At 72.9% G+C, this 55,367-nt stretch carries 51 protein-coding genes and 1 tRNA gene (1 of these 52 only partly in view); 26 read left to right on the forward strand and 26 right to left on the reverse strand.

From position 1 onward, the window contains the following. Window positions 1–172: 172 nt before the first annotated feature. The gene (locus ACZ4YL_RS14925) at window positions 173–823 is read right to left on the reverse strand and encodes a hypothetical protein (RefSeq protein ID WP_468116689.1); all 651 of its coding nucleotides are present in this window, start codon (window positions 821–823) and stop codon (window positions 173–175) included. Between the two features lie 47 nt (window positions 824–870). Here ACZ4YL_RS14925 and ACZ4YL_RS14930 point away from each other — a divergent pair, with 47 nt between their 5' ends. Continuing rightward, complete coding sequence (locus ACZ4YL_RS14930; protein ID WP_030009118.1) at window positions 871–1,059, forward strand: DUF5703 family protein; 189 nt, start codon at window positions 871–873, stop codon at window positions 1,057–1,059. Between the two features lie 39 nt (window positions 1,060–1,098). On the opposite strand, the gene ACZ4YL_RS14935 is transcribed toward ACZ4YL_RS14930, so the two are convergent. The 3 genes from ACZ4YL_RS14935 to ACZ4YL_RS14945 all read right to left on the reverse strand — a co-directional run bounded on the left by ACZ4YL_RS14935 (window position 1,099) and on the right by ACZ4YL_RS14945 (window position 3,805). Then, window positions 1,099–1,956, reverse strand: a complete 858-nt coding sequence (locus ACZ4YL_RS14935; RefSeq protein WP_468116690.1) for a chaplin — start codon at window positions 1,954–1,956, stop codon at window positions 1,099–1,101. A 160-nt stretch (window positions 1,957–2,116) separates the two neighbouring features. Then, on the reverse strand, window positions 2,117–2,350 hold the full coding sequence (locus ACZ4YL_RS14940; RefSeq protein WP_301372169.1) for a chaplin: 234 nt from the start codon (window positions 2,348–2,350) through the stop codon (window positions 2,117–2,119). 129 nt (window positions 2,351–2,479) lie between these two features. After that, entirely contained in the window at window positions 2,480–3,805 is a 1,326-nt protein-coding gene (locus ACZ4YL_RS14945; protein ID WP_030009121.1) for a M20/M25/M40 family metallo-hydrolase, read from the reverse strand. Window positions 3,806–3,970: 165 nt separating this feature from the next. Between ACZ4YL_RS14945 and ACZ4YL_RS14950 the strand changes: the two genes are divergently transcribed. Then, a tRNA-Leu gene (locus tag ACZ4YL_RS14950) sits at window positions 3,971–4,058 on the forward strand. Window positions 4,059–4,193: 135 nt separating this feature from the next. On the opposite strand, the gene sigJ is transcribed toward ACZ4YL_RS14950, so the two are convergent. Next, window positions 4,194–5,123: an RNA polymerase sigma factor SigJ gene (gene sigJ / locus ACZ4YL_RS14955; protein WP_468116693.1), complete on the reverse strand. Its 930-nt coding sequence runs from the start codon at window positions 5,121–5,123 to the stop codon at window positions 4,194–4,196. Window positions 5,124–5,245: 122 nt separating this feature from the next. Between sigJ and ACZ4YL_RS14960 the strand changes: the two genes are divergently transcribed. Together ACZ4YL_RS14960 and ACZ4YL_RS14965 are read left to right on the forward strand one after the other, a co-directional pair. Continuing rightward, entirely contained in the window at window positions 5,246–5,629 is a 384-nt protein-coding gene (locus tag ACZ4YL_RS14960; RefSeq protein ID WP_468116694.1) for a hypothetical protein, read from the forward strand. Between the two features lie 105 nt (window positions 5,630–5,734). Beyond that, window positions 5,735–7,504, forward strand: a complete 1,770-nt coding sequence (locus tag ACZ4YL_RS14965) for a SpoIIE family protein phosphatase (protein ID WP_468116696.1) — start codon at window positions 5,735–5,737, stop codon at window positions 7,502–7,504. A 113-nt stretch (window positions 7,505–7,617) separates the two neighbouring features. Here the strand turns inward: ACZ4YL_RS14965 and ACZ4YL_RS14970 are convergent, their stop codons facing one another. The 3 genes from ACZ4YL_RS14970 to ACZ4YL_RS14980 all read right to left on the reverse strand — a co-directional run bounded on the left by ACZ4YL_RS14970 (window position 7,618) and on the right by ACZ4YL_RS14980 (window position 11,924). Beyond that, complete coding sequence (locus ACZ4YL_RS14970) at window positions 7,618–9,057, reverse strand: amino acid permease (RefSeq protein ID WP_468116792.1); 1,440 nt, start codon at window positions 9,055–9,057, stop codon at window positions 7,618–7,620. 228 nt (window positions 9,058–9,285) lie between these two features. Next, window positions 9,286–10,857, reverse strand: coding sequence for an APC family permease (locus ACZ4YL_RS14975; RefSeq protein ID WP_468116698.1), 1,572 nt, complete (start codon window positions 10,855–10,857; stop codon window positions 9,286–9,288). A 119-nt stretch (window positions 10,858–10,976) separates the two neighbouring features. Further along, window positions 10,977–11,924 (reverse strand): hypothetical protein, encoded by a 948-nt coding sequence (locus ACZ4YL_RS14980; protein ID WP_468116700.1) that lies wholly within the window; start codon window positions 11,922–11,924, stop codon window positions 10,977–10,979. A 265-nt stretch (window positions 11,925–12,189) separates the two neighbouring features. Between ACZ4YL_RS14980 and ACZ4YL_RS14985 the strand changes: the two genes are divergently transcribed. Continuing rightward, the gene (locus tag ACZ4YL_RS14985) at window positions 12,190–12,615 is read left to right on the forward strand and encodes an ASCH domain-containing protein (protein ID WP_468116702.1); all 426 of its coding nucleotides are present in this window, start codon (window positions 12,190–12,192) and stop codon (window positions 12,613–12,615) included. A 32-nt stretch (window positions 12,616–12,647) separates the two neighbouring features. On the opposite strand, the gene ACZ4YL_RS14990 is transcribed toward ACZ4YL_RS14985, so the two are convergent. After that, window positions 12,648–14,303: an FAD-binding dehydrogenase gene (locus tag ACZ4YL_RS14990; RefSeq protein WP_468116704.1), complete on the reverse strand. Its 1,656-nt coding sequence runs from the start codon at window positions 14,301–14,303 to the stop codon at window positions 12,648–12,650. Window positions 14,304–14,388: 85 nt separating this feature from the next. Here ACZ4YL_RS14990 and ACZ4YL_RS14995 point away from each other — a divergent pair, with 85 nt between their 5' ends. The 8 genes from ACZ4YL_RS14995 to ACZ4YL_RS15030 all read left to right on the forward strand — a co-directional run bounded on the left by ACZ4YL_RS14995 (window position 14,389) and on the right by ACZ4YL_RS15030 (window position 21,001). Next, window positions 14,389–14,970, forward strand: a complete 582-nt coding sequence (locus ACZ4YL_RS14995; RefSeq protein ID WP_468116705.1) for an NUDIX hydrolase — start codon at window positions 14,389–14,391, stop codon at window positions 14,968–14,970. Window positions 14,971–14,989: 19 nt separating this feature from the next. Then, complete coding sequence (locus ACZ4YL_RS15000; RefSeq protein WP_468116707.1) at window positions 14,990–15,388, forward strand: YidH family protein; 399 nt, start codon at window positions 14,990–14,992, stop codon at window positions 15,386–15,388. After that, on the forward strand, window positions 15,385–15,702 hold the full coding sequence (locus ACZ4YL_RS15005) for a DUF202 domain-containing protein (RefSeq protein WP_468116709.1): 318 nt from the start codon (window positions 15,385–15,387) through the stop codon (window positions 15,700–15,702). The genes ACZ4YL_RS15000 and ACZ4YL_RS15005 overlap by 4 nt, the downstream gene beginning before the upstream one ends. An 86-nt stretch (window positions 15,703–15,788) precedes the next feature. Next, window positions 15,789–16,085, forward strand: coding sequence for a hypothetical protein (locus ACZ4YL_RS15010; RefSeq protein WP_468116711.1), 297 nt, complete (start codon window positions 15,789–15,791; stop codon window positions 16,083–16,085). A gap of 145 nt (window positions 16,086–16,230) precedes the next feature. After that, a complete protein-coding gene (locus ACZ4YL_RS15015) occupies window positions 16,231–17,142 on the forward strand; it encodes an MBL fold metallo-hydrolase (RefSeq protein WP_468116713.1) in 912 nt (303 codons plus the stop codon). Between the two features lie 146 nt (window positions 17,143–17,288). Then, window positions 17,289–18,356: a phosphotransferase family protein gene (locus ACZ4YL_RS15020; protein WP_468116715.1), complete on the forward strand. Its 1,068-nt coding sequence runs from the start codon at window positions 17,289–17,291 to the stop codon at window positions 18,354–18,356. 11 nt (window positions 18,357–18,367) lie between these two features. Beyond that, window positions 18,368–19,612, forward strand: a complete 1,245-nt coding sequence (locus ACZ4YL_RS15025) for an acyl-CoA dehydrogenase family protein (protein ID WP_468116717.1) — start codon at window positions 18,368–18,370, stop codon at window positions 19,610–19,612. Window positions 19,613–19,801: 189 nt separating this feature from the next. Then, entirely contained in the window at window positions 19,802–21,001 is a 1,200-nt protein-coding gene (locus ACZ4YL_RS15030) for a S8 family peptidase (protein WP_468116719.1), read from the forward strand. Window positions 21,002–21,093: 92 nt separating this feature from the next. On the opposite strand, the gene ACZ4YL_RS15035 is transcribed toward ACZ4YL_RS15030, so the two are convergent. The 3 genes from ACZ4YL_RS15035 to ACZ4YL_RS15045 all read right to left on the reverse strand — a co-directional run bounded on the left by ACZ4YL_RS15035 (window position 21,094) and on the right by ACZ4YL_RS15045 (window position 24,313). Continuing rightward, the gene (locus ACZ4YL_RS15035) at window positions 21,094–21,699 is read right to left on the reverse strand and encodes a TetR/AcrR family transcriptional regulator (RefSeq protein WP_030010409.1); all 606 of its coding nucleotides are present in this window, start codon (window positions 21,697–21,699) and stop codon (window positions 21,094–21,096) included. 68 nt (window positions 21,700–21,767) lie between these two features. After that, window positions 21,768–23,564, reverse strand: a complete 1,797-nt coding sequence (locus ACZ4YL_RS15040; RefSeq protein ID WP_468116721.1) for a class I adenylate-forming enzyme family protein — start codon at window positions 23,562–23,564, stop codon at window positions 21,768–21,770. Next, the gene (locus ACZ4YL_RS15045; RefSeq protein WP_468116722.1) at window positions 23,549–24,313 is read right to left on the reverse strand and encodes an SDR family oxidoreductase; all 765 of its coding nucleotides are present in this window, start codon (window positions 24,311–24,313) and stop codon (window positions 23,549–23,551) included. The genes ACZ4YL_RS15040 and ACZ4YL_RS15045 overlap by 16 nt, the downstream gene beginning before the upstream one ends. A 95-nt stretch (window positions 24,314–24,408) precedes the next feature. Between ACZ4YL_RS15045 and ACZ4YL_RS15050 the strand changes: the two genes are divergently transcribed. From ACZ4YL_RS15050 to ACZ4YL_RS15065, 4 genes are all read left to right on the forward strand, one after another. Further along, window positions 24,409–25,710: an exo-beta-N-acetylmuramidase NamZ family protein gene (locus tag ACZ4YL_RS15050; protein ID WP_468116724.1), complete on the forward strand. Its 1,302-nt coding sequence runs from the start codon at window positions 24,409–24,411 to the stop codon at window positions 25,708–25,710. 83 nt (window positions 25,711–25,793) lie between these two features. Then, window positions 25,794–27,161 (forward strand): serine-threonine protein kinase, encoded by a 1,368-nt coding sequence (locus ACZ4YL_RS15055; protein WP_468116726.1) that lies wholly within the window; start codon window positions 25,794–25,796, stop codon window positions 27,159–27,161. A 95-nt stretch (window positions 27,162–27,256) separates the two neighbouring features. Then, the gene (locus tag ACZ4YL_RS15060) at window positions 27,257–27,856 is read left to right on the forward strand and encodes a hypothetical protein (protein WP_468116727.1); all 600 of its coding nucleotides are present in this window, start codon (window positions 27,257–27,259) and stop codon (window positions 27,854–27,856) included. Next, a complete protein-coding gene (locus tag ACZ4YL_RS15065; protein ID WP_468116729.1) occupies window positions 27,853–28,626 on the forward strand; it encodes a 3-keto-5-aminohexanoate cleavage protein in 774 nt (257 codons plus the stop codon). The genes ACZ4YL_RS15060 and ACZ4YL_RS15065 overlap by 4 nt, the downstream gene beginning before the upstream one ends. Here the strand turns inward: ACZ4YL_RS15065 and soxR are convergent. Next, a complete protein-coding gene (soxR, locus tag ACZ4YL_RS15070) occupies window positions 28,607–29,050 on the reverse strand; it encodes a redox-sensitive transcriptional activator SoxR (RefSeq protein ID WP_030723240.1) in 444 nt (147 codons plus the stop codon). The genes ACZ4YL_RS15065 and soxR overlap by 20 nt on opposite strands. Before the next feature lie 106 nt (window positions 29,051–29,156). Between soxR and ACZ4YL_RS15075 the strand changes: the two genes are divergently transcribed. Continuing rightward, a complete protein-coding gene (locus ACZ4YL_RS15075) occupies window positions 29,157–29,618 on the forward strand; it encodes a MaoC family dehydratase (protein ID WP_468116730.1) in 462 nt (153 codons plus the stop codon). On the opposite strand, the gene ACZ4YL_RS15080 is transcribed toward ACZ4YL_RS15075, so the two are convergent. The 3 genes from ACZ4YL_RS15080 to ACZ4YL_RS15090 form a co-directional block, all read right to left on the reverse strand. After that, a complete protein-coding gene (locus ACZ4YL_RS15080) occupies window positions 29,609–30,244 on the reverse strand; it encodes a TetR/AcrR family transcriptional regulator (RefSeq protein WP_382538274.1) in 636 nt (211 codons plus the stop codon). The genes ACZ4YL_RS15075 and ACZ4YL_RS15080 overlap by 10 nt on opposite strands. Before the next feature lie 94 nt (window positions 30,245–30,338). Next, on the reverse strand, window positions 30,339–30,626 hold the full coding sequence (locus ACZ4YL_RS15085) for a YiaA/YiaB family inner membrane protein (RefSeq protein ID WP_468116731.1): 288 nt from the start codon (window positions 30,624–30,626) through the stop codon (window positions 30,339–30,341). Between the two features lie 140 nt (window positions 30,627–30,766). After that, window positions 30,767–31,918 carry an acyl-CoA dehydrogenase family protein gene (locus ACZ4YL_RS15090; RefSeq protein ID WP_468116733.1) on the reverse strand — a complete coding sequence of 384 codons (1,152 nt, stop codon included), beginning with the start codon at window positions 31,916–31,918 and terminating at the stop codon, window positions 30,767–30,769. A 77-nt stretch (window positions 31,919–31,995) separates the two neighbouring features. Between ACZ4YL_RS15090 and ACZ4YL_RS15095 the strand changes: the two genes are divergently transcribed. The 4 genes from ACZ4YL_RS15095 (at window position 31,996) to ACZ4YL_RS15110 (ending at window position 37,870) form a co-directional block, all read left to right on the forward strand. Continuing rightward, window positions 31,996–32,634: a TetR/AcrR family transcriptional regulator gene (locus ACZ4YL_RS15095; protein WP_468116735.1), complete on the forward strand. Its 639-nt coding sequence runs from the start codon at window positions 31,996–31,998 to the stop codon at window positions 32,632–32,634. Window positions 32,635–32,740: 106 nt separating this feature from the next. Continuing rightward, window positions 32,741–33,553, forward strand: a complete 813-nt coding sequence (locus ACZ4YL_RS15100) for an SDR family oxidoreductase (protein WP_468116737.1) — start codon at window positions 32,741–32,743, stop codon at window positions 33,551–33,553. A gap of 65 nt (window positions 33,554–33,618) precedes the next feature. Then, the gene (locus ACZ4YL_RS15105) at window positions 33,619–36,588 is read left to right on the forward strand and encodes a BTAD domain-containing putative transcriptional regulator (protein ID WP_468116738.1); all 2,970 of its coding nucleotides are present in this window, start codon (window positions 33,619–33,621) and stop codon (window positions 36,586–36,588) included. 34 nt (window positions 36,589–36,622) lie between these two features. After that, window positions 36,623–37,870: an FAD-dependent monooxygenase gene (locus tag ACZ4YL_RS15110; RefSeq protein WP_468116739.1), complete on the forward strand. Its 1,248-nt coding sequence runs from the start codon at window positions 36,623–36,625 to the stop codon at window positions 37,868–37,870. A gap of 28 nt (window positions 37,871–37,898) precedes the next feature. Here ACZ4YL_RS15110 and ACZ4YL_RS15115 read toward each other — a convergent pair whose 3' ends face one another. From ACZ4YL_RS15115 to ACZ4YL_RS15150, 8 genes are all read right to left on the reverse strand, one after another. Then, window positions 37,899–38,984: a Zn-dependent alcohol dehydrogenase gene (locus ACZ4YL_RS15115; RefSeq protein WP_468116794.1), complete on the reverse strand. Its 1,086-nt coding sequence runs from the start codon at window positions 38,982–38,984 to the stop codon at window positions 37,899–37,901. 82 nt (window positions 38,985–39,066) lie between these two features. After that, window positions 39,067–40,479, reverse strand: a complete 1,413-nt coding sequence (locus ACZ4YL_RS15120) for an aldehyde dehydrogenase family protein (RefSeq protein ID WP_468116741.1) — start codon at window positions 40,477–40,479, stop codon at window positions 39,067–39,069. A gap of 98 nt (window positions 40,480–40,577) precedes the next feature. Then, window positions 40,578–42,062 (reverse strand): CitMHS family transporter, encoded by a 1,485-nt coding sequence (locus tag ACZ4YL_RS15125; RefSeq protein WP_468116742.1) that lies wholly within the window; start codon window positions 42,060–42,062, stop codon window positions 40,578–40,580. A 73-nt stretch (window positions 42,063–42,135) separates the two neighbouring features. Then, window positions 42,136–44,334 carry a molybdopterin oxidoreductase family protein gene (locus ACZ4YL_RS15130; protein ID WP_468116743.1) on the reverse strand — a complete coding sequence of 733 codons (2,199 nt, stop codon included), beginning with the start codon at window positions 44,332–44,334 and terminating at the stop codon, window positions 42,136–42,138. 188 nt (window positions 44,335–44,522) lie between these two features. Further along, entirely contained in the window at window positions 44,523–45,143 is a 621-nt protein-coding gene (locus ACZ4YL_RS15135) for a TetR/AcrR family transcriptional regulator (protein WP_468116795.1), read from the reverse strand. 35 nt (window positions 45,144–45,178) lie between these two features. After that, window positions 45,179–46,543: a hypothetical protein gene (locus ACZ4YL_RS15140; RefSeq protein WP_468116745.1), complete on the reverse strand. Its 1,365-nt coding sequence runs from the start codon at window positions 46,541–46,543 to the stop codon at window positions 45,179–45,181. Window positions 46,544–46,886: 343 nt separating this feature from the next. After that, window positions 46,887–47,702 (reverse strand): cupredoxin domain-containing protein, encoded by an 816-nt coding sequence (locus ACZ4YL_RS15145; protein ID WP_468116797.1) that lies wholly within the window; start codon window positions 47,700–47,702, stop codon window positions 46,887–46,889. A gap of 133 nt (window positions 47,703–47,835) precedes the next feature. Further along, window positions 47,836–49,974, reverse strand: a complete 2,139-nt coding sequence (locus tag ACZ4YL_RS15150) for a right-handed parallel beta-helix repeat-containing protein (protein WP_468116746.1) — start codon at window positions 49,972–49,974, stop codon at window positions 47,836–47,838. 208 nt (window positions 49,975–50,182) lie between these two features. Between ACZ4YL_RS15150 and hmgA the strand changes: the two genes are divergently transcribed. After that, a complete protein-coding gene (gene hmgA, locus ACZ4YL_RS15155; RefSeq protein ID WP_356790786.1) occupies window positions 50,183–51,496 on the forward strand; it encodes a homogentisate 1,2-dioxygenase in 1,314 nt (437 codons plus the stop codon). 102 nt (window positions 51,497–51,598) lie between these two features. Next, on the forward strand, window positions 51,599–52,348 hold the full coding sequence (locus ACZ4YL_RS15160) for a GntR family transcriptional regulator (protein ID WP_351160822.1): 750 nt from the start codon (window positions 51,599–51,601) through the stop codon (window positions 52,346–52,348). Window positions 52,349–52,447: 99 nt separating this feature from the next. Here ACZ4YL_RS15160 and ACZ4YL_RS15165 read toward each other — a convergent pair whose 3' ends face one another. Beyond that, entirely contained in the window at window positions 52,448–52,609 is a 162-nt protein-coding gene (locus ACZ4YL_RS15165; protein ID WP_266598284.1) for a hypothetical protein, read from the reverse strand. A gap of 136 nt (window positions 52,610–52,745) precedes the next feature. On the opposite strand from ACZ4YL_RS15165, the gene ACZ4YL_RS15170 reads away from it, so the two are divergent. Continuing rightward, window positions 52,746–53,870, forward strand: coding sequence for a type ISP restriction/modification enzyme (locus ACZ4YL_RS15170; RefSeq protein WP_468116798.1), 1,125 nt, complete (start codon window positions 52,746–52,748; stop codon window positions 53,868–53,870). A 94-nt stretch (window positions 53,871–53,964) separates the two neighbouring features. On the opposite strand, the gene ACZ4YL_RS15175 is transcribed toward ACZ4YL_RS15170, so the two are convergent. Next, window positions 53,965–54,690: a TetR/AcrR family transcriptional regulator gene (locus tag ACZ4YL_RS15175; protein WP_468116747.1), complete on the reverse strand. Its 726-nt coding sequence runs from the start codon at window positions 54,688–54,690 to the stop codon at window positions 53,965–53,967. A 73-nt stretch (window positions 54,691–54,763) separates the two neighbouring features. Between ACZ4YL_RS15175 and ACZ4YL_RS15180 the strand changes: the two genes are divergently transcribed. After that, window positions 54,764–55,367 carry the 5' portion of an ATP-binding cassette domain-containing protein gene (locus ACZ4YL_RS15180; RefSeq protein WP_468116749.1) on the forward strand. The gene runs 404 nt beyond the window's last position, so only the first 604 of its 1,008 coding nucleotides appear in the window; the start codon lies at window positions 54,764–54,766; its stop codon lies beyond the right edge, outside the window.

Consider the following 55,367-nt stretch of genomic DNA (forward strand, 5'->3'; position numbering starts at 1 on the left):
TGCCACATGTGTGGGCTGATGTGTGGGGGAATCGTTGTAAGGCGCGCCGGGGGGGGGGGGGGGTGTTTTTGGGGGGGGGGGGGGGGGGGGGGGGGGGAAATCGGTTGTGCCCCCCCCCGGGAGGGGCGGGGGCCACGGGGTCCGGCACGTGCGGGGCCGCGATCGGGCCGGGTCAGGCCGGGGTCAGCCCCGGCTCCGAGGCCTCGTCCTCGTCGAACTCGTCGGACTCCTCGTCGAAGACCGAGCTGACGTCGAACCGGTGCAGCACGTCCTGCGGATCGATGTGCCCGAAGGGCGAGCCCAGCCACTCCCCCGGTTCCGCCACCTCCTCCGAGGCCGCGATCCAGAGCGTGGAGTCACCCTCCTCCAGCCCGAAGTCCTTGTAGCGGGAGGCGATCTCGTCGGGCTCGTACTCCCCGAAGAGGACGCCCAGCGCGTCGGCGCTGCCGCCGTCGCCCACGAAATCGGCGTCCCGGTCGTGCGCGGCGACCCGCTCGGCCTGGGCGATCAGCCGGGCCGGTTCGACCACGGCGTAGTCGCGGCGGATGAGCACGCTGAAGGCGGCGGGCTCGGCGGGCCCGGTGTACGGGACGCCGTCCTCGGGCGTGGGGATCTCGAAGGGGGTGACCTCGTCGTAGCGGTCGTAGAGGAGTTCGTCGTACACCTCGGCCGCGGCGGCGAGTTCGTTGAACGCGGCGTAGACGTCCGGGTCCTCGTCCCCGATCCTGCGCTCGACCGCGGCGAGGTGACGGTCGAGCGCGGCCTTGACCGCCTCGGCGGCGGCGCGTACCTCGGCAACAGTGGGCAGATCGGCATCAGACATAGAGCAGACGCTATCCGTAGCAGGGCTCTGCCCGCACAATAGATGCGATGCCGGAATACGAATTTGTCGACGTGTACGTGCCCCGCGGTGTTCCTCGCAAGGAGGCGACCCGCCTGTTGACCGATCATGCCGAGTACGGGAACTGGGAACTCGACCGGCTGAGCCTGTACCGGGACGGCAGCCGCCGTGTGCGACTGCGCCGCCGGATCATCCGTCAGGTCCGCGCGACCTGGTGACGCGGGCCCCGGGGGCGGGGCCCGCGCCGTGACCGTCCGTCAGGCGGCGTTGCGGGCCCGCCGGTAGAGCACGGTGCCGGCGAGCAGCAGGCCGCCCGCGAGCGGCAGCCCGGCGGTGAGGACGTCACCGGACCCGGTGGCGGCGAGACCGCCGGCCTGTCCCGGGTTGTTCCCGGCCCCCGGACCGCCGGGATGCGTGACCGGGGTGACGGATCCCGTGCCGGGGTTGGCCGGCGCACCTGGGGTACCCGGGTTGCCGGGGGTGCCCGGACCACCGGGATTGCCCGGGGTACCCGGACCACCGGGGTTGCCGGGAGTGCCCGGACCGCCGGGATTCCCCGGTCCACCCGGGTTGCCGGGGGTGCCCGGACCGCCGGGATTGCCCGGGGTACCGGGACCACCGGGGTTACCAGGGTTGCCGGGGCCGCCGGGGTTACCCGGGTTGCCGGGGTTACCCGGGTTACCCGGGTTACCCGGGTTACCCGGGTTACCGGGGCCGCCCGGACCGCCCGGGTTGCCGGGGTTACCCGGACCACCGGGACCGCCCGGGTGGTCGTCGCACGGTTCGTCGTCGCCCGGCTGGCCGGGGTTGCCCGGGTGGTTCGGTTCGCCGGGCTTGCCGGGCTTCGGCGGCTTGGCGTGGCCCGGTCCGTTCACGCAGTGGTTCCCGAAAGCCGGGTTGAGGGCTCCCACCACATCGATCGTGTTCCCGCAGACGTTCACCGGCGCGTCCACGGGCGCCTGCAGGTTGTTCCCGGACAGCAGGCCCGGAGAGTTCGCGGCGTGCCCCGAGGCGCTGGCGTCCGCGTGTGCGTAGCCCCCGCCCATCGCGAGGACACCCCCCGCGGCCGCCATGGTGATCAGGGTCTTCCTGGTGACCTGTGCCGGTCGTCGCATCTGTACTCATCCCCTGGTGTGTACGTTTCGGCCGTCGTCCGACGGCTCGGCCCACCTGGCTCCCCTGCCTGGTACGCCGGAAGTGAGAGAAATCCGGGCCGGAAAGCCCGGTGGCCCCGGAGCGCTGGGATGCGCTCCGGGGCCGAAGACTTCAGACGCGTCAGGCGTTGACGCAGGTGTTGCCGAAGGCCGGGTTCAGCAGGCCGATCACGGAGACCGAGTTACCGCAGACGTTCACGGGGATGTGGACGGGAACCTGCAGCACGTTGCCGGACAGGACACCGGGCGAGCCGATGGCCGCACCCTGCGCACCCGCATCGGCGTGGGCCAGGCCCGCACCCGCGAGAACCAGGCCACCGGTGGCAGCCGCAGCGGCGACAACCTTCTTGATCATTGTTCCTCCTAGTAGGCAATGCGGTCCCAGCCGCGGACCGCAACACCTGTAACGAGGAGGGATCACCGGGGCTACGAGCGTATGAGTGCATTCACTCTTCTCAGTGGAATGCGCACATCTTCTCGAATCTCAGGCGTTGTCGATGAATCGGTCGAGCACCCGCACGCCGAACTTCAGTCCGTCGACCGGCACCCGCTCGTCCACGCCGTGGAACATCCCGGCGAAGTCCAGCTCCGGCGGCAGCTGCAGCGGCGCGAAGCCGAAGCAGCGGATGCCGAGGTCGTCGAAGGACTTGGCGTCCGTACCGCCCGAGAGCATGTACGGGACCGCCCGCGCGATCGGGTCCTCGGCCTTCAGGGCGCCCTGCATGGCGTCCACCAGCCTGCCGTCGAAGTCCGTCTCCAGCGCCTTGTCGCCGTGCACGTCCTCCCGCTTCACGCGCGGGCCGAGGATCCGGTCCAGGTCGGCGAAGAACTCGTCCTCGTAACCCGGCAGGAAGCGGCCGTCGACATGGGCCGTCGCCTGGCCGGGGATGACGTTGACCTTGTAGCCGGCGCCGAGCATCGTCGGGGCGGCCGAGTTGCGCAGCGTCGCGCCGACCATCTTGGCGATGCCGCCGAGCTTGGCGAGCGTCGCGTCCATGTTGTCCGGGTCCAGCGGGGTCCCGAGCGCGTCCGAGAGCTCGTCCAGGAAGCTGCGCACCGTCTTGGTCACGCGGACCGGCCACTGGTGGCGGCCGAGCCTGCCCACGGCCTCGCACAGCTCCGTGATGGCGTTGTCGCTGTTGGTCATGGAGCCGTGGCCCGCGGTGCCCTCCACCGTGAGCCGCATCCAGTGCATGCCCTTCTGGGCGGTCTCCACGAGGTAGAGCCGCAGGTTCTCGTTGACCGTGAAGGAGAAGCCGCCGACCTCGCCGATGGCCTCGGTGACGCCCTCGAACAGGCCCGGGTGCTTGTCGACGAGGTGCCGGGCCCCGTAGATGCCGCCCGCCTCCTCGTCGGCGAGGAAGGCCAGCACGATGTCCCGCGGGGGCTTGCGCCCGCTGCGCATCCGGTCGCGTACGACGGCCAGCGTCATCGCGTCCATGTCCTTCATGTCGACCGCGCCGCGGCCCCACACGCAGCCGTCGGCGATCTCGCCCGCGAAGGGGTCGTACGTCCAGTCGGCGGCGTTGGCCGGAACCACGTCGGTGTGCCCGTGGATCAGCAGCGCCGGCCGCGAGGGGTCCTCCCCCTCGATCCGCGCCACGGTCGAGGCGCGCCCCTTGTGCGATTCGAAGATCTGCGGCTCCAGCCCGACCTCGGCGAGCTTCTCGGCGACCCATTCCGCCGCCTTGCGCTCCCCGGGGCCCGAGTGGTCCCCGTAGTTGCTGGTGTCGATCCGGATGAGGTCCCGGCAGAGGTCGACCACCTCGTCCTCGCCGGAGACGGTCCTGCCCGTGCTCGACTCGCTCACGCTGCTTCCTCCCACTGATCAGTACCGAACCCCCATCCTCCCGCTCCGGGCCGTTCTCCCCAAGGGCGATCCCCGGCCGTCGGGGGGTGTGATCGAGGACCCCGGAATGTTTGGTAATGTTTTCCACGTCGGAACGGCCCGCGAGGGACGCGAGACAGACACCTTGTCCGGGTGGCGGAATGGCAGACGCGCTAGCTTGAGGTGCTAGTGCCCTTTATCGGGCGTGGGGGTTCAAGTCCCCCCTCGGACACCATGGTCAAACGACCTGGAAGAGCCGGTCAGAGCGACGCGAAGTCGCTCTGACCGGCTCTTTCGTCGTCCCGCGGCGCGTGGCGCGTGGCGCCCCCCCGGTGCAGCCGGTGGTGCCGGTCACCGGGGGCGCGCCGGGTCAGCCCTGTCCGTCCTCCACCCAGGGGCGGAGCTTCTCCGGATTGCGGACCGCCCAGATGCGGGTGACGCGATCGCCGCCGAGCTCGAACGCGGCCACGGTCACGGTGATCCCGGTGTGCTGGGCGACCAGGCCGGGCCGGCCGTTGACCGAGCGTTCCAGGAGCTCCAGTCCGGGAGCCCTGTCGGCGATCTGGATCAGGTACTCGGCGATGCGCGCGCTGCCCTCGATCGGTCGCAGGGCGGCGCCGACCAGTCCGCCGCCGTCGGCGATCATCGCGGCGTCGGGGGCCAGCAGGCCGACGAGGGCCTTGATGTCCCTGGCCTCCCACGCCTCCTTGAAGTTCCGCACCAGCGGGGCCTGTCCGGCCGTCGGGGCCGCCGGGACCTGCGCGGCGCTCACCCGCCGGCGGGCCGACGTCGCCAGCTGCCGGCAGGCCGCCGGCGTCCGGCCGACGATCCCGGCTATCTCGGCGAAGGGGTAGCGGAAGACGTCGTGGAGGATGAAGGCGACGCGTTCGGCCGGGGTCATCGACTCCAGTACGACGAGGAAGGCCATGTTGACCGACTCGTCCAGGGTGACCCGGTCGGCCGGGTCGACCGGCCCGGCCCCGCCGCCCGCCGGCCCGCCGATCCACTCCGCGCGGTCGGGCAGCGGCTCGGGGACCCATTCGCCGACGTAGCGCTCGCGGCGCGCCCGTGCCGAGCCGAGCAGGTCCAGGCAGATGCGGCCGGCGACCGTCGTCAGCCAGGCGCCGGGCGACTCGACCGCCTCCTGCTTCTGCCTCGGCATCGCGTACCAGCGCGCGTAGGTCTCCTGTACCGCGTCCTCGGCCTCGGACAGCGAACCGAGCAGCCGGTAGGCGAGGTTGGTGAGGTGCCCCCGCTCTCCGACGATCACGTCCAGGTGCGGATCGGACGACGTACCCATGCTCACGACTGCTCCCCCTGGCCCGCCTCTCGGTGCCTCGCCTCACATTTCGCGGGCCCACGTCGTCGGACTACCGAGACCATATCGATCTACGCCGTGAGGCAGAAGAGGGGACCGCCACCATGGCCACACTGACCACGGACAAGCCGCGTACCTTCACTTTCCTGCAGGTCACCGTCGCCCTGCAGACCTTGGCCATCTTCTTCCAGGCGGCCACCGCCGGGGTGCTGCTGTCCTCGGCCCACGGCGAGCTGCTGCACGGCATCGGAGCGCGTGTGATGTACGGGGCGACGATGCTGTACGTGATCGCCGCGGTGCTGGCGTGGCGGCCGGGCGGCGGGTCGCCCCGGCCCGTCCTGTACTCGTCGGGCTTCCTCGTCCTCGCCTCGGTGCAGGTGGTCCTGGGCATCGCGCGCGTGCCGTCGGTCCATGTCCCCCTGGGTGTCCTGATGTTTGCCCTGAGCCTGCTGGCGCTGAGCCGCAGACCGTCGGCCCGCCGGTCCTGATCGGCGCAACAGGGCAGGTCAGAGCGACGCAATGCCGCCCTGACCTGCCCTTTTGCTATGTTGGGACCACATCGGAGGGGCAGACCGGCTGATGGAGGTCCCGTGATGTGGGCTGAGGGTGCCGGCCCGCGTCCGCTGTTCGGCGAGGACGCGGACGAGGTGGTCGCCGCCGCCGTGGCGGGTGATCCGTCCGGTGTGGACCGGCTGGTGCGTGAGTACCGGCTGCTGCGGCAGGTCCTCGACGGGGCCCGGGCGGGGATCGCCCTGCTCGACACCGACCTGCGCTACCTGTACGTCAGCCCGCACATGGCCGTGATGAACGGCCTGCCCGCCGAGGCGCTGCTGGGGCGGACGCTGAACGAGGTGCTGCCGGACGTCGAGCGTCCTGACGAGGTGCTGCACGAGGTGCTGCGGGACGGGGAACCCCGGGAGCTGGTCCTGGAGGGCCGCACCCTGGCCGATTCACCGTACGAGTCGCGGGTGTGGCGGGGGACCTACCACCGACTGGAGGAGGACGGACGGGTGCTGGGGCTGGCGGGGATCGGCCTGGAGGTCAGCGCCCCCAGGGAGCGGCAGCGGGAGCTGTCGCGCACCAACCGGCGCCTGCTCCTGCTGGACACCGCCGCGGTGCGGGTCGGCACCACCCTCGATCTGGACACCACCTGTCGTGAGCTGACCGAGTTCCTGGTGCCCGGGCTGGCCGACGCCGCGAGCGTGGAGCTCATCCCGCGGGAAGGACCGGGCGGAGAGCTGCCCGACGGCGGGGCCCTGCGGCTGCGGCGGGTGGCGGTGGCCTCGGTACGGGATCTTTCGCCGCAGGTGCGGGCGCTCGGCGCGGCCGGGGAGTACGTGGACTACCAGCCCGGTTCGGCGGTCAGGCAGTGCCTGGAGAGCGGCGAGCCGTGGCTGGGCAACTTCTCCTCCGACGAGGCCTTCAGCCGGGCGGCGCCGAGCGCGGACCGGCTCTCCACGTACCGGGATGCGGGCATCCACTCGGGTGTCGTGGTCCCCCTGATCGCCCAGGACCGGCCGATCGGAACCCTCACCCTGGTGCGTGCCGGGGACTCGCCGGCCTTCGGGCGCGAGGACGTCGTCGTGGCCCGGACCCTGGCCGAGCGGGCGGCCGCCAGCCTCGCCAAGGCGGAGCGGTTCGCCCGGGAGCAGGGGATGGCCCTGGAACTGCAGCAGGCGCTGCTGTCCGAGCCCACCTTCCCGCACGGCGATCTCGAAGTGGCTTCCCGCTACCTGCCCTCCGGCACGGGTGTCCTGGTGGGCGGGGACTGGTTCGACTGCCTGGCGCTGCCCGGCGGCCGGACCCTGCTGGTGATGGGCGATGTGATGGGCCACGGCGTCGAGGCGGCGGTCGCCATGAGCCACTACCGCTCCCTCATCCGCGCGCTGGCCGCGTCCGGGCATCCGCCGGCGGACATCCTGTGCGAGGCGGACCATGTGGTCTTCGCGGGCGGTCTGGACCGGGTCGCGACCTGTCTGCTCGTCCTGGTCGACCATGCGGCCGGGACCTGCGTCCACGCGAGCGCCGGGCACCTGCCCGCCATGGTCATCGGCCGCGGGCAGGGTCCGTTCCTGGCGCCGGTCCCGGTGGGCCCGCCGCTGGGCACCGGCTACGGCCGGTACGAGGCCGCGTCCTTCGTCCTCAGGCCGGGTTGCGTCCTGATGATGTTCACCGACGGCCTGGTCGAGCGCCGGGGAGAGGACATCGACGCCTCGCTGCGACGGCTGACCGGCATTCCACTCCTGGTGGACGGGGCCCTGAACGAGGTCATCGACACGGTGCTGGCGGCGCTGCGGGTCACCGACGCGGAGGACGACGTGACCGTCCTGGCCGCCCGTACCGCCGGGCGATCAGGACCCTAGTGCTGTGGCGGGGCGGCCCAGGTCACGCGGCTGGGGGTGTCGAGCAGGGCCACCGTCGAAGCCACCGCGCGGAACGGGTCCGGCGCGGTGGCTTCGGCGGGGGCGGGGCGGGATCAGCGGCGGGTGGTGGCGAGTTCGGCCACGCGGCCGCGGACCAGGTACCAGCCGCCGACCAGGGCGGCGCCGATGACCGGGACGAACAGGACCGTGGTGCGGCCGACACCGCCGTCGCACCACATCAGCACCAGCACGGCGAGCAGGAAGACCAGGGTGACGATCTGGGTGTACGGGGCCCAGGGCAGGCGGTACGAGGGACGCTCCACGAGGCCCTGCCGGGAGCGGCGCCAGAAGAACAGCGAGCAGATCATGACCATCGCCCAGGTGCCGAGGATGCCCAGCGAGGCGAAGTTCAGGACGAGCTCGAAGGCGTCCTTCGGCATGAAGGCGTTCAGCCCGACGCCCGCGAGGCCGAACGCGGCGGTGAACAGGACGCCGCCGTAGGGGACCTTGCCCTTGTTCATGACGCCGGTGAACTTCGGTGCGGAGCCGGACAGGGACATCGAGCGCAGGATGCGGCCGGTGGAGTAGAGGCCGGAGTTCAGGCTGGAGAGGGCGGCCGTCAGGACGACGAGGTTCATGATGCCCGCGGCGCCGGGGACGCCGAGCTTGTCGAAGACGGTGACGAAGGGGCTCTGGTCGGAGCTGTAGGCGGTGTAGGGCAGCAGGAGGGCGAGGAGGACGACCGAGCCGACGTAGAAGAGGCCCACGCGCCACATGATCGAGTTGATCGCCTTCGGCATGATCTTCTCGGGGTTCTCGGTCTCGCCGGCGGCGACTCCGCAGAGCTCGACGGAGGCGTACGCGAAGACGACGCCCTGGATCACCAGGAGCATCGGGAGGACGCCGGAGGGGAAGAGGCCGCCGTTGTCGGTGATGTTGGCGAGGCCCGGGGTGCTGCCGCCGATGTCGTGGCTGGTGGCGACGAGCCAGATGCCGACGATCAGGAAGACGACGAGCGCGGCGACCTTGACGAGCGAGAACCAGAACTCCATCTCGCCGAAGTACTTCACCGAGATCAGGTTGGCGGTGAGCACGATGGCGAGGGCGATGAAGGCGAGGACCCACTGGGGGACCTCGGTGAACAGCGACCAGAAGTGGGCGTAGGTCGCGGCGGCCGTGATGTCGGCGACGGTGGTCGTGGACCAGTTCAGGAAGTACAGCCAGCCTGCCGTGTAGGCGCCCTTCTCCCCCATGAACTCACGGGCGTAGGAGACGAAGGCGCCGGAGGAGGGGCGGTAGAGGACGAGCTCGCCGAGCGCCCGGACGACGAAGAAGGCGAAGATTCCGCACACCGCGTAGGCGATCGCCAGGGAGGGGCCGGCGCCGGCGAGGCGGCCGCCCGCGCCGAGGAAGAGGCCGGTGCCTATGGCCCCGCCGATCGCGATCATGTTGATGTGGCGGGACTTGAGGTCCTTGCTGTAGCCCTCGTCACCGGCGTCGACATGGCGGGTCGGCGCCGGGGCGGGTGCCTCGGTCAAGGTGCGGTCACTCAGGTCACTCATGTAGGACTTCGCCTTCGTGGATGGGACAAGGCAGGCCCTGACCGCCGCGCAGGGGAGCCGGGTGGTGTCCCCTGTGCTGCGATCCGGGTGGTTTGGTCGCAACAGGAGACCATGAGGCTCCACTCCCCTCCAAAAGCACCCCCTGCACACCGAAGCCCCCGACGACCATGGAAACGGGTGTCGGGGGCTTCCTAGAGGCTGGAAAGCGAGGAATCGAGGTCAGTCGCCCGGGGTGCCCTCCGCCGCCTGGTCGAGGCGGAAGGCCTCGTTCCCGAGGCCGATACGGGCGTGCACCTCGGGGCGGCTGCGGCGCAGCACGGCTCCGTAGGCCAGGCCGATCACCACCGCGGCGCCGATGATGCCGGGCAGCGCCCAGCTGAGCGCGGAGCCCTTCTCGGCGCCGACCAGGACGCCGAAGTCCTTGACGGTGTAGACGGCGATGGCGAGCAGGGCGAGGCCGGCGGTGCCGGCCGCGACGAGGCGCCAGACCTGGGCGCCGGCGGTACCGCGGCGGACGAAGAAGGCGATGACGGCGAAGGAGGCGGCGGCCATGAGCAGGGTCACGCCGAGGGCGCCGACGCTGCCCATCCAGGTGAACAGGTGCAGTACCGGGGTGGTGGGGTCGGGCGGCTGCACGGCGAGGGCGGGGTCGGCGGGGGCCTTGTCCTCGGTGAGCGCGAAGGCGATCACGGCGAGGGCGGCGACGCCGGTCTGCAGCAGGGAGCCGGTGGCGGGGGCGCCGGTGCCGGCGTTGGTGCGGCCGAAGGCGGCCGGGAGCAGGCCCTCGCGGCCCATGGCGAAGGCGTAGCGGGCGACCACGTTGTGGAAGCTGAGCATGGCCGCGAACATGCCGGTCACGAAGAGGACGTGCAGGACGTCGGTGAAGGTGGTGCCGAGGCGGCTCTCGGTGAGCTGGAAGAGCAGGGTGGGGCCGGCCTCGGCGGAGGTCTTGACGACCGCGGAGGGGCCGGTGGCGACGGTGAGGGCCCAGGCGCTGACGGCGAAGAAGAGGGCGACGAAGCCGACGGCGAGGAACATCACGCGGGAGACGACGATGTGCGGCTTGCTGGTCTCCTCGGCGTAGACCGGGGACTGCTCGAAGCCGACGAAGGCGGCGATGCAGAAGCAGAGCGCGGTGCCGAAGCCGGCTCCGCCCAGGGTCTCGGGGTTGAAGGCGTGGAGCGAGAGGCCTTCGGCGCCCGGCTTGCCGATGGCGGCGATGTCGAAGACGACGACGAGGACGCACTCGACGAGGAGGAGGACCCCGAGGACCTTCGCGTTGAGGTCGATCTTGAGCCAGCCGAGCGCGCCGGTGACGGCGACGGCGAGCAGGGCCGGTATCCACCAGGAGAGTTCGGTGTCCAGGTAGGTGGCGAAGAGGCCGGATATCTCGAAGCCGAGGATGCCGAAGACGCCGACCTGCATGGCGCTGTACGCGACGAGGGCGACGAGGGAGGCGCCCGCGCCGGCGGTGGGGCCGAGGCCGCGGGCGATGTACGCGTAGAAGGCGCCGGCGTTGTGGACGTGGCGGCTCATCTCGGCGTAGCCGACGCTGAAGAGCGCGAGGACGGCGCCGAGGATGACGAAGAGCAGGGGCTGGCCGACGATGCCCATGACCCCGAAGGTCGTGGGCATGACACCGGCGACGACCATCAGGGGCGCGCTGGCGGCGAGCACGGACAGGAGCAGCCCTGCGGTGCCGAGGCGGTCGGCGCGCAGGGCCCGGTCCTGGCCCTTGTACGTACGGATCTCGGCCGGGTCTTGGAGCGTGGAGGATCTGCCCGTCGGCATGGCGGCGTCCTTTCGGGGGCGTGGTGCTCGGGGATGGGCGCTTGGGGGGGGCGTCTTCGGGGCGTCCGCGGGTGGCACGGACAGGCGGTGCGGTCAGGCGGTGCGGTCAGGCGGTGCGGTCAGGCGGTGCCGAGTGCGACGCCGCGGGCGGCGAGGAAGGCCTTCTGCGGGTCCCGGTCCGGATAGGACCAGGGGGCGCGGGTGGCATGGCTGCCGATGCGGTGGAAGAGGGCGGCGGCCTCGGCGGGGCGGCCCTCGCAGAGTTTGGCGTGGGCGAGGAAGTTGAGGTCGACGCGGTTGCGGGGGTGGTCCTCGCGCTCCCACTCCAGCCACCAGTCGAAGGCGGAGCGCAGCACCTGACGGGCGCGGCGGCCCGCCCAGTGGGCGGCGGCGGACTCGGGCGAGTGCCCGTGCGTGGCGGCCAGCACCCGGTACCGCTCGGCGTGCGCGACGACGGGGAGCACGGCGAGCGGGGAGTCGGCCGGGGACTCCTCGGCGGCCCAGGACGCGAAGTCGTAGACCTCGTGGAGCGGGTCCTGGCCGGAGCCGAGGGTGCGTTCGGCCAGTCTGGCGACCATCAGGTGATGGGCGTGGTGGTGCTCGCGGTGGCGGGCCCGGACCTGGTCGAAATGGCGGCTGAACTCCTCCTCGCTGCCGAAGGCGCGGGAGAGGAGGAGCAGCCCGAGCCAGGGCGTCGGGTCCGCCGGGTGCAGGGTGGCGGCCCGGCGGCAGGCCTCCTCGGCCGCGGCCGGGGTGCCCTTCCGGCGCAGGGCGGCGAAGACGGCGGCGCAGGCGAGCAGGGTGGCGGCGTCGGCGCTCTCCGGTTCGGCGAGCAGCCACTCACGGGCCCAGGCGGAGGCCGCCGGGGTCTGCGCGAGGACGACGACGCGGTGGCCGCGGCGGTCCCAGTCGTCGCCGGTACCGACGAGGAGGGAACGGGCCCGGGTCCACCGGCCCTGGGTGAACTGGGAGCGCACGTCGACGAGTTCGGCGTCGCACAGGGCCGGGTCGAAGAGCTGGGCCTCCCGCTTGCGGGCGCGGCCGAGGGGCGGCGGAGGCGGGGACATCCGCGGGTTTCCCTCCAGGACGCGGGCGGACGAGGGGTGCGGTGGCCAGATACCCGCGCAAGGCGCACGCGAGGGCTTCGGCCGGGTCGGTCGGGGGATCGCGACGGTGAGCGCGTCGGTGATCACGCACAGCAAAGCGGTACGCCCAGCTCCGCGTCAAGGTCCAGTCCACTGCGTGGCGGGTTTCAACTGCTCTGACGGTGGTGCGAGTTGAGGCGGACTGGCCGGATCTGTGGGTGTCCGCGCCATCTCGCAGGGTGGCCGCATGACCACCTACGACGATCTTCCCCCGTATCTGCCGGGGTTCCCCGGTCCGCTGCGCGACCAGCTGGTCGCGGCGGTGCTGAGCGGGGCGAAGACCAGCAGCACCGGCCTGCTCGCGGAGTATGAGGCCGAGGACGAGCCGCTGCCACAGCCGGGTGCCCGGTCCCTGCTGGTGGATTCCGCGGAGCGCGGGGTGGCGGTGGTGGAGGTGACCGCCGTGGAGGTGCTGCGGCTCGGGGACATCGGGCTGCGGCACGCGCTCGACGAGGGCGAGGGGTACACGTCGGTGGCCGAATGGCGTACGGCACACGAGGAGTTCTGGCACAGCGCGCCGGTGCGCGCAGTGATCGGTGACCCGGGGTTCACGGTCGACGACGACACGCTCGTCATCGCGGAGCGGTTCCGGGTCACCGAACGGCTGGTCTGACGGCGCCCGTCAGTCCTCGCCCGCAGGGGACGTCAGCCGACGGCCCGGGCCGCGGCGCGGCCCGCCGCCCGGCCCGAGAAGATGCACCCGCCGAGGAAGGTGCCCTCCAGGGCCCGGTACCCGTGCACCCCGCCACCGCCGAATCCGGCCGCCTCGCCCGCCGCGTAGACGCCCGGCAGCGGTTCGCCGGACGCGGTCAGGACGCGTGAGGAGAGGTCGGTCTCCAGGCCGCCCAGGGACTTGCGGGTCAGGATCGACAGCCGTACCGCGATCAGCGGCCCGGCCTTGGGGTCCAGGATCCGGTGCGGGGCGGCCGTGCGGATCAGCTTGTCGCCGAGGTATCTGCGGGCACCGTGGATGGCGGTGACCTGCAGGTCCTTGGTGAAGGGGTTGGCGATCTCCCGGTCGCGGGCCACGATCTCGCCCCGGACGGTGGCCTCGTCGAGGAGGTCCTCCTTGGTGACCGCGTTCATGCCGCGGACCAGGGCGGACAGGTCGCGCTCGACGACGAAGTCGGCGCCGTTGTCCATGAAGGCCCGGACCGGGGCGGGTACGGCCTGGCGCGCGCGGGTGAAGACGTCGCGGATCGACTTGCCGGTCAGGTCCGGGTTCTGCTCGGAGCCGGAGAGGGCGAACTCCTTGCCGATGATGCGCTCGTTGAGCACGAACCAGGTGTGGTCGTGGCCGGTCTTCATGATGTGGTCGAGGGTGCCGAGGGTGTCGAAGCCCGGGAAGAGCGGCACGGGCAGCCGCTTGCCCGTCGCGTCCAGCCACAGCGGGGAGGGGCCGGGCAGGATGCGGATGCCGTGCCGGGCCCAGATCGGGTCCCAGTTCTGGATGCCCTCGGTGTAGTGCCACATCCGGTCCTTGTTGATGTGGCTGGCGCCCGCCCGCTCCGCGATGCCGAGCATCAGACCGTCGACGTGCGCCGGGACCCCGGAGAGCATCCGCTGCGGCGGGGTGCCGAGCCGGGCGGGCCACTGCGCGCGGACGAGGTCGTGGTTGCCGCCGATGCCGCCGCTGGTGACGATCACGGCCTGGGCCCGCAGGGAGAAGGTGCCGGTGGCCTCGCGGCTGCTGGCGGTGCCGCGTACGGCGTCGGAGGGTTCCAGGATCTCGCCCGTCACGGTGTCCACCGCGCCGGCCGTGGCGGAGAGCCCGGTGACCCGGTGGCGGAACGCGAACCGGACCAGGCCGCGGGCCACGCCGGCCCGCACCCGCCGCTCGAAGGGCTCCACCAGGCCGGGGCCGGTGCCCCAGGTGATGTGGAAGCGGGGTACGGAGTTCCCGTGGCCGTTGGCGTCGTAGCCGCCGCGCTCCGCCCAGCCGACCACCGGGAAGAAGCGGACGCCCTGGGCGTGCAGCCAGGAGCGCTTCTCGCCGGCCGCGAAATCGACGTAGGCCTCGGCCCAGCGGCGCGGCCAGGCGTCCTCCTCGCGGTCGAACCCGGCGGTGCCCAGCCAGTCCTGGAGGGCGAGCGCGTGACTGTCCTTGATCCGCATCCGGCGCTGTTCGGGCGAGTCCACGAAGAACAGCCCGCCGAAGGACCAGTGCGCCTGGCCGCCGATCGACCGTTCCGGCTCCTGGTCGAGCAGGATGACCTTGCGGCCCGCGTCGACGAGCTCGGCGGTGGCCACGAGCCCCGCGAGCCCGGCTCCGATCACGATCACGTCTGCGTCGTACGTCATGCGGTTACCCGTCCTCCGTCGGTGGTGGGGCAGATCCTTGGCTACGGAGCGGTAACCAGTCAACAGCGGTGATTGGATGACCTGTATGAGTGCCGCTGACGAAGTACTGGACGTGGTGGACCGGGACGACCGGGTCGTCGGACAGGCCCCGCGGGGCGAGGTGTACGCCCGGGGGCTGCTCCACCGTTGCGTGTTCGTGCAGGCCGGGGACGCGGAGGGGCGGATCTTCGTACACCGGCGGACCGCCTCGAAACTGGTCTTCCCCTCGCACTACGACATGTTCGTGGGCGGGGTGCTGGGCGCCGGCGAGAGCTACGCGCAGGCCGCGCTGCGCGAGGCCGAGGAGGAGCTGGGGGTGCGGGGGCTGGCGCAGCCGACGCCGCTGTTCAAGTTCCTGTACGAAGGTCCGGGCGGGGCCTGGTGGTCGTACGTGCACGAGGTGCGGTGCGAGGCGGCCGTGCGGCCACAGGAGTCCGAGGTCGCGTGGCACGCGTGGCTCTCCCCGGAGGAGTTGGCGGAGCGCGTCGGGGGCGGCGAGTGGGCCTGGGTGCCGGACGGCCTGGAGGCGTACCGGCGGCTGACAGCTTTCCGGGACCACCGGGCCGCCCGTGACCTCCGTGCCCCCCGGAGCTTCCGCGCGGAGGGCGGTCACGGGATCGGCGGGTAACGCCGCGTAGATTGGGCAGGTGATCGACTTCGTCAAGGACGTGCGCCTCTGGTTCGCACCCTCGCGGCTGAGGGACGAGGGCGAGACCCCGGACTACCGCTTCTCGCTGGCCAACGAACGGACCTTCCTCGCCTGGATCCGGACCGCGCTGGCCCTGGTGGGCGGCGGCTTCGCCGTCGACCAGTTCCTGCCGGACCTGCGCTGGGGGGTGCGGGTCGGGATGGCCTTCACCCTGCTCGCGGTGGGCGCGGCCTGTGCACTGCGGGCGGTGAACCACTGGGTGCGGTGCGAGCGGGCGATGCGGCGGGGCGAGGATCTGCCGCTGTCGCGCTTCCCGGTGCTGCTGAGCCTGGGCGTGGGGCTGGTGGCGGTGACGATGGTGGTGGTCGTGCTGCTGGGCTGGACGACGGGCCGGTGAGCACCTCGGGCACGGACCGCGATGCCGGGCTGCAGCCCGAGCGGACCCGGCTCGCGTGGCGGCGTACGACGCTGGCCTGCTCGGTGGTGGCGGTACTGGCGCTGCGGCAGGCGTTGCGCGGGACGGGCGCGCCGGCGGAGGTGGCCGGGGCGGCGGCCATCGCGCTGATCTGGCTGGCGTTCCTGTGGGTGGCCCACCGGCGGATCCGGACGCTGGCGGCCGGCCGGCCGCGGGAGCTCGCGCCGCAGGCGGCCCTGGCGGTGGTGGCGTGCACGGTGGCGCTGGCGGTCTTCGCGATGACGGTGATCCTCTGAGCCGCCGGCCGGTGTGATGATCGTGCTTCGCCGCGCCACTGCGACACAACGGGCGATACCCGGCAATCCACACTAATCTCGGCGCCATGACGACCCTGCACCACGAACACCCCACGCACCAGCACGCGCACGGCACGGACTGCGGGCACCGGGCGGTCGCGCACGGCGACCACGTCGACTACGCGCACGACGGCCATCTGCACCGGGAGCACTCGGGGCACTGGGACGAATGCGAGCCCAGCGGGCACACCACGCACGACGGCCACGCGCACGCGCACGGCGCGGACTGCGGGCACGAGACGGTCCGGCACGGCGATCACGTGGACTACCTGCACGACGGGCACCGGCACGCGGCACACGACGGACACTACGACGACCACTGACCGGACCACGGATCCGACCGCTGACCGGATCACCGGCCGGGCCACCGGCTGAAGGTCCGGTCAGGAGCGGTACCCGCCCTCCCCCGGCGCGGCAACGGCTGGCAGGATGCCGACCGTTCGTCGAAGCGACCCGGGGAGAGCGCAGATGTCCGTCGAAGAGCCTTACCTCGTCCAGCCCGCACCGGGGGTGTACGCCTACGTCCAGCCGGACGGCGGCTGGTGCCTCAACAACGCCGGATTCGTGACCGACGGGGGCCGGACCCTGCTCGTGGACACGGCCGCCACCGAGCGGCGGGCCCTGGCCCTGCGCGCCGCGGTCGTGGCGGCCGGGGTGCCGCTCCCCCGCACCGTGGTCAACACCCACCACCACGGCGACCACACGTACGGAAACGGCGTCTTCGCCCCCGAGGCGCTGATCCTCGGGCATGACAACGCACGGTCCGAGCAGCTCGCGGCCGGGCACCAGCTGGAGCTGATCTGGCCCGCCACGGACTTCGGCGCGATCGACATCGTCCCGCCCGACCTCACCTACAACGACCGGGCGACCGTGCACGTCGGCGCGACGGAGGTACGGGTCATCCACCCTGGTGTCGCGCACACCACCGGGGACTCGGTCGTGTGGCTGCCCGGGCAGCGGGTGGTGTTCACCGGCGACCTGGTCTTCGCCGGGGGGACGCCGTTCCTGGCGATGGGCTCCCTCGCCGGCTCGCTGCGGGCGCTGGAGCTGCTGCGTTCGCTGGACGCGGAGACCGTCGTACCGGGCCACGGACCCCTGACCGACCCCTCGGCGTACGACTCCACCGAGCGCTACCTGCGGTACGTGGCCGAGCTCGCCCGGGAGGGGCGGGCGAAGGGGCTGTCCCCGCTGGAGGTGGCCCGGCAGGCCGATCTCGGCGAGTTCGGCTCCTGGCGGGAGAGCGAGCGGCTGGTGGCGAACGTGCACCGGGCGTACGCGGAGCTGGCCGGCCGGCCGGAGGGCGCGCCGCTGGACATCCTGGCCGTCCTGACGGACATGACCGTGATGAACGGCGGAACACCGATCCTCTGCCACGCCTGACGCCGCCGGATCCCGCCGGGCGGAGAGTTTTCTTTCCGCCCGGCCTCTGGACGACATACCGACTGGTCGGCATGATGGCTCGCGACGGTGCTCCGACGCACCGTCGTTCTTCCCCTCGTCCCCCGAATCGCACGGAGGTGCGCACCATGACCTCAGCCCCGGCCGACCCGCGCGGCCTGGATCTGGAGCGGCTGCGCGGTCATCTCGACCGGGCCCGGCCGGGACTCGTGGCCGGGACGCTGAGCGGCCGGCTCATCGAGGGCGGCCGGTCGAATCTCACGTACGAGATCACCGACGGGACCGCCCGCTGGGTGGTCCGCCGGCCGCCGCTGGGCCACGTCCTGGCCACCGCGCACGACATGCGGCGCGAGCACCGGGTCATCGAGGCGCTGCACGGCACGGCCGTGCCGGTGCCCGAGCCGCTGCTCCTGTGCGAGGACGAGGCCGTGCTCGGGGCGCCGTTCTACGTCATGGAGTTCGTGGACGGGGTGCCGTACCGGACGGCCGAGCAGCTCGCCGCGATCGGACCGGAGCGGACCCGGCGGGCGGTGCTGGGCCTGGTGGACACCCTGGTCGACCTGCACGCGGTGGACCCGGAAGCGATGGGCCTGGGCGACTTCGGCCGGCCCGAGGGCTTCCTGGACCGGCAGCTGCGCCGCTGGGGCAAGCAGCTCGCGGCCTCCCGGGGCCGGGAGCTCGCCGGGATCGACGAACTCCACGGCGCGCTCAGCCGGACGCTGCCCGACTCCCCAGCCCCGACCGTGGTGCACGGGGACTTCCGGCTCGACAACGTCCTGATCGGCGGCCCGGACGACACCATCCGGGCGGTGCTGGACTGGGAGATGTCCACGCTCGGGGATCCGCTGACCGACCTCGGGCTGCTGGTGATGTACAGCTCGGACCTGGGCCTGACCGGATCGCCGGTCAGTACGACGAGCGGGGCGCCGGGCCATCCGACGCCGGCCGAGCTCGTCGAGCGGTACGCCGCCCGCTCGGGCCGGGACACCGGGGCCATCGCCTGGTACACGGCCTTCGCCTGGTTCAAGCTCGCCGTGATCCTCGAGGGCATCCACTACCGCTACACGCTGGGGCAGACCGTCGGGGCGGGCTTCGACCGGATCGGCGAGCTGGTCCCGGTCTTCATCGAGCACGGACTGACCACTCTCCAGGACCGCCAGGACCGCCAGGACCGCCAGGACCGCCAGGAAGGCTGAGGCACTCACCCATGGATTTCGCATTCGACACCCGGACCGAGGAACTCCGCGAGCGGCTGCTCGCGTTCATGGAGGAGTACGTCTACCCGGCGGAGCCCGTCGCCGCCGAGCAGCGCGCACGGCTGGCCTCGCCCTGGGACACCCCGGTCGTCTTCGGCGAACTGAAGGCCGAGGCGCGCCGCCAGGGCCTGTGGAACCTCTTCTTCATGGACCAGCACAGCCTGCCGGACGCGGAGCACGGCGCGGGGCTGACCAACCTCCAGTACGCACCGCTCGCCGAGATCACCGGCCGCAGCCCGCACCTGGCGCCGATGGCCACCAACTGCGCGGCCCCGGACACCGGGAACATGGAGCTGCTCGCCCAGTTCGGGAACGAGGAGCAGAAGAAGCGGTGGCTGGAGCCCCTGCTGGCCGGCGAGATCCGCTCCGCCTTCGCGATGACCGAGCCCGAGGTCGCCTCCTCGGACGCGACCAACATCGAGACCCGCATCGGGCGCGACGGTGACGAGTACGTGGTCACCGGCCGCAAGTGGTTCATCTCCGGGGCGATGAACCCGGACTGCGAGATCTTCATCGTGATGGGCAAGACCGACCCGGAAGGCGCCGATCCGCGCCGCCAGCAGTCGATGGTCCTGGTGCCGCGCGACACCCCGGGGGTCGAGGTGCGCCGGGCCATGACCGTGTACGGGTACGAGGACCACGACCACGGCGGCCACGCCGAGGTGGTCTTCGACGGGGCCCGGGTCCCGGCGGCGAACCTGATCGGCGAGGAGGGCACCGGCTTCGCCATCGCCCAGGCCCGGCTCGGCCCGGGCCGCATCCACCACTGCATGCGGCTGATCGGGATGGCGGAGCGGGCCATCGAGCTGATGTGCCGGCGCGCGGTGGAACGTACCGCCTTCGGCAAGCCGCTGGCCGCCCAGGGCGTCGTACAGAACTGGATCGCCGACGCCCGGGTGACGGTGGAGCAGCTGCGGCTGCTGGTGCTGAAGACGGCCTGGCTGATGGACACGGTCGGCAACCGGGGCGCGCACACCGAGATCCAGGCCATCAAGATCGCGACCCCGCGGGCGGTGGTGCGGATCCTGGACGACGCGGTGCAGCTGCACGGTGCGGGCGGGGTGAGCCAGGACTTCCCGCTGGCCGAACTGTGGGCGGCGGCGCGGACCCTGCGGCTGGCCGATGGGCCGGACGAGGTGCACCAGCGGTCTTTGGCGCGGCGGGAGTTGAAGCGGTACGCGGCCGGTCGCCCGTGAACGTGTGGGAATCGTGCGGGAGTTCATGTGAACTCGTGTGCGAGGTGAAGGCGTTGCGGGGGACCCTTTAAGAAACCTTGTTGAACAACCCCATAACCCCAAGGCGTTCTTGATTTGCGCCTGTCAATCGGACGAGGGTTCTCCAGAAGGTCTGACGCCCCCAACGTCAACACGAGGAGAACCCTCCAGATGGCAACTCACAAGCGCTCGCGCGGTTTCCGGTACGCGGCGGTCGGCACCGGAGCGGCCACAGCGGCTGCCGTGGCCCTGCTCGCCACCCCCCTCGCGGGAGCGGCGACACCGGCCGAAGGCACGGTGTACGGCCTCGGCGCGCCCGGCGCGATCAGCGGAAGTTACGTCGTCATACTCGACGCATCCGCGAACAAGGAACAGCTCGCCCGTAAGTACGGTGGCGAGCTGAAGCGCTCCTACGGCTCCGGGGTCAACGGTTTCTCGGCCTCGGGCCTCAGCGAGACCGAGGCGAAGCGGCTCGCCGCGGACCCGGCCGTCGGCAAGGTCGTGCAGAACAAAAAGTTCACCATCAACGCCACCCAGACCAACCCGCCCTCATGGGGGCTGGACCGGATCGACCAGACCGCGCAGGCGGGCGACAAGAAGTACACCTACCCCGACAGCGGCGGTGAGGGCGTGACGGCGTACGTCATCGACACCGGCGTGCGCACCACGCACAAGGACTTCGGCGGCCGTGCGACGTCCGGGTTCGACGCGGTGGACAACGACGACAGCGCCGACGACGGCAACGGCCACGGCACGCACGTGGCCGGCACCATCGCGGGGACCACGCACGGCGTCGCCAAGAAGGCGAAGGTCGTCGCGGTGCGCGTGCTGGACGACAACGGCTCCGGCACCACCGAGCAGGTGGTCGCCGGGATCGACTGGGTCACGAAGAACCACTCGGGGCCCTCGGTGGCCAACATGAGCCTGGGCGGCGGCGCCGACGAGGCCCTCGACGAGGCGGTGCGCCGGGCCGTCGCCGCGGGTGTCACCTTCACCGTGGCGGCGGGCAACGAGTCGGCCGACGCCGGCCAGGGCTCGCCGTCCCGGGTCACGGAGGCGATCACGGTGGCGTCGAGCACGATCGACGACAAGCAGTCCTCGTTCTCGAACTTCGGCTCCGTGGTCGACCTGTACGCGCCGGGCTCGGACATCACGTCCACCTGGAACGACAGCGACACGGGGACGAAGACCATCTCCGGCACGTCCATGGCGGCCCCGCACGCGGCCGGTGCCGCGGCGGTCTACCTGGCGGGGCACCCGTCCGCGACTCCGGCGCAGGCAGCCGCGGCGCTGACCGGGGCGGCCACGTCCGGGGCGATCACCAACCCGTCGGCGGGCACGGCGAACAAGCTGCTGAAGGTCGCCCCGTAGCGGTGGCCTAGGCGTCCCGAAGCTCCGAGGGGCCCTCTTCTCGTACGGACCCGGGGGATCCGTACGAGGCGGGGGCCCCGTTCGCGCCGGTTCTACGGACGGAGCGCGCGCAGCAGCAGGTCGGCGAGGTGATCGGCGACCTGCTGGGGCGTGAGCGGGCCGTCCGCCCGGTACCAGGTGGACAGGTGGTGGACGGAGCCGAAGTGGTAGTCCACCACCAGGTCGGCGGGGGTGGCGCTGGAGAACACACCCGTACGCTGGCCCTCCTCGACCAGCGCCCGGAAGCGCTCGTGGTAGCGCCGGCGCTCGGCCCTCACCTGCTTGGACTTCTCCGGGCTGAGCTGGTGCATCGACCGGAAGAAGATCATCGCGTCGTCGAGGTTCTCGATGGTCGTGACGACCACGTCGGCGGCCGCGGTGCGCAGCCGCTCCTCGACGGGTGCGTCGGAATCGGCCACCGCGTCCAGGCGCTGCTGCTGGAGCCGCAGCATCCGCGCGTACACCTCGTGCAGCAGATCGTCCTTGGACCCGAAGTAGTGGTAGAGCGCGCCCTTCGTGACACCGGCCGCCTCGACGATCTCCTGGACCGAGGTCCGGTCGTAGCCGCGCTCGGCGAACAGCCGGGTGGCGACGGCCAGCAGCCGCTGCGGTACCGGGGCCTCGTGCGTGCCTGCGGGTTCCGTGGTCCGTGCCGCCATGGCTCTGACCTTCCCTTCCTCGTTCCTGCCTGGTCACGGCGACCAGCTGTACGACCGTCCGACTGTTTTCAGCCGCGATCGCGCAGTTCCCGTCGCAGGATCTTGCCACTGGTCGTCTTCGGAAGGACAGGCAGGATCTCGACCTGGCGCGGGTATTTGTACGCGGCGATGCGCTCGGCACAGTAGGCGGCGAGCTCCGCGGGCTCCACCGAGGTGCCGGGGCGCAGGCTCACGTACGCCTTCACGCTCTCCCCGCGGTACGCGTCGGGGACGCCGACCACGGCGGCCTCACGGACGGCGGGGTGGGTGTAGAGCACGTCCTCGACCTCCCGCGGCCAGACCTTGAAGCCGGAGGCGTTGATCATGTCCTTCTTGCGGTCGACGACGTAGAGCCAGCCGTCCGGGCCCATGAATCCGACGTCGCCGGTGCGCAGTTCGCCGTCCGGGAAGGCCTTGGCGGACTCCGCGGGCAGGCCCCAGTAGCCGGGCACCACCTGGGGGCCGCGGACGGCTATCTCGCCGGTCTCGCCGAAGGGGACCTCGGCGCCCTGCTCGTCGAGGATGCGGACCACGGTGTCGGCGCCGGGCAGGCCCACGGAGAGGGTGCCGGAGGCGGGGTCGACGGGGGCTTCGAGGTGGACGGGCACGCTGGCGCACGGGGCGGTGCACTCGGTGAGGCCGTAGCCGTTGCGGAGGTAGAAGCCGAAGGCGGTGCGCAGGCGCTCGACGAGCGCGGGCGGGAGCGGGGCGCCGCCGGAGGAGATCACCTGGAAGGAGGCGAAGTGGTCCGGGGCGACCCCGGGGTGGGCGGCGAGGGCCATGAAGGCGGTGGCCGGGCCGACGGTGTAGGCCGGGCGGTGTTCGAGGAAGGCGTCGAGGACGGCGCCGGCGTCGAAGCGGTGGGCGAGGACCAGGGTGCCGGCGTTGACGAGGCAGGCGGCGAGCTCGCAGACCATGCCGGTGATGTGGAAGAGGGGCGCGAGGGCGAAGTAGGTGGCGCCCTCGGGGAGGGGGTGGGAGGTCACCTGCCGGACGGCGTTGTAGGTGAGCGCGCCGTGCGGGTTCATCGCGCCCTTGGGGGTGCCGCTGGTGCCGGAGGTGTAGCTGATGAGGGCGATGTCGGCGGCGGTGAGGGACGGGTCGGCCGGCGCGGGTCGCCTGCCGCGGGCCACGGTGAGGAGGTCGGCGGTGCTCAGGCATACGGCGTCAGGGCCGGCCGGACGGCCCCCGTCCGGCACCGCGTCGGGCGCTTTCCGCGTGTCCGGCGCGTCCGCCTGGGCGGGCACGAACGGCCGGTCGGGGGCCGTGATCCGGTCCGGCGCCGGACCGAAGACGCGTGGGTCGTTGCGCGTCTGGAAGTCCAGGTCCGACGCGGTCAGCACGGTCCGCACGGCGCTGTCCCGCGCGGCCTCGCGCAGGTACGCCGGCCACGCGCCGCCGTCGCAGACCAGTGCGGCGGCCCCGGAGTCGCGGAGGATGTGCCCGACCTCGCCGGACTTGTACATGGGGTTGAGCGGGACGACGACGGCCCCGGCCTTCCATGCCGCGAGGACCGCGAGCACGAAGTGCGGGGTGTTCTGCAGCATGACGGCGACCCGGTCCCCGCGGCGGATGCCGCGCGCCGCGAGGTGGCCGGCGACGGAGTCGGAGAGCGCGTCGGCCTCCGCGTAGCCGATCCGGCCGTCGAAGTAGGCCAGGGCGGTGCGTTCGGGGGCCCGGGCGACGGCCTCGCGGAAGGCGTGCAGCACGGTGGGCGGCGGTGCGACGGACGCCCGCTGGGCCGCGGCGAGCAGCCCGAGCCACGGCTTGGCGGCGTACCGGGAGGCGTCGGAGGCGTGCCGGGAGGAGGTCACCGGGTCTCCCATTTCTGCTGGAGGTGGTTCATGCCGCTCAGCCAGCGGTCCGGCTCGGTGGCGCGGGCGGCGTAGAAATCGGCGACCTCGGGGTGCGGGAGGATCAAGAACCGGCCCTTCTCCATGCCGTCGAACAACGCGTCCGCGACCGCTTCCGGCTCGATCGCGGTCGGGGCGAGCACGAGTTCGCCCGCCGAGCCCGCGGCGGTCAGCATGTCGGTGCGCACCCCTTGCGGGCAGATGGCGTGGACCTGGACCCCGCGGTGGCGGTAGGTCAGCGAGAGCCATTCGGCGAAGGCGAGCGCACCGTGCTTGGTGACACTGTACGGGGCCGCTCCGATCATGGTCAGGAGCCCGGCGGCCGAGACGGTGGAGACGAAGCGGCCGCTCTCCCGCTCCAGCCAGTCCGGCAGCAGCAGTCGGGCGGCGCGGACGTGGGCCATGACGTTGGTGTCCCAGGCCGCTTCCCAGACGGCCTCGTCGGCGAAGGCGTCGCCGCCCGAGGCGAGCCCGGCGTTGGCGCAGTAGACGTCGACCGTGCCGCCGAGGGCCTCGCGGGCCTCGGCCACGATCGCCGAGGCGTCGCCCGGAACCGGGATCGCCTGCGCGCCGATGGCGGCCGCGACCGCGGCGGCCTTGGCCGGGTCGAGGTCGTTGACCACCACCGTGGCGCCCTCGGCCGCGAAGCGGTGGGCGAGGGCGGCGCCGATGCCGCCGCCCGCGCCGGTGACGACGACTCGCTGGTCCTGGTACGCGCTCACGGGGTCCACCTCTCGTGCGGCCGGATGCCGGATCGCGGGCAGACTAACCGGTCGGTATGTCAGGAGGAAAGGGGCGCGGCCCCTAGCGTGGCGGGATGACGCTGTCGCGACGCGGGGTGCTGGGGCTGGCGGGGGCCATCGGATCGGCGGGCGCCCTGGGGGCGGCGGGGCCGCTCCGGTCCGGGCCCGCCGGGTCCGGGGCGGGGCCCGCCGGGTCCGGGGCGGCCGGGGCCACGGCAGCGGCCGGCCGGGTGCGTACCGGCTTCGAGCGGCTCGCCGCGGACGGGTACGCCGCACTGGCCGGGCAGAAGGTCGGGGTGGTCACCAACCCCACCGGGATCACCGCCGACGCCCGGCACCTGGTCGACGTACTGCACGCGGACGAACGGGTCGACCTGGTGGCGGTGTTCGGGCCCGAGCACGGCTTCCGCGGAACGGCGCAGGCGGGCGACTCGGAGGGGGCCTCCCGGGATCCGGCGACCGGGCTGCCGGTGTACGACACGTACGACAAGAGCGGGCAGAAGCTCGCGGACGTGTTCACGGCGGCCGGGATCGACACCGTCGTCTTCGACATCCAGGACGTCGGGGCGCGCTTCTACACCTACATCTGGACCCTCTACGACTGCATGCGCGCGGCCGCGCTCGCCGGCAAGGCGGTCGTGGTGCTGGACCGGCCCAATCCGGTGGGCGGCCGGCGGGCCGCGGGGCCCGTGCTGGAGCGGCCGTACGCGAGCTTCGTCGGCCGGGAGCCGATCGCCCTCGCGCACGGGATGACGGCGGCCGAACTGGCCCGGCTCTTCAACGGCGAGTTCCTGACGGACCGCCCGGTCAGCCTGCGGACAGTGGCGATGTCCGGGTGGCGGCGGGAGTCGTTCTTCGGGGAGACCGGGCTGCCCTGGGTGCCGCCGAGCCCGAACATGCCGACCCCGGACACGGCCCTCGCGTACGCCGGTACCTGTCTGTTCGAGGGGACGAACCTCTCCGAAGGGCGCGGGACGACCACGCCCTTCGAGGTGGTCGGTGCGGAGGGGATCGACCGGCGGTGGGCGGAGGCGGCGAACGCGCTGGGGCTGCCCGGGGTGTGGTTCCGGGAGGCGTACTTCACGCCGACGTTCTCCAAGCACGTGGGGAGGGTGTGCGGCGGGGTCCGGCTGATCGTGCACGACCGGGAGGCCTTCGACCCGGTACGGGCCGGGATCGGACTGCTGATCACGGCGCGGCGGGTGTGGAGCGGCTTCGGCTGGCGCGCGGACCACTGGATCGACCGGCTGACCGGCTCGGACCGGGTGCGGACGCTCGTGGAGGCGGGGGCGGACGTGGACGAGGTCGCGGGTGACTGGGCGGCGGGGCTGGCGCGCTTCGGGGCGGTGCGCGAGGGGTATTTGCTGTATCCGTGATCCGACCGCGCCGGGGGGCTGGCCGGGCGGGCGCCGCAGCAGGATGCTGACTGCACCGGAGGCACGGCGTGGAGGGGGACGTCATGGCGGACATCGGTGGCGGATTCGGGATCCGTGGCGGATTCGGGGTCGGTGGCGGGATCGGGGGTGGGATCGGGGCCGGGGGCGGGATCGGGGTCCGGCCGTACGCGGAGCTGACCTTCGACTCCGAAGGGGACGTGGACCGGGTCACGCAAGGGGCGGTGTCCCGGATGGAGGCGACCGACCTGCTGGTCTTCGCGCACGGCTGGAACAGCGACCGGTCCACGGCGACGCGCCTCTACGACCGGTTCTTCGCACCCTTCGAGGGGCTGGTGGGGTCGGGGGTGCGCCTGGGGTACGTGGGTGTCGTATGGCCCGCGATGCGCTTCTCCGACGAGCCGATACCGGACTTCGACGCGCCGGGCGTCCTCGCGGGGCCGGGCCCCGGCAGCGCACTGGACCCGCTCACCCGCCGGGCGCTCGGGGAGTTCTGGCCGGAGCGGCGGGCGGAGCTGGACCGGGTGGCGGAACTGCTGCAGGAACAGCCGGACTCGGCGGCCGCCTTCATCGAGTTCGGCGCTCTGGTGCGCGAGTTGGCGGGGGTGGACGCGGTGCCCGCGGCGATCGCGCCGGCGGTACCCGCGATCTTCACCGACGATGTGCTGGAGGTGTGCCGGGCCCTTTCTGTCGCCCTGGTCAGGGCGGGCGCGCCGGGGGCACCTGCCGCGGCGGGCTCCGGCGGTCCGGGTCTCACGGTCGGCGGCGGGCTGCGCGGGCTGTGGGGCGGCGCCAAGGAACTGCTGCGGCAGGCGACGTACTACAAGATGAAGAAGCGAGCGGGCGTGGTCGGCGAACGTGGCCTCGGCCCCGTGCTGGCCCAGCTGGCGGCCGCCCGCCCCGCTCTGCGGTTCCATCTGATCGGGCACAGCTTCGGGGCGCGCGTCGTCTCCTTCTCCCTGCGCGCGGTGCCGGACCGGGCCCGGTACGTGAAATCCGTGACCCTGCTCCAGGGAGCCTTCTCCCACTACGCGTTCGCCGACCGGCTGCCGCACGACAAGGGCAACGGCGGCGCCCTGCGCGGGCTCCAGCACCGGGTCGACGGGCCGGTCGTCGCCTGCCATTCCGCGCACGACTCGGCCCTCAAGGTCTTCTACCCGCTGGCCTCCCGGATGGCAGGGGATTCGGCCGGACTGCTGGGTTTCGACGAGCGGTGGGGCGCCATCGGGCACGACGGGGTCCAGGCGGTCCCGGGCGCGCCCCGGCTGAGCCTCGACACCGCCCTGCGCGAGGGGGTGCCCACGGCCGGTTGCGTCAGTGTGGACGCGGGCTCCGTGGTGCGGCGCGGCGGCGCCCCGTCAGGGGCGCACAGCGACATCTGCCATGAGGAACTGGCCCGGGTGGTGGTGGCTGCGGGGCGCATGGGGCGCTGAGTTCTCGCCATGTGCCACCCGCACGCCTCGACCGCCCCCGCATGCGCCTGCCTCCGGCCGGGCATGTTGGGCACATCGGCGGAGGTGATGGTGTGATGGCGGGATTCCGGAGTCTGGCCTACCAGGTGCGCGACGCGCGCAATGACCGGGCCTTGCGGCGCCATTCACTGCGCCGCTGCCTGGAGCGGTTCGCGCCGTACGGGCACCGGGCCACGTGGTGGCACCTGTGCGACCGGCACGGGATCGCCCCGGAGGACCGGGGGGCCGATCCGCTGCGGCTGGTCGCCGCCCTGGAGGAGCTGGAGGACGCGCGGGCGGTCTGGCTGGAGTACGAGCGGCAGTTCGCGGAACGGCGCCGGCGGGAGAAGCACCACGGGCTGCGCCGGCCGGAGTGGGCGTGGGGCGGGAGCGGGGACGCGGTGGTGCGGTGCGCGGATCCGGGGGTTCGGCCGGATGGGGCGCTGGGCGAGGTGCTGCGCAGGCTGGTGCGGGCGCTGGAGTCGGGGCCCGGGACGGCGTGCCCGGTGTGCGGGGACACCGAGCTGCACTGGCCGGAGGTGGCTCCGGTCGGCCCCTGGGCGGGGGCGCTGGCCTGGGACGGGCCGGTGTGCGCGGGCTGCGGGATCGTGGTGCCCAGACCGGCCCTGGTGGACACCCCGGCACTGCTGGGCACCCCCTCGGCGGGAGCCGCGTGAGACCGCTGCCGCCGTCGCCGGTGTCGTTGGCGGTGTCGCTGAACGGCTCGCGGAGCGCCGCGGACGGCCCGGCCGTGCCGATGTCGCCGCAGGCGCTGGCGGAATCGGCGCTCGCGGCCGTCGGCGCCGGGGCCGGGGAGGTGCTGGTGCATCCGCGGACGCCGTGCGGGCGGGAGAGCCTCTCGCCGCGGGTGATCGGACCGGTGTTGGAGGTGCTGCGGCGTACGGGGGTCGGCGTAGCTCTGTCGGTGCCGGTGTCGATCGCGGCCGAGCCCGATCCCGAGGGGCGGCTGGAGCGTGTGGCTTCGTGGACGGTGCTGCCGGACCGGGCGGTGGTCCAGTTCGGGCAGCCGGGCGCCGCGGAGCTGGCGCAGGCCCTGCTGGCGCGGGGGGTCGCGGTGGACGCGGTGGTGCCGCTGGGCGGTGTGGCCGGGCCGGAGCCGCTGGCCGGATTCCTGGCCTGGCCGGTGCGTGAGCCCGGGCGGGTCCGGCTCTCGGCCGAGCTGGCGGCGGCCGATCCGGCCCTGGTCGCGGGGCTGCCCGCGCTGCCGCCGGTACCGGTGCTGCTGTACGGGCGGGACGCGGCCGCCTGGCCGGTGCTGCGGCTGGCCGCGCGGTGCGGCACCGGCGTGCGGACCGGCGTGGGCGATGTGACGAACCTGCCCGACGGGCGGCCGGCCCGGTCGAATGCCGAACTGGTGACGGCGGCCCGGCACGTGGTGGCGCGGGAAGCGGTGGCGCGGGAAGCGGCTACAGCCGCGAGCCGGTGAGCCGCTCGCCGAAGGCGTCGTCCGGGTTGGACAGCGCACAGGTCTCCATCGACAGGCAGCCGCAGCCGATGCAGTCCGTCAGGTGGTCGCGCAGACGGCCGAGCCGGGTGATGCGTTCGTCGAGTTCGGCGCGCCAGGCCTCGGAGAGACGGGCCCAGTCCTCGCGGTTGGGGGTGCGCTCCTCGGGGAGCTGGGCCAGTGCCTCGCGGATGCTGGCCAACGGGATGCCCACCCGCTGGGCGGCGCGTACGAAGGCCACCCGGCGCAGCGCGTCACGCGTGAAGCGGCGCTGGTTGCCGGAGGTGCGGCGGCTGCTGATCAGGCCCTTGGCCTCGTAGAAGTGGAGCGCCGAGACGGCCGCGCCGCTACGGGCGGACAGCTGACCGACGGTGAGCTCGTGGATTTTCTCGGGAATCTGCGGCACCCGGTCGAGCGTAGCCGGAAGTCCGTTGACATACGCATACGCCCCCCAGCATGCTGAGCAAGCGCTTATTCGTCCGTCAGTCGTCCGCGAGAGACAGGAACAGGGCATGGCCGAGCCGAGGGTCTTCACGTCCGCCGAGGAGCTGCACGCCGGGATCGGCGAACCGCTCGGCCCGAGCGAGTGGCTGGAGGTGGACCAGAAGCGGATCGACCTCTTCGCGGACGCCACCGGCGATCACCAGTGGATCCACGTGGATCCGGAGCGCGCGGCGGGCGGACCCTTCGGTTCCACCATCGCGCACGGCTATCTGACGCTGTCGCTGCTGCCCAGCCTGGTACCGCAGATCATGCGGGTCGAGGGCATGCGGATGGGCCTCAACTACGGGACGAACAAGGTCCGTTTCCCGGCGCCGGTGCCGGTCGGTTCACGGCTGCGCGCCGTCGCCGTGATCACGGAGGTCGCGGAGGCGGGCGGCGGCGTACAGGTCACGGCCACCGTCACGGTCGAGCGCGAGGGCGGCGACAAGCCGGCGTGCGTGGCGGAGTCGGTGTCGCGCTACTACTTCTGAGGGCCCGGCCGCGCGGCGACCATGCGGAGCACGAGGTCGGCGTAGAGCCCGCCGACCTCGTCGGGCGTGCGCTGCCCGGCCGTGTTGAACCAGCGGGCCACGTCGATGCACAGCGACAGCACGGCGAGGGTGGTGCCCGGCACGTCGGGGACGTCGAACTCCCCCGCGGCCACGCCGTCGGCGATGATGCGGCGCACGGCCGCGTCGCTCTGCCGGCGCAGCGCCACGATCTCGGAGCGGTGCTCCGGAGCGAGAGCGTCGAGCTCGTACTGGACCACGCGCGCGGTGGTGTGGTGCGCCGCGTGCCAGCGTACGAAGGACCGCACGGCGGCATCGAGCCGGTCGGCGGCACTGCCGGGGCCGTCGGCGGCGGTGGTCAGGATCTCCAGCGCCTTGTCGTGGCCGATCCGGCTGATCCGCTGGAGCAGCTCTTCCTTGGTCTTGTAGTGGATGTAGAGCGCGGCCGGGCTCATACCGGCGCGGCCCGCGATGTCACGTGTGGTGGTGGCGTGGTACCCGCGCTCGGCGAAGGCGTCGACGGCGGCGACGAGCAGCCGCCGTGCGGCGTCGGGGGTGACCTCGGACCACGGCCGGTAGCCGTCGACCGTTTCCTCCGCGCTGCCCATCGCTCACTCACCCTTCACCGTGTGGAAGTGAACACCCTACCGGAGGGTGAGCAAGCGCTTAGCGATGTCGGACCGGCCGGGCCCGGCGGGCCGGCTATTTCGGCGCGAAGGGGTCATATTCGGCCATGATCTTCTCCATCCTGGCCTGATCCACCCGGCTGACGATCTGCGTGACCTCCTGGCGGTCGCGGATCACCTTGGCGAGGGTGAAGGCCGAGGTGGTGAGGTAGAGGACCGCGATGCCGAGGAAGGACCGGACCCAGCCGTTCGCCTCCAGGTTGTAGATCCCCACGGCCACGGCGCCGATGGCGATGCCGAAGGAGGCGACGGCCTGGCCGTAGTACGCCCCCGTGCTCTGCTGCTTGACCGGTGTCTCGTTCATGGGTCGAGCATCGGGCGGACGGCGGGAGAGCACATCCGCACGCGTACTCATACGGGGTACTCAGCCGGCCCCGGAATGCCTGAGAAGGCGCGAGAAGACGCGAGAAGGCCTGAGCAGGCATCGGAAGGCGTCGGAAGGACTCAGAAGGCGGAAACCCCGGTGCGGGCGCGGCCGATGAGCAGCTTCTGGATCTGGCTCGTGCCCTCGTACAGGGTCATCACACGGGCGTCGCGCAGCAGTTTGCCCGCCGGGTACTCGTCGATGTAGCCGTACCCGCCGTGCACCTGGAGGGCGTTGCTCGCGGCGCGCACGGCGGCCTCGGAGGCGAAGAGCTTGGCGGTGGAGGACTCGGTGGCGAAGGGCTGCCCGCGGTCGATGAGGTCGGCCACCCGCCAGGTCAGCAGGCGGGCGGCGTCCACGTCGACCGAGATGTCGGCGATGAGCTCCTGCACCAGCTGGTGGTGGGCTATGGGCCGGCCGAACTGCTCGCGCTGGGCGGCGTACGAGACGGCGGCGTCCAGGGCCGCCTGCGCGATGCCGACGCAGCCGGCGGCGACCGACATCCGGCCCTTGGCGAGGGCGGACATGGCGACCGAGAAGCCCTTGCCCTCGGGGCCGAGCATCGCGGAGGCGGGCACGCGGACGCCGTCGAGGACCAGCTCGGCGGTGGCCTGGCCGCGCAGGCCGAGTTTGCCGTGGATCTCGCGGCGGGTCAGGCCCGGGGTGTCGGTGGGGACGAGGAAGGCGGAGACCCCGCGGTGGCCGGGCTCGTCGCCGGTGCGGGCGAAGAGCAGCACCACGTCGGCCCAGGTGCCGTTGGTGATGAACATCTTGCTGCCGTCGAGGACGTACGCGTCACCCGTACGCACGGCGCGGGTGGTGAGGCTGCCCGCGTCGGAGCCGGTGCCGGGCTCGGTCAGGCCGAAGCAGCCGAGCGCGTCGCCGGAGCACAGGCGGGGCAGCCAGGCGCGCTTCTGCTCCTCGGTGCCCCAGGCGGCGATGGTCTTGGCGACCAGGCCGAGCGAGACGGAGACGATCCCGCGCACGGCGGAGTCGCCGCGTCCGAGTTCCTCGGTGACCAGCACGTAGGCGAGGTGGTCACCGCCGGAGCCGCCGTACTCCTCGGGGACGGTCAGGCCGAGGAAGCCGAGCGCGCCCAGCTTCTTCACGATGGCCCGGTCCACGCTCTCGGCGCGGTCCCACGCGGCGGCGTACGGGACGACCTCGCGCTCGGTAAACTCGCGGGCGAGCCTGCGGACGGCGGTCTGCTCCTCGCTCAGCTCCAGATTCACCGGGCACCTCCGGGGCGGGACCGGCGCCTTTAACTAGCACCGGTAGTTTATGGCGGGCAGGCCCTACTATGTGGCGCATGGCCAGACCGCGCAAGCCCCTCCTCAGCCGGGACCGCATCGTCGAGGCGGCCGGCGCCCTGGTGGACGCGGAGGGGCTGGAGGCGGTGTCGACGCGACGGCTGGCCGCCGCGCTCGGGGTCAGCGGGCCCTCGCTCTACAACCATTTCCGCACCAAGGACGAGATCCTGGACGCGGTGGCGGACGCGGTGAGCGCGCGGGTGGACCTGTCGATGTTCGACGGCGGCCAGGACTGGCGGGCGGCTCTGCACGCGTGGGCGCACTCGTACCGGGACGCCCTGGCGGACCACCCGAACATCGTGCCGGTACTGGCGCGCGGGCCGGGCCGCCGGCCGGCCGGGCTGCGGCTGGCGGACGCGGTGTTCGGAGCGATGACGGCGGCGGGCTGGCCGGCGGCGCAGGCGACCCGGATCGGCGCGCTGATGCGGTACTTCATCCTGGGCTCGGCGGTGGCCTCCTTCGCCGGGGGTTTCGTGGACGACCGCACGGCGTACGACCCGGCGGACTACCCGCACCTGGGCCAGGCCCACCTGCTGGCGGAGCGCGGGCGCGAGGTGGACGAGGGCGCCTTCGAGACGGGCCTGGCGGCGCTGCTGGACGGACTGGCCCTCCAGTACGAGGCGTTGCCCGCCTCCTGAACGGGCATCCGGTGAGCCGGCGGTGAGCGCGCGGTGAGTCGCCGCGGTGAGTCTTGCCCCATCGCCGGATCCACCGAGGACCGGCCGCCGAGCAAGGGGTAGGACCATGGGGATGCACACGGGCACGGGCATTGGCGCCGGCACGGGCACGGGCACGCTGAACGGCAAGACGGCACTGGTGACGGGCGGTTCGCGCGGGATCGGCCGGGCGGTCGCGCTGCGGCTCGCGGCCGAGGGCGCTCTCGTCGCCGTCCACCACGGCGGCAACGAGGCCGCGGCCGGCGAGACCGTGGCGCGGATCGAGGCGGCGGGCGGCCGGGCGTTCGCCGTCGCGGCACGGTTCGGCGAGGACGGCGCCGTGGACCGGCTGTTCGAGGGCCTGACCGCGGGACTGGCGGGGCGCGGGCTGGACATCCTGGTCAACAATGCGGGCATCAGCTCCGGCAACCCGATCGCGCACGTCACCCCCGAGGAGCTCGACCGGCTGCTCGCCGTGAACGTCAGCACGCCGTTCTTCGTGGTCCAGCGCGCGCTGGGGCTGCTGAACGACGGCGGCCGCATCGTCAACATGGGTTCGACGGCCAGCCGGTTCGCCGTCTCCACGCAGATCGGCTACACCATCAGCAAGGCGGCTCTGGAGTCGATGACCCCGTCGCTGGCCAACGAGCTCGGCAGCCGCGGCATCACGGTGAACACCGTCGCACCCGGCGCCGTGCGGACCGACATGACCGCCGGCTACACCGCCGTCCCCGAGGTGGTCGCCGGGCTGGAATCGATCACGGCGCTCGGCCGGCTCGGCGAGCCCGAGGACGTCGCCGATGTCGTCGGCTTCCTGGCGGGCCCGCAGGGCCGGTGGGTGACCGGCCAGACGATCGACGTCTCGGGCGGGACGTACCTCGGCCCGATCGTCCCCGCCTGATCGACCGATCGACCGATCGATGAATCGAACGATCAACTGATCGACTCCGGTGGATAATTACCGGCATGCTGTTCGGAATCCTCGGTGAGACCCGGGCGTGGCACGACGACGGGGCCGAGGTTCCGCTGGGCGGACCGGCCCGCCGCGCCCTGCTGGCCCTGCTGCTGACCCACGTGGGAGAGGCCGTGTCGGCGGACCGGCTGGCCGACGCCGTCGACCCGGACGGGACCCTTTCGGCCCACGCCCTGCAGTCCCAGGTGTCCCGGCTGCGCAAGGCCCTCGGTCCGGGGGCCGCGATCGAGCAGGCCGGCGCCGGCTATCGGATCGTGGTTCCGCAGGACGACGTGGACGCCTGCCGGTTCGAGCGGCTGGCCCAGGAGGGCCGGGCCGCGCTGCGGGCCGGCGACGCCGAGCGGGCCGTCACGCTGCTGCGCGACGCGCTGGCGCTGTGGCGGGGCCCCGCCCTGGCCGGCCTCGCCGAGAGCGCCCGACCTGCCGCGGCGCGTCTGGAAGAGCGCCGACTGGGGGCGCTCGAAGACCGGATCGAGGCCGAGTGCCTGCTCGGCGGCCGCCCCGGCGTCGTGCCCGAGCTGCGTGAGCTGGTCGGCCGCCATCCGCTGCGGGAACGGCTGGCGGGGCTGCTGATCCGGGCGCTGTTCGCCGAGGGGGGCCCGGCCGCCGCGCTGGTGGCGTACGAGGAGACCCGGCGGCATCTGGCCGATGAACTGGGCGCCGACCCCTCCCCCGAACTGACGGCACTGCACAAGGAGTTGCTGAGCGTCGATCCGGGACCGGCACCCGCGGCGCCGCCCGCGCAGCTGACGGTGTTCGTCGGCCGCGCCGGCGAGGTGGCCGAGGTCGCGGGGCGGCTTCGGGTGGCCCGGCTGGTCACGCTGACCGGGCCCGGCGGCGTCGGCAAGACGCGGCTGTCCGTGGAGGTCGCGGAGGCCGTCGGCACCGGACCCGGGGCCGACGAGGTGTGCTTCGTGGAGCTGGCCCCGCTGCGCGACGGCGCCGGTCTGCCACAGGCGCTGTTGAGCGCGCTCGGCCTGCGCGCCACCGGGCTGAGCATGGGCGACGGCGGGCAGACGCCGGTCGACCGCCTGATCGCGGCACTGGCGGACCGGATGCTCCTGCTCGTCCTGGACAACTGCGAGCACGTCGTCGACGAGATCGCGGCGCTGGCGGCGCGGCTGCTGGCGGCCTGCCCGCGGCTGCGGGTCCTGGCGACGAGCCGGGAGCCGCTCGGCATCATCGGCGAGAGCCTCTGGCCCGTGCGACCGCTCGACGGTGACGCGGCGGTACGGCTCTTCGTCGAGCGGGCCGGCGCCGTACGGCCCGGATTCACCGCCGATCCCGAGGTGGTCCGGCGGATCTGTGCGGCCCTCGACGATCTTCCCCTGGCCATCGAGCTCGCGGCGGCGCGCATCCGCACGCTGGACGTCGACGAACTCGCGGGACGGCTGGACGACCGGCTCGGGGTCGCGGCCCGCGGCAGCCGAGGCTCCGACGAGCGCCACCGGACCCTGCGCTCGGTCGTCGCGTGGAGCTGGGAGCTGCTCTCCGGGCCGGAGCAGCGGGCCGCACGACGGTTCACGGTCTTTGCCGGCGGCGCGACGGCCGAGTCGGCGATGCGGGTGTGCGACACCGACGGCGAGACGCTCGAAGCGCTCGTCGACAAATCGCTTCTGGAGTTCGCGGGCGGCCGCTACCGGATGCTGGAGACGATCGGCGCCTACGGCGGAGAACGGCTGGACGAGGCGGGCGAACGCGATGCGGTACGGCGCGCCCACGCCCGGCGGTTCCTGGAGCTGGCGCGGACCGCCGACCCTCATCTGCGGCGGGCCGAGCAGTTGGAGTGGCTGCCGCGCCTGACCGCCGAGCACGGGAACCTCCTGGCGGCCCTGCGCTGGGCGGTCGAGTCGCCGGACGCGGAGACCGGCCTCGAACTGGTCGCCGCGGCCTCGCACTACCTGTGGATCCGGGGCATATCCGCCTCCGTGGCACCTCAGGCGATCACGCTCCTGGACACGATGGGCCCGGTACCGGGCGGGGCGATCGGCGAGGCGATGGGCGAGGTGGTCGGCGGTGGGGCGGCCGAGGCCCCGCCGTGGGGCGGGTTCGGCGAGGAGTACGTCCTGTGCGTGCTGCTGGCGGCGTCCGGCGCGGCCGGGCGCCCGGTGTGGCGGCGGCACCGGGCGGCGGCCGGGCGGGCGCTGGCCGCCGCGTGGTCGGGCGCCCGCCCCGGTCGCTACCCCGTCGGCCTGTTCCTGTGGATGATGCGGAACGCGGGCGAGGCCGACGCGCAGGGCGCCTTCGCGCTCGTCTCGGCCCAGCGCGACTGCCCCGAGCCATGGGCGCGGGCCGCCGCCCGGTACGTGTCCGGCTTCGGGCCCCTGGGTGAGGGGGACACCACCCTGGCCGAGGAGACCTTCGGCGGCGCCGCCCGGGGGTTCCGCGAGCTCGGTGACCGCTGGGGCACCGCCCTGGTCCTGGACACCCTCGCCGGCCTGGCGGGCGGGCGCGGCGACCACGTACGGGCCGTCGCGCTCACCGACGAGGCCCTCGCGCTCACCGAACAGCTCGGCGCCCTGGACGACAGGGCCGACCTGCTGGTCAACCGGGCCGACCACCGCGTCGGCGAGAACCCGGCCTCGGCCCGCGCCGACTACGCGGAGGCCGCCGCGCTCGCCCGCCGCGCCGGCAGTGCCACCGGCCTCGCGGCGGCGCTGCGCGGACTGGCCGACATGGCCCTGCTGGACGGGGACCCGGCCGGCGCGGAGCGGCTGTACGAGGAGGCTCTGGAGCGGGCCGACCCGCACTGGGTCAAGAGCGTCGGCACCCGGGTCCGTACGCTCGCCGGCCTCGGCCGCGTCGCCGAGGCGCGCGGCGACGGTGCGACGGCCCGGACCCGCTACCGGGAGGCCGCCGAGGCCGCTGCGCGGACGGGGGCCGAGACTCCGGAAGCGCTCCGCCTGCTGGGCCTGCCCGCGAGCGTGGCCGAACGCGTCGTCGCGGCGGTGAGCGCGCGGTGAGCCCGTGGTGAGCGCCGCCGTGGAAGCTCACCGCATGAACACCACAGAGACGAAGAACATCAGCGTACTGATCTCCGGCGCCTCCGTCGCCGGCCCCGCGCTCGCCCACTGGCTCCACCGGTACGGCTTCACCACCACGGTCGTGGAACGCGCGCCCGCCCTCCGCGACGGGGGCTACGCCGTCGACTTCCGCGGCGAGGCCCACCTGTCCGTCCTCCGTGGCATGGGCATCCTGGAGGCGGTCGAACAGGCCCGGACCGGCATGGGCTCCATGGCGTACGTCAACAAGGCCGGAAAGCCGCAGGCGAAGCTGCCCGCCGATCTGTTCGCGGGAGACGTCGAGATCCTCCGCGGCGACCTGGCGCGGATCCTCTACGAAGCGACCGCCCCGCACACCGAGTACGTCTTCGGGGATTCCGTGACCTCGCTCACCGAGGACGCCGAGGGCGTGACCGTCACCTTCGAGCGTGGCGCGCCGCGCCGGTTCGACCTGGTGATCGGCGCGGACGGGATGCACTCCACCACCCGCCGCCTGGCGTTCGGCCCGGAGGAGCGGTTCGTACGGCACCTCGGTGTCCACTGCGCGATCTTCACCACGGCCAACCGGCTCGGGCTCGACCACACCGGACACGCCTACCGCACCGCGGGCAGGCTCGTCGCGATGTACAGCGCCCGCCACAACGCCGAGGCCAAGGCCGTCTTCTACTTCGCCTCCCCGCTCCTGGACCTCGACCGGCGCGAGGTCGCGCGGCAACAGGCCGTCCTCGCCGAGCAGTTCGCGGGCAACGGGTGGGAGAGCGACCGGCTGCTGGAGGACATGCGGTACGCGCCCGACTTCTACTTCGACTCGGTCGGGCAGGTCCGTATGGACTCCTGGAGCCGCGGCCGGGTCGCCCTGCTCGGCGACGCCGCCTACTGCCCCTCGTCCCTGTCCGGCATGGGTACGGGACTCGCCCTGGTCGGCGCGTACGTGCTGGCCGGCGAGCTGGCCGCGGCACGCGGAGACCACCGTGGCGCCTTCGCCCGCTACGAGGCCGAACTGCGGGAGTACGCGGCGGGCTGCCAGAAGATGGGCGACGGCGTCGCCAGGCTCATGGTTCCCGGGAGCCGCCTGACGGCCACGCTCCTCAACCGCTACTACAAGGTCATGCCGTATCTGCCGGGCAAGGACATGGCGGCCAGGATCGCCCGTAGGACCGCCGAGAACATCACGTTGCGGGACTACAGCGCGTGGGACCGGCTCGGGCCGCGCGACCCCGCCCTCCCGGTGGCGGGCGGGTGAGCGCTCCGTGGCGGCGCCGCGCGGTGCCCTACGGCTGGAAGACGACCAGGGAGCGGCCGCCCTTGCCCGCCAGCATGGCGTCGAAGGCGGCCGGAATGCCGTCGAGCGTGATGCGGTCGGTGACCAGGGCGCCGAGGTCGAGGCGGCCCGCGCGGACGTGCTCGGCGATCACCGGGAGGTCGCGGGCCGGGTCGCTGTTGCCGTAGACGCAGCCGGTGAGGGTGCGGGCGAAGTGGAAGATCTCCATGGAGTGGAAGGTGACCCGCTGCTCCTTGCCGCCGATGCCGACGACCGTGGTGCGGCCGCCGCGCCGGGTCGACTCCCAGGCGCCCCGGATGGTCTCGGCCCGGCCGACACACTCGACGGCGACGTCGGCGCCCTGACCGCCGGTCAGCGCGCGGATCTGCTGGGCGGTGGTGTCGGAGGCCAGCACGAACTCGGTGGCCCCGGCCGCGCGGGCCAGTTCCTCCTTGGCCGGGGACACGTCGACGGCGATGACCGGGCCGGCCTGCGCGATCCGGGCGGCCTGGAGGGCCACCAGGCCGACCCCGCCGGCTCCGAAGACGGCCACCGACTCGCCCGGGCGGACCTGGGCGCTGTGGTGGACGGCCCCGTAGCCGGTGAGGACGGCGCAGCCCAGGAGGGCGGCCTCGGCGAGCGGGATCCCGGCGGGGGCGGGCAGCACACAGTTGGCCGCGACGAGGGTCTCCTCGGCGAAGGCGGCCACGTTCAGCCCGGGGTGCAGCGGGGTGCCCTGCGCGTCGTGCGCGTAGACGGCCCCGACCCCGGTGAGCGCCGTGGCGCAGAGCCAGACCTCACCGATCGTGCAGTGGTGGCACTCTCCGCAGGACGGGGCCCAGTTGAGCACCACGCCGTCACCGGGGGCGACGTGGGTGACGCCCTCCCCCACCGCGAGGACCGTGCCCGCGCCCTCGTGGCCGAGGACGGCGGGCACGGGAACCCGCATGGTGCCATTGCTGAGGGACAGGTCGGAGTGGCAGACGCCGGCGGCGGCGAGCCGCACCCGGACCTGCCCAGGGCCGGGATCCGGCAGCACGATGTCCCGTATCTCCAGCGGGGCTCCGACGGCGGGCAGGACAGCGGCGCGGACCATGGTCGTCATCTCGTCTTTCCGGTGCGGGGCGAGTGCGGCAGCTCGGGCGGGTGCGGCAGCTCTGGCGGGTCGGGCGGTGGGGTCAGAACTGCAGGGACTTGGTCTGGAGGTACTCCGCCAGGCCGTGCGCGCCCAGCTCGCGGCCGACACCCGACTGCTTGTAGCCGCCGAAGGGCGCGAGCACGTTGAAGCGGCCGCCGTTGATGTCCACCTGCCCGGTGTCCATCCGGCGCGCGAAGGCCACCGCCGTCGCGTCGTCGGCGGCCCAGACGGCGCCGCCCAGGCCGTAGACGGTGCCGTTGGCGATGCTGAGAGCCTCCTCCTCCTCCTCGTAGCGGAGGATCGACAGCACCGGGCCGAAGATCTCCTCCTGGGCGATGGTCATGTCGGGCGTGACGTCGGCGAACACCGTCGGCGCCACGAAGTACCCCTGCTCCAGCGGCGCGTCGGGCCCGCCGGCGACAAGGCGCGCGCCTTCCTCCAGGCCCTTGGTGATGAAACCGCGGACGCGCTCGTGCTGCTTGGCGTTGACGACCGGGCCGACGCGGACACCGGCCTCGCGGGGGTCGCCGGTGGGGTAGTCGGCGACGGCGGCGGCCGCGAGCGAGACGGCCTCCTCGTAGTGGTCCCGGTGGACGAGCATCCGGGTCAGCGCGTTGCAGCTCTGGCCGCTGTTGTTCATGACGTGCCCGACGCCTGCCGCGACGGCCTTGACCAGGTCGGCCCCGGGCAGGATGACATTGGCCGATTTGCCGCCCAGTTCGAGCGCGACCCGCTTGACGGCGGCCCCGGCCGTGGCGCCGATCTGCTTGCCGACCGCGGTCGAGCCGGTGAAGGAGACGAGGTCGACTCCCTCGTGCGCGGCGAGGGCCTGGCCGGCGACCGGACCGGTACCGGTCACCAGGTTGAAGACTCCGGCCGGGATGCCCACCTCGTGCACGGCTTCGGCGAAGAGCTGTGCGGTCAGCGGGGTGTCCTCGGCCGGCTTGAGGACGAGGGTGCAGCCGGCGGCGAGAGCGGGCGCCACCTTTGCAACGACCTGGTGCAGCGGATAGTTCCAGGGCGTGATGGCCGCGACCACCCCGATCGGCTCCAGCAGCACGGTGGAGTTCCCGACCCGCTCCTCGAAGGCGTACGAGGAGGCGAGTTCGGCGTAGGAGGTGGCCACGGCGATCGGCGCTCCGACGTGGACCGCCTTCGAGAAGCCGAGCGGGGACCCGAGCTCGGCGGTGATGGTCTCGGTCAGCTCGCCCGTGCGGGCCAGCAGTGCGTCGCGGAGCGCGCCGATCAGGGCGGCCCGTTCGGCCGGGGCCGTGGCTGCCCAGCCGGGGAGGGCCGCACGGGCCGCGCGTACGGCCGCGTCCACATCCTCTTCGGCACCGGCCGGGACCTGGGCGATGACCTGGCCGTCGGCCGGGTTCACGACCTCGATCAGATCGCTGCCGACGGCGGGCCGCCACGCGCCGTCGATGTACATCCCGTCGTGGGCCTTCATGGCATTCCTCCCGAGCACGCACGAGCGCGTAGATCCGACCTCGCGAACACCCTACAAACTAGCGCCGGTAGTTTTTACCGGCCAGAGGGCACCGGATTTCAGATGATGCCGAAAAGCATCCCTGCCGCGAGGACCACGAGTGAGGTCAGGGCCGCCCATTTCACGGTGAATCGGGTGTGGTCGCCGAACTCGACCTTGGCCATGCCGACGAGGACGTAGACGGCCGGAACCAGTGGGCTCGACATGTGCAGGGCCTGGCCGACGAGGGAGGCACGGGCGATCTCGAGCGGGGAGACCCCGTGGGCGGCGCCGGCCTCGGCCAGGACGGGCAGGACGCCGAAGTAGAAGCCGTCGTTGGACATGAAGTAGGTGAGCGGCAGGCTGAGCAGGCCGGTGACCAGTGCCATGTGCGGGCCCATGCCCTCGGGGATGGCGCCGACGAGCCAGTCGGCCATGTGCTTGACCATTCCGGTGCCGGTGAGGACCCCGGTGAAGACGGCGGCGGCGAAGACCATGCCGGCGACGTTCAGGACGTTGTCGGCATGGGCGGCGATCCGGGCCTTCTGGTCGGGCATGTGCGGGAAGTTGACGGTGAGGGCGAGGGCGGCGCCGAGCAGGAACAGCACCGGGATGGGCAGCAGCTCCATGATCATGGCGGTGAGGAGGGCCACGGTGAGGCCGGCGTTGAACCAGTAGAGACGGGGCCGCAGGGTGGGGCGGTCGGGGTCCAGGCCCTGGAAACCGTCCTCCGGCGCGGGGGCGGAACCGTTCCCGTGCGGGGCGCCGGCGGCCGGACCTGCGGTGGAGGCCGCGGAACCCGCGGAATCGGTGGATCCGGCGGCCCCCTCGACGGACGTGGACGTCATCTCGGCGACGGCTGCGACGGCCGCGGCGGACGTGCCGGGCGCGGCCGGGACCAGCTCCGCCTCGGCGGCCTCCGGCGCCGCCGCCTGGCCGGGCAGCACCAGCGTGCCGACCCGGCGGCGCTCCTTCACACCGAGGACGTACGCCAGGACGAAAACGAAGAGCAGGCCCACCGCGAGCGCCGGAATCATCGGGACGAAGATGTCGGCGGCGTCGAGCTTGAGGGCGGTGGCGGCGCGCGCGGTCGGACCGCCCCAGGGCAGGGTGTTCATGACGCCGTTGGCCGTGGCCGCGACGCCCGTCATCACCACCAGGCTCAGGCCGAGCCGCTTGTAGAGGGGATACATGGCCGAGACCGTGATCATGAAGGTGGTTGATCCGTCGCCGTCGAGCGACACGATCGCGGCGAGGACGGCGGTGCCGACCACCACCCGCATCGGGTCCGCCTTGCAGAAGCGCAGGATGCCGCGGACGATCGGGTCGAACAGGCCGACGTCGATCATCACGCCGAAGTAGACGATGGCGAACATCAGCATGGCGGCGGTCGGGGCGAGCTTGCCGACGCCTTCGATGACGTAGTCGCCGAGGTGCGCGCCCTTCCCTGCGAACACGCAGAAGAGTGCGGGGATGAGGACGAGCGCCGCGATGGGCGACATTTTCTTCATCATGATCAGGACCAGGAATGTCGCGATCATGGCGAAGCCGAGGAAGGTCAGCATGTGGGGAAGGTAGGTGCCCCCTCGGTGCGCCAACAAGACGTCTGCGCGTGAGCAATACGAGCAAAACCCCAGCTCAGGGCAGTGGTGTGAGCTCGACGGGGAAGCCGTTGAGCACTGCCGTGCCGGACAGCCGGTCCATGCGGGTGCCGTCGAGCAGCTGGTTGACGTTCGCGCCGGGCGCCGCGGCGGCCACCGACAGCCGTGAGCCGGCCCGGTCGTGGCCCCAGCCGTGCGGAAGGCTCACCACGCCGCTGCGGATGGCGTCGGTGACCTCGACGGGCACGTCCAGGCTCCCGCCGTCGGCGGTGATCCTGGCCTGCCCTCCGTCGACGAGGCCGAGCCGGTCCGCGTCCTGCGGATGGACCTGAAGAGTGCAGCGGTTGGAACCTCCGGTGAGGGCCGGGACGTTGTGCAACCAGCTGTTGTTGGACCGCAGATGGCGGCGGCCCACGAGCACCAGGGCGGCGGGGCGGTCGGCGAGCGCCCCGCGCAGCCTGGGGAGCTCGGCCGCGATCGGGTCCGGGAGCAGCTCGATCCTGCCGCTGCGGGTCTTCAGCACGCCCGGGAGCCGGGACCGCAGCGGGCCGAGGTCGATGCCGTGCGGCGCCTGCCGCAGGTCGTCGAGCGTCAGGTTGTACGGGCCGGTGCGCAGCATCAGGTCGAGGCGCCGCTCGGGGCCGGTGCGGCCGGTCAGCCGGCGGGCCAGCTCCTGCGGGTCGCCGCCGTGGAGCGGTGAGTGGGGATCGGTGACGGCCCGGGCAAGGCTGTCGGCGATGACGCGCTCGTCGACGGCCCCCGGCGGCGCTCCGTGCAGCCCGGAGACCGCGAGGATCAGGCGCGCGTGGATCTCGCACTCGTCCATGCGCCCGTCCGCGAGCGGGAGGGCGGCGGGCGAATAGCGGGCTTGGTTGCGCACGGCGAACCCGTTGAACGCGAAGTCGAAGTGCGCGCTCTGGGAGGGCGGCGGCGGTGGCAGGACGACGTGGGCGTGGCGCGAGGTCTCGTTCAGGTAGGGGTCGACCGAGACCATGAAGTCCAGCCCGGCCAGCGCCCGGTCCAGCCGATCGCCGTCGGGTGCGGACAGGACCGGGTTGGCGGCGATGGCCAGCAGGACCCGGATCCGCCCGTCACCCGGGGTCTCGATCTCCTCCGCGAGGGCGGCCATGGGCAGTTCGCCCTTGGCCTCCGGGTGGCCGGCGACCCGGCTCGACCAGCGCCCGAGGGCGAACCCCTTGCCCGGGCCCGCAGGGCGGCCCGCGGGGGCCGTCGCGGAGAGCGGGAAGAGGGCTCCGCCCGGCCGGTCGAGGTTGCCGGTGAGGATGTTCAGTACGTCGACCAGCCAGCTCGCGAGCGTGCCGAACTCGACGGTGCAGCTGCCGATGCGGGCGTAGACGGCGGCGGTGGGTGCGGCCGCGAGCTCGCGGGCGAGGGTGCGGATCTCGGCAGCGGTGAGGTCGCATGCGGGTGCGACGGCCTCAGGAGTGAAACTCCCGAGCGCGGCGCCGAGTTCCCCGATGCCGTCACAGTGTTCCTCCAGCGCTCCGGGGTCGGCGAGCTTCTCCTCGATCAGGGTGTGCGCGAGGCCGGCAAGCAGCAGCGCGTCGCTGCCGGGGCGAGGCGCGAGGTGGCGGTCGGCGAGCGCGGCGGTGCGCGTACGGCGCGGGTCGACGACGACCAGGGTGCCGCCGCGGGCGCGCAGGGCCTTGAGCCGGCCCGGGAAGTCGGGGGCGGTGCACAGGGAGCCGTTGGACTCGACCGGGTTCGCGCCCAGGAGCAGCAGGAAGTCGGTCCGGTCGAGGTCGGGGACCGGGATGGCGAAGGGGTCGCCGAAGAGCAGCCCGCTGGACACGTGCTTGGGCATCTGGTCGAGGGTGCTGGCGGTGAAGAGGTTGCGGGTGCCGAGGCTCTTGAGGAGCAGGGGCGGGTAGAGGGCGCCGGCCATGGTGTGGACGTTCGGGTTGCCGAGTACGACCCCGGCCGACTGGGCCCCGTACTCCTGGACCAGGCCGGGGACGGCGGCCGCGATGGCCTCGAAGGCCTCCTCCCAGGTGGACTCCCGCAATCGGCCGTCGCGGCGGACGAGGGGACCCCACAGCCGGTCGGGGTCGGAGTCGAGTGCTCCGAACGCAGCCCCCTTGGGGCAGATGAAGCCGCGGCTGAAGACGTCCTCGCGGTCACCACGGGCTCCGGAGACCGCGCCGTCCGCAAGGGTGAGGGTGAGGCCGCAGGTGGCTTCGCAGAGGGGGCAGATACGCAGGGCGGTGCGGGACATGGGCCCTCCAGGGGCGGCGGTCTGCGGCACGGGCACGGGCACACGGAGTGCAACGAGCATACCGACCGGTACGCATGGAGGGGAGAGGTGTGCGGGACCGAGTGGGTACGGGTGACGGCCGGCACCGCTCCCGGGCCCGGCAGAGGCAACGACATCGGCATCGACACCGGAACCGGAGCCGGAAGGGGTCAGTCCAGCACGCGGGCCAGGTACGCGTGCATCATCGCCCGGGTCTCGGCGACGATGCCGGGATCCCCGGCCGGGTCGGCCCGGAAGGCGAGTTGTATCAGCGCGTCCGTGGCCTCGACCGCGACGAGGACGGCCCGCTCCAGGGCGGCGTCCGGGGTCAGGGCGAGATGCGCGGCGAGCAGTTCCGTCAGCCGGTCGGCGACCTGATGGTTGGGATCCGCCTCCGGCCCCTCGGCCGGAGGCGCGGGCACACCGAAGTCGACGAGCGCGAAGCCGGGAACACTGCGCTTCATGGCCAGGTACTCGTCCAGTACCGCGTCCACGACGGGCCGCCAGTGGGTGGCGGGGAGGTCGGCGAGCCGGTCCGCGATGCCGTCGACGTAGCGGTCCAGGTTGCGGTGGGCGAGGGCGATGGCCATGGCCCGCTTGTTGCCGAAGAAGCGGTAGACGGAACCGATCGGCACGCCGGCGCGCAGGGCCACGGCACGGGTGCTGAGGTTCTCGTACCCGGTCTCGTCCAGCAGCTCGGCGCAGGCGTCGAGGATCCGGGCGAGCCGGTCGGCGCTGCGCTGCTGGATCGGCGTTCGGCGCAGGGAGTGGGCGGGAGGCACGTGGTCCATCATGCCGCTCCTCGCTTCTCGGTTCCGTGGGGGGCTCAGTTCAGCAGAAGACTGAGCCCTCCGACGGTGTAAGCGATCATCAGCGCCAGCAGCGGCAGCTGTCCGGCCACCGCCTTCGCGGGCGGGAAGAGCCGCACGGACCGGTCATGGGCCGCGACGACACCGAGGACGTGACCGGTGACGACGGCGATGACCTGGAGAGCGGCGAGGCCGCCGGGACCCAGCGGTGGCACGGGTTCGGGGGCGTTGTCAGTGCCGAGTGCCATGCTTACTGTGCGTGGTCCTTCGACTACCAGGAGGGAGAAGTAGTGGGCGATGAGATAGCCGAGCGCGATCGGTACGAGTGAGTGCGCGAAGGCGGTCAGCGGGCCGGGGTGCGGGCCGCTGACGAGGCGGGTGGCGGCGGCGCAGAGGCAGTAGAGGGTGGCGACGAGGGCGATGGAGCCGAGCAGTCCGAGTGTGGCCGAGGGGATGCGGCCGAGGGGGGAGGTCTGTACGGCGTTGATCCACGAGGGGTTGTCGGAGAAGCCGTCGTAGGCGGTGGAGCCGAGCAGGACGCAGACGGTGGCGACGAGTCCGGGCCGCTCGGGTGTCGCGTCGAGTCCGTGGAAGGGGTTACGGAGAACGAGGCGGCCGTCGCTGCGACGGCCGAGGGGGGCGAGCCGGGCGAAGAGGGCGGAGTACGCCTCGAAGGCGTCGCCGTCGTCGAACCAGCGCTCGCCGAAGCGGGCGGCGAGCAGGAGTTGGGCGGTGGCGTAGGCGGTGACCGCGATCAGGAGGGTGGTGGTGGATGCGGGATCAGGAGCGACGAGTTCGAGCCAGGTGAAGCCGAACAGTCCGGCGGCGGCGGGCCACTGACCGAGCCGGGCGGGGAGGAGGTGGCCGGGGCCGCGGCGGGGCAGGGCGCGGGAGAGCAGACGGTGCAGGGTGCGGAGCGGGTTGAGCAGGCGCCAGACGGGGCCGAGGAGGAGGGAGGCGGGCACGAGTCCGACCCAGAGGAGGACGTAGACGGCGCCGGGAGCGGGGTTGTGCGCGGGGTCGTCGGGACCGAGGAGGAGGTGGAGCAGGACGGCCGCCGCGGCGGCGAGCCCCAGTCCGCGCAGGGCGGTTCGGGTGGCGGGCGCGTCGGCCACCCGCTGGAGGGCGGCGGGCAGGGCGAGGCCCGAGCGCGCTCCGCGGAAGCGGGAGGTGGACCAGAGCAGGCCGAGCGCGAGAAAGGAGACGAACAGCGCGGCGAAGGCACCGGCGAAGGCATAGAAGGGAGAGATCGGCAGATCGTGCTGGGACCCGATCCCGTGCGCGAGCGAGGCGAGCGGATCGGCCGGGTGAAGGACCACGCCCTGGCCGTGGCCCCCCTCGCCGGCGCCCGGGGCGAGATCCGGCCCGAGCGGGCTCACCATCTCCCCGCCCGGGGCGATGTCCCGTCGGCGACACGGCCCGGCCGCCCGGACTCCGGCCCAGGTCCGGACGGCCGGGGCGGGACACCGTTCGGGAACGCGGGCGGGACGCCTGGCCGTGCCGGCCGGGTCGCGGGCCCAGGCACGGGTCCTGGTACAGGTCCAGGGCCCAGTACAGGCCCAGGCCTAGCCGCAAGACCAGGTACGGGTCCAGGCCCAGCCGCAAGACCCGCTGCGGGAACAGGACCCGGTACGGGTGCAGGGCCCGGTGTCGGCTGGGTTGTGGGCCCAGGCGTCGGCCCGAGCTCGGTTCTGGGCAGAGGGCTGGGTTCGGGGCGGGGTGGGGTCATCGGACGAGGAGTTGGGTCAGGACGAGGCTGGACGCGTGGGTCTCGACCTCGAAGAGGCCCGTGCGGTCGGCCGTGAGGATCAGGGTGGCCTCCTGGCCTGCCGGCAGGGCCAGTTCCTTGTCGTAGCCGTGGACGTGCAGGGTGTCCGCGCGGTCGCTCGTGACGCGCAGGGCCACGCGCTCTCCGCGCCGCAGCTCGGTGCGGGCGGGGGCCGGGCTGACCTTGCCGTCCCGGACGGTGATGGTGACCGTGCGGTCGGCCTGCTCCGGCGCCGCGGGCCGGCTCGGCGGCGGCGTGTCCCCGTGGCTGTGGCCGCCCGGCTGGCCCGGGGTGGTGGCGGTGAGCTGTGCCGTGCCCTCGACCGGCTTGCCCGAGACCGCCCAGGCGGTGTGGTCGTCCGCGTAGAGGCGGACGGTCAGGGTGTGCGTGCCCTCGGGGACCTGCGCCGCGGGCAGGTGGAACCAGGGGCCGTACAGCCGGGCCAGCTTGCGTCCGTCGAGCTCCAGATGCGCGTGGCCCGCGCCCGGGAGGGCGGCGCCGCCGGTGCTGTCGGGGGTGAAGCGGTAGTTCGTCACCGCCAGTTGGAGGTTCCAGCCGTCCTCCGAGTCCGGGCGGACGGTCAGCTGGACCTCCGGCGCGCCCTGGGCCGGGACCTCGCGGAGCCGGTGGCCGGCGGCGTCGGTGGCAGTGAGCAGGGTGCCCACGCCGCCGGAGGCCTGCTCGTGGCTGGTGCCGGGCTTGTGGTGGGTGGTGGCCCGCCCGCCGCAGCCCGTCGCCGCGCCGCCCGCGAGGAGCAGGGCGAGGGCGAGCAGGGCCGCGGCGCGGGCGGTCCGGCGGAGCCTGCGGGCCGCGCGGGGCGGCGTACCGCAGGCGTCGCACCGGTTGTCGTCGTCGGGCCGGTCGGTCACGGCTGGCCTCCTGTGGTCGGGGCGGCGTGGGCGGGGGTCACGGCGCGGGGTCCGGGGTCGCCGGGGGCTCGGGGGCGGCCGCGCTCAGCGCCGGGGCGGGGTCGGAGGGGGCCGGGGCGCGGTCGCCCGCGGGGTCGCCGCCCGGGCCGGACGGGCGGGCCGGGGTGCCCGGGCGGGCCGAGGCCACCACCGCCCACAGGACCCAGATCACGGCGACCAGGGCCCGTGCCCAGGCGGGGCTCAGAGGGGTCCAGGGGATCATCAGGACGGCCTTGTCGAAGGCGTCCAGCAGGGTGAGCCCGGCCAGCAGCAGGGTCAGGCGAGCCAACCAGGGGCGGTCGGCGCGCAGCACCAGGCCGGCGCCCGTCCACCACAGGCCGAGCAGGAGGAGGGCGAGTGCCGGGACGAAGGTGGCGGTCAGGGGCATGGTGGAGCCCGCCACGTCCAGGACCAGGCCCGCCAGCCCGGCCAGCGTGGCGGCCGTGCCCAGCCGGGAGCCGCGCAGGCGGCGCCACCACAGGACGCCGCCGACGAGCAGCAGCACCGCGGCCACGGCCAGCGCGAGCTGGGTCTCCACCCGCTCCAGTCCGCGCGCGCCGTACCAGTCGCAGCCGGACGGGAGTTTGCGCGCCTGGACGTTGTAGTCCGCGCAGACGAGGAGTTGGGCCAGCTTGACCGGTTCGCCGACCAGGCGGGCGGACGCCCCCGAGACCTCGCCCCGGCGGTCACCGCACTGCGGGACCGCGCCGGGGGTGGAGCCGTCGGGTCCGTCCTGCCAGCAGTTGGCGCGCCCCTGGCCGTCCCACCACACGTCCATGCCGTTGGGGCGGGCGACGCCGGACTTGTCCTTGCCCATGACGTTCCCGGCGTACCGGTTGTGGTGGGAGGTGTCGGTCTGCTTCGACCACGCCTCCTCACCGCGGATGAAGGCGGGGACCGCGCTGAGGAAGAAGCCCGCACGCCGGTGCCCGTACACCCAGTTGTTCTCGTAGAGGTTCCAGTTGCCGCCCGCGGTGATGATGCCGGTGCCTGGCGGCATGGAGATCTGCGGGCAGACCACGCCCCGTTCGTAGCCGCGTTCGATCGGCGGTTTGGCGCAGGTGCCGTCGGCGACGTACCCGTAGTAGTCCTGGTTGTTGTCGTGGATCAGGTTCCGCTCGAACTTGGCGTGGTTCTGCGGCAGTCCGGGGTGGCCGGGGAAGGCGCTGTCCATCGAGGCGCCGCCCATGTTCTGGTCGAACTCGTTGTCGTGCACCCACACCGAGTCGCCCGCGGTGCCGGAGTAGCCGACCATGTTGTGGTGGCTGCGGCAGCCGGTGATCTCGATGGAGTACCGGGGGACCTCGTAGCCGCGGCCGTCGTTGATGTTCGAGGCGCTGCCCGGGTAGATGCCGGAGTCGCCGTTCCCGTACGACTCGCAGTTCTTGTAGAGCCCGTGGTCGCTGGCGAAGGTCAGGAAACCGTACTCGTCGTTCCAGCGGGTCAGCACGTCGTCGATGACGAAGCCGTCGCCCGCGAGCACGTACAGCGAGTTGAAGGTGGTGCGCTGGGCGGTGAAGTTGCGGAAGTAGATGCCGTTGGACTTGTCCGCGCGGATGGCGTTCAGCTTCTGGTACTTGGCGTCGACGACCACGTCGAGCCGTGACGCGCCCGTGCCCTCGATCTGCAGGTCCGTCTTGCCGAGGATGGCGACGAGGTTCTGGTTGTGCCGGCACTGCACCTGCTGCTCGTAGGACAGGATCTGGTAGCCGAGCGAGGACTGGGGGGCCTTGAGCGCGGCGCACTCCCCTGTCGGCGTGGGGAGCGAGGGCTCCTCCTCGTACAGGCCGGGGAGGATCGCGATGTTCATCCCGGGCCGGTCGACGGCGTCGACCGCCTCCTGCAGGTGCCGGTAGCCGCTCTGCTCGCACCGTTCGTACAGGGCGAGGTTGCGCTGCCTGAGCTCTTCGGGGAAGGCGGATATCCGGCGCTCGAAGGCGGGCCGGTCGGTTTTGCAGACGATCAGGTCGGGCTCCGCCGTGCGGTACACGGGTACCGATCCGGAGCCGTCCGGGAGGGTGATCGGGCGCTCCTCGTGCGCGCTGGCGGCGGGCGCCGCGACGAGGAGGGACAGGAGGGCGAGAAGGGCGGCGAGGAGCGCCGCCGGCACGGCAGGGAACCTGCGGGTCCACGACATGCGCGTGAGAGTAGAGCAATGTTCATCTTTTGGGATCCCCCTCGACCGAATCCGTGTTCGGCAGCTCCGTCCGCATGCCCGTCGACCCTTCCCCCATTTCCGGCCTTTCCCGCCGATCTCCGGACCGGGCACGGGTTCGCCGTTGACGTGCGAGCCGCGGAATCCTACTGTCGACCATAGGATTCCTTCGACGGAGCGGGAGCAGCACATGAGCGAGCAGGCCAGGAAGACGGCAGAGGCACTGGAGTACCTCACCGGCTTCGGCAACGAGCACAGCTCGGAGGCCGTCCCCGGCGCCCTGCCGATCGGCCGGAACTCGCCCCAGCGCGCACCCCTCGGCCTCTACGCCGAGCAGCTCAGCGGCAGCGCCTTCACCGAGCCCCGCACCCACAACCGGCGCTCCTGGCTCTACCGGATCCGCCCCTCGGCCGCGCACCCGCCCTTCACCCGGATCGACAACGGGGCCCTGCGTTCCGCGCCCTTCACCGAGTCCGTGGCGGACCCGAACCGGCTCCGCTGGAACCCGCTGCCCGACCCGGCCCCCGGCACCGACTTCCTCTCCGGCCTGTGGACCCTCGGCGGCAACGGCGACGCCGCCCAGCGCGCCGGCATGGCCATCCACCTCTACGCCGCCAACGCCGACATGACCGACCGGGTGTTCAGCGACTCCGACGGCGAGCTGCTCATCGTCCCCGAGCGCGGCGGACTGCTCCTGCGCACCGAGCTGGGCCTGCTCGCCGCCCGCCCGGGCGACATGGCCCTCATCCCCCGCGGCATCCGCTTCCGCGTCGAGCTGCTCGACGCCGACGCCCGCGGCTACATCTGCGAGAACTACGGCCAGCCCTTCGAGCTGCCGAACCTGGGCCCGATCGGCGCCAACGGTCTCGCCGCCGCGCGGGACTTCCAGGCCCCCGTCGCCGCGTACGAGGACAGCGAGCGCCCGACCGAGGTGATCAACAAGTTCTGCGGCAACCTCTGGTCGGCCACCTACGACCACTCCCCGCTCGACGTGGTCGCCTGGCACGGCAGCCACGTCCCGTACGTGTACGACATGCGCCGCTTCAACGTCCTGGGTTCGATCAGCTACGACCACCCCGACCCGTCGATCTTCACGGTCCTGACCTCGCCCTCCGACACCCCCGGGCTGGCGGGCGTGGACTTCGTGGTCTTCGCCCCGCGCTGGCTGGTCGGTGAGGACACCTTCCGTCCGCCCTACTTCCACCGCAACGTGATGAGCGAGTACATGGGCCTCATCGAGGGGGCCTACGACGCCAAGGCCGAGGGCTTCGTCCCTGGCGGCGGCTCGCTCCACAACATGATGTCCGCGCACGGACCCGACCACGAGACCTTCGAGCGGGCGAGTGCGGCCGAGCTGAAGCCGCAGAAGATCGACGACGGCCTGGCCTTCATGTTCGAGACCCGCTGGCCGATCACCGCCACCGCGCAGGCGGCCGGCGCCGATCACCTCCAGCGCGGCTACGACGACGTGTGGCAGGGTCTGCAGCGCCACTTCCGCGCCTGACCTGCACTGCATACGCTGCATGCGCCGTACTCGTACGCGTACCCGTACCCGTACCCTGCATGCGCCGCACGCCACCCCTGCCCAGCCTTCGGAGATCCACCCGTGACCGCCTTCGCCCCCGACTCGCTGGTACTGAACCGGAAGCTGCCGCTCTGGTACCAGGTGTCGCAGTCACTGCGCGCCTCGATACTGGGGCGCACCCCGGACGCCTCGCTGCGCCTGCCCACCGAGGAGCAGCTGGCCGGGCACTACGGGGTGAGCGTGCTGACCATGCGGCAGGCGCTCAAGGAGCTGGAGGGCGAGGGCCTGATCAGCCGGCACCGTCGGCGCGGCACCTTCATCGAGCCGGGCGCGCTGCGCAGCGCCCCGGTCCGGCTGCTGGGCTCGGTCGACGCGATCGTGGCCCAGCAGTCGGGCGACCGCACGACGATCCTCGGGCACGGCCGCACGGCCGTGTCCGGGGAACTGCTGGAGCACTTCCCGGACACGGCCGAGGTGGTCACGTACCGCCGCCTGCGTCACGACCGGGAGAGCGGCGAGCCGACGAACTGGGCGGAGAACGCCGTCCTCCCGGAGTTCGCCGAGGCGGTGGATCTCGCCGATCTCGAACGCTGGCCGATGACGAAGGTCCTGCGTGACATCGTGGGGGTCCGCATCAGCCGGATCACGGACACCGTGGAGGCCCGGCTGGCCGACCCTGAGACGGCCGAGCTGCTCCAGGTGCCGCTGCTGAGCCCGATCCTGCACTACACGGGCGTCACGTACGACGAGGACGGCCGGGTGGTGGACGTGGCCCGGATCCGCTACCGGGGCGACCGGTTCTCCTTCACCGTGACGGTCGACGCGCACTGACGCCGCTCCTCCGGCGTCCCCTCTGACGAACCTCTGACGAACCTCTGACGCCCTCTGACGCCCTCTGACGCCCTCCGGCGCCTCTGCGACTCCGCGCGACTACTTCTCGTCGTCCTCCCTGGTGCGTTCGCCCTCCGCCTGGGACGGCGTGGTCCGCATCGTCTGGGGGTGCCGCTGCTTGCGCTGGACCTCGTCCATGTCCTCGTCGAGGCGCTCGCCCTCGGCCTGTGACGGGGTCGTGTATTCGTCGTACTGGCTCATGACCGCCTCCTCAGTCGATACCGTACGTATGCGTACATAAGGAGCCTAGCTCTTCGGCCTGGACGTAGCCCGGCCATCGGATCCCGTCGCTACCATCGGCGGCGTGAGCGAAGACGTACCGCTGATCGAGGATCTGATGCCCTGGTCCGTGGGCGGCCTGCGCCTGGGCCGGGACTGGGTGGCCGCACCCGATCCGGCGGCCCTGCGCGCCCGCTGGGCTGCCCTGACCGGCTCCGAAGGCGCCGAGCGGGAGCGGCTGTTCCGGCCGAGCCGCAGCCGCAGGCCCGACGCCGGGGCGGCCGCCCTGCCGGGGCAGCGCTCGGCGGCCACGGCCCGTTTCGCCGACGCCCCGGGCCCCTGCCCCGACCCCGTACGGGTGCTCCGCGAGCCCTTCGACGAGCAGTGGCTGCTGCCCGACCAGCGGCTCATCGACGCGGCCCGCCCCGAGCTCTGGCGGGTGCGGGACGAGCACCAGCTGTTCCTCGTCGAGACCCCGGATCCGCTGGTCACCGCGCACCTCCCGGTCGGCCGCCTCGGCCGGATCCGCCCCCTTCACCGGCGTCCCGGCGGCGCCGAGCCGAATCTCGCCCCCGGCCTGCTGCCCCTGCTCGGTGCGCGCCACGGCGGCCGGGTCACCCCCGAGGACGTCCTGTGCTGGATCCTCGCGGCGGGCCGCCCGGGCCCGCGCGGGTACGAGGTCCCGCTCGCCGCCGGCTCCGAGCACTGGCGGGCCGGGCTGGAGCTGGGGCACCGACTGCTGAGCGTGCAGCTGCGCGGCGCGCGCGGCGGTGAGCCGCCCCGGCTGCCCGGCGGGCGCCGCCCGTACGTGCGCTCGGCGGTCGCGGGCTGGCCGCGGGAGCTCGCGTACGACGCCGAGAGCGAGACGCTGAGCCTCGGGAGCGGGACGGTCTCCCCCGTGCCGGCCGGGGCCTGGGAGTACGAGGCGCAGGGCGTGCGGGTGCTGCCGGCCTGGTTCGCCGCCCGCACCGCACACCGGGGTCCGGACGCCGACGGTCTGGCCGCGCTGGGGCCGGCCGAGTGGCCGCAGAGCTGGACCTCGGAGCTGCTCGCCCTGGTGACCACGTTGGCACTGCTGGCCGAACTTGCCCCGGAGCGGGCCGCGTTCGAGCCCGGGCCGGTGCTGTCGGCGGAGGCGTTGCGCGCGGCCGGGGTGCTGCCGCCGCCGGCCTGGGCCCGGCGCCCCGCTTCGGTGCTGGACCACCAGGAGGAGGGCCCGGGCGGGCAGTTCGCCCTCCTCTGAGGATCCGAGGAGGGCGCGAGCCCGGCCTGATCGGCACGACACCCCCTTGGGCGTGTCCGCAAAGTTTCGCCTGGTGCGCGACGCCTGGCACCCCCTAGGGTCCCCAGGCCCCCAGCAGCCGGGACACCGTACGGTCGAAGACCAGGGCCATGTCGAGCCCGGCGCCCGGGACCGGGCCGCCGCCACCGAGGGCCGCCGCCAGCCGCGGATACTCCCCGGTGGCCAGCCGGGAGCCGAGCCAGGCCGTCCGTACGCGCTGCTCCTCCGCCTCGCCCCAGGGCAGCGACCGGGCCCGCTCGGCCAGTGCCAGCTCGCTGGCCACGTAGGTCGCGACGGTCCCGTTGACGGCGGCGACGAGCTCCAGCTTCTCGCCGTCCGGCGCGTCGAGCGGAGCCAGGCAGTCCAGGCTGTACTCCAGGTAGCGCAGGGCGTTGGGACCGAAGCCGTAGACGGGGCTCAGCAGGCGCGGCAGCCAGGGATGGCGGTGCATCAGCGCGCGCGTCCGGCGGGCCAGCGCGAGCAGGTCGGCCCGCCAGTCGCCGGTCGGCGCGGGGAACTCGTACTCCCCGCTGACCGCGTCGACCATCAGCTCGTACAGGTCCTCCTTGCGCGGCACGTAGTTGTAGAGGGACATCGTCCCCGCGCCGATCCCGGCCGCCACGCGGCGCATGGAGACGACCTCGATCCCCTCCTCGTCGGCGATGCGCACCGCCTCGGACGCGATGGACTCGCGGCTGTGCGCGGGCCTGGGGCCGCGGCCGGCCCGCTGGGGGCGGGACCAGATCACTTCGGGTTCAGCGGGTCGCCCGCCGGCTGTCATGGCTCAGATCACCTCGTCGTCTCCCCACCATCTTAGTTACGTACACCGTACGTAGTGAGGTACGGTGACGCACATGACAACTACGTACGCTGTACTTAGTGAGGGTCTGGAGAAGAGCTATGGGGAGGTCCACGCCCTGCGCGGCCTCGACCTCGCCGTCCCCGAGGGCACGGTCTGCGGCCTCCTCGGCCCCAACGGCGCGGGCAAGACCACCGCCGTCCGGATCCTGACCACGCTGACCGCACCCACCGGCGGCCGCGCCCTCGTCGCCGGTCACGACGTCACCCGGGATCCCGCGGCCGTCCGCCGCGCCATCGGCGTCACCGGGCAGTACGCCTCCGTCGACGGGGACCTGACCGGCCGGGAGAACCTCCGCCTCTTCGCCCGGCTGACCGGACTGCGCGGCTCCGCGGGCCGGGCCCGCGCGGACGAGCTGCTGGAGCGCTTCGGGCTCGGCGAGGCCGCCGACCGGGTGACCGCCACCTGGTCCGGCGGCATGAAGCGGCGCCTGGACCTGGCCGCCGGCCTGGTCACCCGCCCCCGGGTGCTGTTCCTCGACGAGCCCACCACCGGCCTGGACCCGGCGGCCCGCGAGCAGATCTGGACGGCGGTGCGCCGGCTCTCCGAGGAGGGCACCACGGTGCTGCTCACCACCCAGTACCTGGAGGAGGCCGACC

The organism is Streptomyces sp. NPDC030021, assembly GCF_055574035.1.

Bases quoted from the DNA above. Each gene is read 5' to 3' on its own strand.
- ACZ4YL_RS14935 (WP_468116690.1), bottom strand. From the start codon at position 1,956: ATGCGACGACCGGCACAGGTCACCAGGAAGACCCTGATCACCATGGCG.
- ACZ4YL_RS15175 (WP_468116747.1), bottom strand. From the start codon at position 54,690: ATGACAGCCGGCGGGCGACCCGCTGAACCCGAAGTGATCTGGTCCCGC.
- ACZ4YL_RS15125 (WP_468116742.1), bottom strand. From the start codon at position 42,062: ATGCTGACCTTCCTCGGCTTCGCCATGATCGCGACATTCCTGGTCCTG.
- ACZ4YL_RS15095 (WP_468116735.1), top strand. From the start codon at position 31,996: ATGGCCAGACCGCGCAAGCCCCTCCTCAGCCGGGACCGCATCGTCGAG.
- ACZ4YL_RS15020 (WP_468116715.1), top strand. From the start codon at position 17,289: ATGACCTCAGCCCCGGCCGACCCGCGCGGCCTGGATCTGGAGCGGCTG.
- ACZ4YL_RS15040 (WP_468116721.1), bottom strand. From the start codon at position 23,564: ATGGGAGACCCGGTGACCTCCTCCCGGCACGCCTCCGACGCCTCCCGG.
- ACZ4YL_RS14990 (WP_468116704.1), bottom strand. From the start codon at position 14,303: ATGACGTACGACGCAGACGTGATCGTGATCGGAGCCGGGCTCGCGGGG.
- ACZ4YL_RS15120 (WP_468116741.1), bottom strand. From the start codon at position 40,479: ATGAAGGCCCACGACGGGATGTACATCGACGGCGCGTGGCGGCCCGCC.
- ACZ4YL_RS15105 (WP_468116738.1), top strand. From the start codon at position 33,619: ATGCTGTTCGGAATCCTCGGTGAGACCCGGGCGTGGCACGACGACGGG.
- ACZ4YL_RS14930 (WP_030009118.1), top strand. From the start codon at position 871: ATGCCGGAATACGAATTTGTCGACGTGTACGTGCCCCGCGGTGTTCCT.
- ACZ4YL_RS15110 (WP_468116739.1), top strand. From the start codon at position 36,623: ATGAACACCACAGAGACGAAGAACATCAGCGTACTGATCTCCGGCGCC.
- ACZ4YL_RS15135 (WP_468116795.1), bottom strand. From the start codon at position 45,143: ATGGACCACGTGCCTCCCGCCCACTCCCTGCGCCGAACGCCGATCCAG.
- ACZ4YL_RS14960 (WP_468116694.1), top strand. From the start codon at position 5,246: ATGGCCACACTGACCACGGACAAGCCGCGTACCTTCACTTTCCTGCAG.
- ACZ4YL_RS15055 (WP_468116726.1), top strand. From the start codon at position 25,794: ATGGCGGACATCGGTGGCGGATTCGGGATCCGTGGCGGATTCGGGGTC.
- ACZ4YL_RS15035 (WP_030010409.1), bottom strand. From the start codon at position 21,699: ATGGCGGCACGGACCACGGAACCCGCAGGCACGCACGAGGCCCCGGTA.
- hmgA (WP_356790786.1), top strand. From the start codon at position 50,183: ATGAGCGAGCAGGCCAGGAAGACGGCAGAGGCACTGGAGTACCTCACC.
- ACZ4YL_RS15130 (WP_468116743.1), bottom strand. From the start codon at position 44,334: ATGTCCCGCACCGCCCTGCGTATCTGCCCCCTCTGCGAAGCCACCTGC.
- ACZ4YL_RS15165 (WP_266598284.1), bottom strand. From the start codon at position 52,609: ATGAGCCAGTACGACGAATACACGACCCCGTCACAGGCCGAGGGCGAG.
- ACZ4YL_RS15010 (WP_468116711.1), top strand. From the start codon at position 15,789: ATGACGACCCTGCACCACGAACACCCCACGCACCAGCACGCGCACGGC.
- ACZ4YL_RS15080 (WP_382538274.1), bottom strand. From the start codon at position 30,244: ATGGGCAGCGCGGAGGAAACGGTCGACGGCTACCGGCCGTGGTCCGAG.
- ACZ4YL_RS15030 (WP_468116719.1), top strand. From the start codon at position 19,802: ATGGCAACTCACAAGCGCTCGCGCGGTTTCCGGTACGCGGCGGTCGGC.
- ACZ4YL_RS14940 (WP_301372169.1), bottom strand. From the start codon at position 2,350: ATGATCAAGAAGGTTGTCGCCGCTGCGGCTGCCACCGGTGGCCTGGTT.
- ACZ4YL_RS15050 (WP_468116724.1), top strand. From the start codon at position 24,409: ATGACGCTGTCGCGACGCGGGGTGCTGGGGCTGGCGGGGGCCATCGGA.
- ACZ4YL_RS15115 (WP_468116794.1), bottom strand. From the start codon at position 38,984: ATGGTCCGCGCCGCTGTCCTGCCCGCCGTCGGAGCCCCGCTGGAGATA.
- sigJ (WP_468116693.1), bottom strand. From the start codon at position 5,123: ATGGGTACGTCGTCCGATCCGCACCTGGACGTGATCGTCGGAGAGCGG.
- ACZ4YL_RS15075 (WP_468116730.1), top strand. From the start codon at position 29,157: ATGGCCGAGCCGAGGGTCTTCACGTCCGCCGAGGAGCTGCACGCCGGG.
- ACZ4YL_RS14985 (WP_468116702.1), top strand. From the start codon at position 12,190: ATGACCACCTACGACGATCTTCCCCCGTATCTGCCGGGGTTCCCCGGT.
- ACZ4YL_RS15170 (WP_468116798.1), top strand. From the start codon at position 52,746: ATGCCCTGGTCCGTGGGCGGCCTGCGCCTGGGCCGGGACTGGGTGGCC.
- ACZ4YL_RS15100 (WP_468116737.1), top strand. From the start codon at position 32,741: ATGGGGATGCACACGGGCACGGGCATTGGCGCCGGCACGGGCACGGGC.
- ACZ4YL_RS14965 (WP_468116696.1), top strand. From the start codon at position 5,735: ATGTGGGCTGAGGGTGCCGGCCCGCGTCCGCTGTTCGGCGAGGACGCG.
- ACZ4YL_RS15025 (WP_468116717.1), top strand. From the start codon at position 18,368: ATGGATTTCGCATTCGACACCCGGACCGAGGAACTCCGCGAGCGGCTG.
- ACZ4YL_RS15140 (WP_468116745.1), bottom strand. From the start codon at position 46,543: ATGGTGAGCCCGCTCGGGCCGGATCTCGCCCCGGGCGCCGGCGAGGGG.
- ACZ4YL_RS15085 (WP_468116731.1), bottom strand. From the start codon at position 30,626: ATGAACGAGACACCGGTCAAGCAGCAGAGCACGGGGGCGTACTACGGC.
- ACZ4YL_RS14925 (WP_468116689.1), bottom strand. From the start codon at position 823: ATGTCTGATGCCGATCTGCCCACTGTTGCCGAGGTACGCGCCGCCGCC.
- ACZ4YL_RS15060 (WP_468116727.1), top strand. From the start codon at position 27,257: ATGGCGGGATTCCGGAGTCTGGCCTACCAGGTGCGCGACGCGCGCAAT.
- ACZ4YL_RS15150 (WP_468116746.1), bottom strand. From the start codon at position 49,974: ATGTCGTGGACCCGCAGGTTCCCTGCCGTGCCGGCGGCGCTCCTCGCC.
- ACZ4YL_RS14995 (WP_468116705.1), top strand. From the start codon at position 14,389: ATGAGTGCCGCTGACGAAGTACTGGACGTGGTGGACCGGGACGACCGG.
- ACZ4YL_RS14975 (WP_468116698.1), bottom strand. From the start codon at position 10,857: ATGCCGACGGGCAGATCCTCCACGCTCCAAGACCCGGCCGAGATCCGT.
- ACZ4YL_RS15015 (WP_468116713.1), top strand. From the start codon at position 16,231: ATGTCCGTCGAAGAGCCTTACCTCGTCCAGCCCGCACCGGGGGTGTAC.
- ACZ4YL_RS14980 (WP_468116700.1), bottom strand. From the start codon at position 11,924: ATGTCCCCGCCTCCGCCGCCCCTCGGCCGCGCCCGCAAGCGGGAGGCC.